Below are 56,355 nucleotides of genomic sequence, written 5' to 3'. Positions count from 1 at the left end.
GGGCGCGCCCCTTCCGTATTTCTGTGCCGGATGTGCGGGGAATTATCAGTTGTGGCCGAAGCGACGCTGGTGCTTACGGGCAACATCCGCCGGGCTGCCCTGCGCCTGGGGCTGGGACAGGGCCTGCGCCTCCATCGAGGACTTCTGCGCCTCCTGCTGACCGCGCTCGGCCTGCGAGGCGGGCTGCTGCTTACGGCCGGACTTGTTCTTGGCCATGGTGATGCCTCCTGGGGGGACTAGGGTCCAGGGCCGCTGCCAGACTCACACATCACGACAAAGAACGCATTCCAGACGATTACCGTGCGTAATCCTGCGTAACGTCTGCGTATGTACCGGTTCGCCACGCCGATGATCGAGTTCCGGCCGTCAACCCCCGCCGGGTCGGGCAGACTCGAAGGAAACCCGAAGTACGTTCCCTGATCTCTCGATCTCCTGCACTCTTATCTCCCTGATCTCCTTTGCCTCTGATCTTTTGATTTTCAAGGTTCTGAAAGAGGGTGGAACGCGTGGACCGTTGCGTCGTCCTTGTGGACGCGGGTTACTTGCTGGGCGCTGCCGCGAGCCTCCTGGCCGGAGAGCCCGCCCGTTCACGGATCACCGTCGACCACGCCGCCCTGATCCAGGCGCTGCGCGAGCGGGCGGAGGCCGACACCGAGCAGCCGCTGCTGCGGATCTACTGGTTCGACGGCGCCCCCGACCGGGTGCCCCAGCCCGAACACCGCAGGCTGCGGGTGATGTCCCGGGTGACGGTCCGCCTGGGCGCGCTGACCCGCAGCGACGGGAGGTGGGCCCAGAAGGGCGTCGACGCGGCGATGCACGCCGAACTCACCGAGTTGGCCAGAAACCGTGCCTGTTCCGATGTGGTCCTGGTGACCGGCGACGGCGATCTGCTGCCCGGGCTGATGTCGGCCAAGGAACACGGGGTCGCGGTGCACCTGTGGGCCGTGCAGGCCGCCGACGGCGACTACAACCAGTCCGAGGACCTGGTGGCCGAGGCCGACGAGCGCCGGGTGCTCGACCGCAAGTGGATCACCCAGGCGGTCCGGGTGAAAGAGCTCACCGCCATGTACGCCCCGGCCGCCGCCCCCCGCCCGGAGATCGCCGCCATCCTCTCCGCGCCGCTGCCCGAGTCGGCGCTGGCCGCCTCCGCCGAGCGGGCCGCCGAGGCCGCCCAGGCCGCGGCCGTACGCAACGGGACCGCCCAGCCCCCGGCCGCCGTCGGCAACGGCGCCGCGGTCACCCCCGCGCCCGGCACCGCGGTCAAGGGCGTGCCCACCCCCAAGGACCTGGCCGCCCTGCGCGCGCCCGGCGCCCAGGCCCCCGCGCCGCACGCCGCCCACGCGACCCTGCGCTGGTCCTCCGACAAAGGGTGGGTGGAGCGGCCGGGAGCCGCGCTCGGCGAGTCCCCGGAGACCGCCTCCCTGCCCACCCTCGCCCAGCTGACCAGCGCCGAACAGCGCTGGGCGGACCGCGAGGAGGACATCACCGCCGTCGGCGGCGACCCGTACGAGGTGGGGCAGGTCTTCGCGCGCCGCTGGATGGAGCGGCTGCCGGAGACCACCCACGTACAGAAGCTGTCCACGATGTACCCGCGCATCCCGCACCGCATCGACGGCGAACTGCTGCGGTACGCGGCCCGGTTCGGGCTGCTCGCCCACAAGGACGACCAGATCGACGAGCACGACCGGTACGCGATCCGGGCCGGGTTCTGGCGGGAGATCGACGTCAGGGCGGCGGCCGAGCGGGCCCCGGCCGCGGACTGAGCCGGCCCCGGGGCGGGTCCGCGCCCGCGCGGTCGTTCGGTGAACGGAACCAAACGGGGGTCCGGGGGCAGCACGGCCCGGCCGACCCCGTAGGCTCGTTGTCCGTGAGTACCGGCACAGCAGCGGCGCGGGCCGGCACCGTTTGCACGGTGCGGGGCCTCACCAAGACGTACCCCGCCGGGCGCGGACGGCGCGGCTCGGCCGGTACGCCCGAGATCAGGGCCACCGACGGGATCGACCTCGACGTGGGACGCGGCGAGATCTTCGGCCTGCTCGGGCCCAACGGCGCGGGCAAGTCGACCCTGGTGCGCCAGCTCACCGGTCTGATGCGGCCGGACTCCGGCAGCGTCGACGTCCTCGGGCACGACCTGGTGCGCCACCCCGAGCGGGCCGCCCGGCTGATCGGCTACCTCGGGCAGGAGTCCACCGCCCTGGACGAGCTGACCGTGGCGCTCGCCGCCGAGACCACCGGCCGGCTGCGCGGGCTCAGCGCACGGGCCGCGCGCGCCGAGCGCGACGCCGTACTGGAGGAGCTCGGGCTGACCGCGCTCGCCGGACGGCCCCTGAAGAAGCTCTCCGGCGGACAGCGGCGGCTCGCCTGCGTCGCCGCGGCGCTCGTCGGCGAACGGCCCGTGCTGGTCCTCGACGAGCCGACCACCGGCATGGACCCGGTGGCCCGGCGGGCCGTCTGGGCCGCCGTGGACCGCCGCCGGGCCGAGCGCGGCGCGACCGTGCTGCTCGTCACCCACAACGTCATCGAGGCCGAGACCGTACTCGACCGGGTCGCCGTCCTCGACCGCGGCAAGGTCATCGCCTGCGACACCCCGGCGGGCCTGAAGGAACGGGTCGCCTCCGAGGTCCGGGTCGAGCTGGTGTGGCGCGAGCGGGCGCCCGTCGAACTTCCCGAGGTCGCGGCGCTGCGGGCGGACGCCCAGGAGTCCGGGCGGCGCTGGGTGCTGCGGCTCGGCCCCGACGCCGCGCGCGCCGCCGTCGCGGCGGTCACCGGCGGGCCCGCGTTCGCCGCCCTCGACGACTTCACCCTGGCCACGCCGAGCCTGGAAGACGTCTACCTCGCCCTCGGCGGCCGTACGGAAGGTCTGGTGAAGGCGTGAGCGCGATTCCCCTGGAGGTTTCCGTGGAGGCTCCCGCGGAGGCGGTCGCCGCCCCGGCGCGGCCGGCCGGGGACGCCGCCCCGCTCGCGCCCCGGGCCCGGCTGCTGCCCGCCCTCGCGGCCGTCTACCGGGCCCAGCTCTCCCGGGCCAGGGTGGCCCGCATCCCGCTGCTCTTCGTGGCGACCTTCCAGTCGATCGGGATCATGGTCCTGATGCGGGGGGTCGTGGACGGCGGGAGCGAGGCGCGGGCCGTGGTCGCCGGGTCGAGCGTCCTGGTGGTGGCCTTCGTCGCGCTCAACCTGCTCGCGCAGTACTTCGGGCACCTGCGGGCGGGCGGCGGGCTCGACCACTACGCGACCCTGCCGGTGCCGCCCGCCTCCGTGGTGCTGGGCACGGCCGCCGCGTACGCCTCGTTCACGGTGCCGGGGACGCTCGTCACGGCGGTCACCGGCTGCGTCCTGTTCGGGCTCCCGATGGCGCACCTGTGGGTGCTCGCTGCGGTGATCCCGCTGGCGGGCGCCGCGCTCGCCGGGCTCGGCGCGGCCCTCGGACTGCTGGCCCCGCGCCAGGAACTCGCCACCCTGCTGGGCCAGTTGGGCATGTCGGCGGCGCTGCTGCTCGGCGTCCTGCCGGCCGACCGGCTGCCCGGACCCATCGCGTACGCACGTGATCTGCTGCCTTCCACGTACGGGGTGGAGGCTTTCGCGCACAGCTTCGGCGCTCACCCCGACTGGCCCGTCATCGGGCTCGACCTCGCGGTCTGCGCGGGCGTCGGGGTGGTGTCGCTGCTCGTGGCGACATGGGCGTACCGGCGGGCGGCGGTCTCCCGGTGAGGCGCCGCACAGGAGCGCCTGGCACGATGGCGGGGTGACCGCACCTCTGACTCCGCCTCACCAGCCGCCGCCGGACGACGACGCCTGGCAGGACTCCGTACACCCCCGTTCCGGCCCGGGCGCCGAGGGCCCCGGGGCCCCGGCGAGCGAGGAGGGCACCGCGATGAGGACGGAGCTGCGGGACGCCGTGGTCGCGGCGGTCGCGGTGGCGGTCACGGGCGTACTGCTCGGGCTGCTCTGGGTCTGGCTGGCGCCCCGGGTGCCGCTCGTCTCCGACGACAAGGCGGTGTTCCTGAAGGACACCGAGGGCGAGGAGGCGATCGGGGCGGACGGAACGTTCATCCTGCTCGCGCTGGGGTTCGGCGTGGTGTGCGCGGCGCTCGTCTTCCTGCTGCGCAAGCGCGGCGGCATCCCGCTGGTGGTGGGGCTCGCGGCCGGCGCCCTGCTCGGCTCCTGGGTGGCCATGGAGCTGGGGGAGTGGCTCGGACCCACGGACGACGTGGTCGCGGCGGCGCGGGCGGCGGGCAAGGGGGTCGTCTTCGACGCGCCGCTCCGGCTGAACGCGAAGGGGGCGTTGTTGGCGTGGCCCCTGGCGGCGATGGGGGCGCATCTGGGGCTGACGGCGCTGTTCGCTCCGCGGGACCCGGAGGTTTGGCCCGCGCCGGAGCTGTGACCCTCCGGGGGTGGATGGGGCTTTCCGGGGGGCCGCCCCCAAACCCCTGGCGGGGGTTGGGCCCCCGCGCCCCCTGGTTCGTCTGCGACCCGGCGGGGGCTGGCCGTGCAGTTCCCCGCGCCCCCTGAAGGCCGGTGTTCTTCCGACGGTTGTGGTGGGTTGCTCGCGCAGTTCCCCGCGCCCCTGAAAGCCGGTGGCTGAGCTGGGTTCTCCGGGTGCGGGGACCACCCAAGGGGCGCAAAACCTATGCCGGGCGGCGTCCATGGTTCGACCGGCCCTTGCGTACGCGCCACTTCCGCTTGCGGGTTCGTTTCGACATGGGGGCAACCTGCTCGCCCCGCGGCGAAGTGTCCAGGGGGATTACCGGACATCCCCGTCAGGAACGGCCCACCGGCGCCAGTACCGCCCCCGTCAGCGACACCAGGTCGTCCGGGGACAGCTCGACCTCCAGCCCGCGCCTGCCCGCCGAGACGCAGATCGTGGCGTGCGCCGACGCCGACGCGTCCACGACCGTGCGCAGCCGGCGGCGCTGGCCGAGCGGCGAGATGCCGCCCCGGACGTAGCCCGTCGTGCGCTCGGCCGCCGCCGGGTCCGCCATCGCCGCCCGCTTGCCCCCGACCGCCGCCGCCAGCGCCTTGAGGTCCAGGGAGCCCGCCACCGGGACCACCGCCACGGTCAGCTCGCCGTCGACGTCCGCCACCAGCGTCTTGAAGACGCGGTCGGGGGAGACGCCCAGCGCCCGCGCCGCCTCCTCCCCGTACGACGCGGAGGACGGGTCGTGCTCGTACGCGTGCACGGTGAACGCGGCGCCCGCCGCCGTCAGCGCCACCGTCGCCGGGGTGCCCCCGGCCGCCTTCTTCCTGGCCAACCTGCCGGTCCTCGCGTCAGTTGGGGCTGGTGGGGGAGCGGGTCAGTTCCACCGCGGGGAGCGACGGGAGATGGCGGATCACCGCCGTCTCCGCGCGCAGCAGCGTCAGCTCCTCCCGCAGCCGTGTCGCCGTGTCCGGCGCCTGGAGCAGCCGCTGCTTCGCGGGGACGTCGAGCACCGCCGCCGCCGCGACCAGATAGGAGACCACCGAGGGCTCGTCGGGCAGCTCGGCCGAGCCGGTCACCGAGCGCTCCCGGGCCCCGGCCACCCGCTTCTGGTACGCCCGGAACGCCCGCAGCACGCCCTCCGCCAGCGCCCCGGCCTCCTCGCCCGGCTCCTCGGGCAGCTCTTCCAGCTCGGCCGTCAGATAGGGGCCGCTCGCGTCGACCGAGAGGAGCTTGACCCGGGTCGTACCGGTCGCCAGCACCTCGAAGCTGCCGTCCGCGCGCTCCCGGATCGTCGCCGCGTCCGCGATACATCCCACCTGGTGGAACGCCTGGATCGGGTCGGGGCCGAAGCCGGCCGCCGGACCCTTCTCCGGGACGGACGTCTGGTCGGGCATCCCGGGACCGGTCGGCGCGACCTCCCGGCCGTCGCGGATCGCGACCACGGCGAACCGTCGCGGCTCGTCGTCGTCCGGGGCGGCGCCGGAGTCCGGGCCGGACTTCAGCAGGTCGCGCATCATGGCGCGATAGCGCTCCTCGAAGACGTTCAGCGGCAGGACGAGGCCGGGGAACAGGACCGAGTTGAGCGGAAAGAGGGGGAGGCGAGCGGTGGTCACAACGCTCAAGCGTAATGGTCGCCGGACCGGCTGCGTCCGGGCTTGCCCAGCACGCCCGCACCCTGGGCCCGGGTGGCCCGGCCGGGCACGGGTGCGGGCGGCCGTCCCAGGGCGCCCAGGGGCGCGACCGCGATGCCCGCGGGACCCCTGTCGCGCCCCGGCTTCCGCGCGGCCACCCGTCGGCGGGCCTCGTCGCGCAGCTCGGTGAACCGGCCCAGCGGATCGTCGTCGAGCCGCGCCCAGGGGAACGCCGTGGCATAGGGCCCGATCCGGCCGAACTGCTCCAGGGCCTCCTCCCACCGCTCCCGTACGACCAGGACGTACGCCAGCAGATTGCGCACCTCGGCGGGCCACGGGTCGCCCGGCTCGTACGCGGCGGAGAGCGCGATGGCGAGGTCGGCCGCCGCGTCGATCCGGTCGCCGAAGAGCTCGCGCGGGCTCTGGCGGCCGGTAGGCGCCCCGGCGGTCCCGGCGGCGAGGCAGGCGAACGCGGCCCGCACCGGCAGCGCCTGCACCAGCGAGCCGGGCAGCGCGTCCGCGGCGGCCTCCTCGGCGAAGCCGAAACACTCCCGGTGCGAGCCGTACCACTGCGCCGAGAGGTACTGGAGGGCCGCGACGTGGCAGCCGTAGTGGTGCGAGGAGCGGCCGACCGCCTCCGCCCACAGCGACTCGAAGACGGTGTGCGGGGCGTGGGTGCCGCGCGCGTGGTCCAGCGCGATGCGCCACGGCACCGGATCCGCGGGCTCGGCCGAGGCCGCCGCGTCGATCAGCGGGGCGATCTCACGCAGCAGCTCGGCCCGGGCCGGCGAACCCCACGCCCGTACGATCGCCAGCTCCGCCTTGACCAGCAGCGCGTCCGGGTCCCGGGGCGCGGCGGCCAGCCAGTCGGCGAGCCAGTCCGGGCGGCTGACCGCGAAGGCGGCCAGCCGCATGGTGTAGCGGTCGCGGTTCTCCCACTCGGCCGACTCCCGGGTGGTGGCCAGGAGCTCGGCCGCGCCCGCGAAGTCGCCCCCGGCGGCGGACACCAGCGCGGGGCCGAGCCGCCCGTCCGGCGCGTCGAGGAGCAGATCCTCGTCGGCCGGGAGGTCGGCGGCGGGCTGCGGGGTGTGCCTGCCCGCACGGGCGGCACGGAGCAGGGCGCGTACGAATGACATGGTGCGAACCATTCAAAACCGCAGGTGGGAGCTCCGCCAGTGGTGTGCGGTGAAGAGTGTGTGGCGGCCGTGACGGTTGTACGGGGACAGGTCAAGGACCGGCAAATTTCAGCCACGCCGCAGCAGCCGCGAGGCGCCCGCCGCCACGGTCGTGGCCAGGATCCAGCCGAGCACGATGAGTACCGCGGAGACCCACTGCCAGCTGCCGTGCAGCTTCCAGTAGCCGTCCTGCCCCAGATTGATCACCGGGATGAGGAGATCGAGGGCGTACAGGGAGGCGTTCCAGTCCGGGTGCTCGTCCGGCTTGATCGGCTGCGGGTCGTAGTGCGAGAACGCCAGCGCGCCCATCGCCCACAGCACCGCCATCCACAGCGCCGCCCGGCCGGGCCGGTAGCCGTAGGCGACCGTGACGTCCTGGAGCACGCCCCACGCCTTCCCCGCCAGCGGCAGGGTCTCGCGGCGCCGGCGCTGCTTGGCGAGCAGCACCTCGCGCGCGTCCGCGTCCTCCCCGCTGCTCCGCAGCACGGTGGCGAGCCGCTCGTACGGCTCCGGCGCGTACTCCGGAGTCGCCGCCGCCACCCACTCCAGCCGTCTGGTCAGCGGGAACAGCCCGCGCGGGATCAGGTTCTCGTAGCTGAACCCGCCCATCGCGAGCCCGCCCGGCCCGGGCCAGCTCGTCGACATGTCGACGAGGTTCACCACCCGGGCGCCCGAGAGCACCACCCGCCCGCGCTCCGGCCGCTCCCCGAGGAAGCGCAGTTCCGGTGTCTGCACCCGGCGCAGCGACACCTCCTGGTAGTCGCGCATCACGAAGCGCGCGCTCTGGAAGTCGACGGCGTCCCCGAACCGGCCGTCGTCCAGGCGCAGCCCGCCCTCGCAGACGAACGGCTGGACCCGGGTGCCCCGGGCCGGGGTGCCCGAGTAGGTCGTCCCGTACGGCGGTGTGGTGGTCTCGGTGAGGCCGGGCGAGACGGCCGCCGCCGTCATGTAGAGCGTGCGCTCCACGGTCAGCTGCGGCGCGTTCAGCGCGCGCCGCCCCTCGGGGTTCACCAGCCGGCTGCCGCGCAGGCTCAGCGTCACGCCCACGTTCGCCGCCCGCAGGCTCACCTCCCCGTAACTCTCGATCAGCTCGGCCTGGAGGTCCTGGGCGACCGAGAGCCCGTCCGCCGCGATCGAGCGGCCGTTGCGGTCGGCACGGATCACGGCCTCGTTGAGCAGCAGATCGGTGCCGATGTGGGCGTCGGTCAGCCGGATGCCGCGGGCGATGCGGCAGCGTGGCAGATGCAGATCGCCCTCGGTCTGGAGGCGGGCCGCCTCGATCCGCGGGATCGCGCAGTTCACCATCCGCACGGTGGTGACCCGGCACTCCGGCATCAGCACCTCGCCCTCGAACCGGCAGTTGGTCAGCTCCACGTACGGCGTGACCGTGCCGCCCGACAGATTGAGCGTCCCGGTGATCTGCACCCCGTTCAGCTTCAGCGCCGCGACCCGGCCCGGCAGCGCCGGCGGCCCGCTGAGCAGCAGCAACGCCACCGCCCTGGCCTTCACATAGCGCTCGGGCCCCCAGACGCGCCCGGAGAACGGGTCGTCCCGCACCCGGTTGCGGCTGCTCAGGTCGTAGGTGCTGCCGTTGCGGAAGGCCTCCCACATCCCGAGCTCCACCGGACTGAACCAGTCCGGCGCCACAGCGACATCCGGCGCCTCGGTCACTGCCGTCCCCCTGTCCCCTGCTCACCCCGCGCGGTCGTGTGCGGGCTGTACACGCGTGTGTAACGGAGTGAACGCTAGTGGTCACGGCCCGGCTCCGGGGCGGGCGGGATATGTATCAGCCAGTGATACGGGCGTCCGGTGGCGGGATGTGGTCTGAGAGAATTGGTTCCGTGATCTCTCGAATCGATCTGCGCGGCAACGCCCTCCCCGAGGGTGGCGCCCTGCGCGACCTGCTGCCCCGTGCCGAGTTCGACGTGGAAGCCGCCCTGGTGAAGGTGCGGCCCATCTGCGAGGACGTGCATCATCGCGGCACGGCGGCGCTGATCGAGTACGCGGAGAAGTTCGACGGCGTGACCCTGGAGCGGATCCGGGTCCCCGCCGAGGCGCTCACCGAGGCCCTGCAGCAGCTCGACCCGCAGGTCAGGGCGGCCCTTGAGGAGTCCATCCGGCGCGCCAGGATCGTGCACCGCGCCCAGCGCCGCACCGAGCACACCACCCAGGTCGTCCCCGGCGGCACGGTCACCGAGAAGTGGGTGCCGGTGGAGCGCGTGGGCCTGTACGCGCCCGGCGGCCGGTCGGTGTACCCGTCCTCCGTGGTCATGAACGTGGTCCCGGCCCAGGAGGCGGGCGTCGAGTCGATCGCGCTGGCCTCCCCGCCGCAGAAGGACTTCGGCGGCCTGCCGCACCCGACGATCCTCGCCGCGTGCGCGCTGCTCGGCGTGGACGAGGTGTACGCGGCGGGCGGCGCCCAGGCCGTCGCCATGTTCGCGTACGGGACCTCCGGACCCGACGCGTGTGCGCCCGCGAACATGGTGACCGGCCCGGGCAACATCTGGGTCGCCGCCGCCAAGCGCTACTTCACCGGCCGCATCGGCATCGACACCGAGGCCGGGCCGACCGAGATCGCCGTCCTCGCGGACGAGACCGCCGACCCGGCGCACGTCGCCGCCGACCTGATCAGCCAGGCCGAGCACGACCCGATGGCCGCCGCCGTCCTGGTCACCGACTCCCTGGCGCTCGCGGAGGCGGTCGAGCGCGAGGTGGAGTCGCAGATCGCGGTCACCAAGCACGTCGAGGACCGGATCAGGCCCGCCCTGGCCGGCAAGCAGTCCGCGATCGTGCTGGTCGACGGTCTGGAGGAGGGGCTGAAGGTGGTCGACGCGTACGGCGCCGAGCACCTGGAGATCCAGACCGCCGACGCCGCCGCCGTGGCCGGCCGGGTCCGCAACGCGGGCGCGGTCTTCGTCGGCCCCTGGTCCCCGGTCTCCCTCGGCGACTACTGCGCGGGCTCCAACCACGTGCTCCCCACCGGCGGCTGCGCCTGCCACTCCTCGGGCCTGTCGGTGCAGTCCTTCCTCAAGGGCATCCACATCGTCGACTACACCCGGGACGCCCTGGCCGAGGTCACCCACCACGTGGTCACCCTCGCCGAGGCCGAGGACCTGCCCGCGCACGGGGCCGCGCTCAAGGCGCGTTTCGCCGAAGGCGAACTCGACGGGCACAGTGGATGGAAGGTGCCGGGACAGTGACCGACCACCTCACCCTGGACGACCTGCCCGTACGCGAGGAGCTGCGCGGCAAGTCCCCCTACGGCGCGCCCCAGCTGGACGTTCCGGTCCAGCTCAACACCAACGAGAACCCGTACCCGCTGCCCGAGCCGCTGGTCGAGCGGATCGCGGAGCGGGTCGCCGAGGCGGCGCGCGGCCTCAACCGCTACCCCGACCGGGACGCGGTCGAGCTGCGCACCGAGCTCGCCCGCTACCTCACGCGGACCGCCGGGCACCCGGTCACCACCGAGAACGTCTGGGCGGCCAACGGCTCCAACGAGGTCATCCAGCAACTGCTGCAGACCTTCGGCGGCCCCGGCCGCACCGCCATCGGCTTCGAGCCCTCGTACTCGATGCACGGCCTCATCGCGCGCGGCACCGGCACCGGCTGGATCTCCGGGCCGCGCAACGAGGACTTCACCATCGACGTGGCGGCGGCGCGCGAGGCGATCGCCGAGCACCGGCCGGACGTCGTCTTCATCACCTCGCCCAACAACCCCACCGGCACGGCCGTCGAGGCCGAGACGGTGTTGGCGCTGTACGAGGCCGCGCAGGCCGCCAAGCCCTCGCTGGTCGTCGTCGACGAGGCGTACGTCGAGTTCAGCCACCGCGCCTCGCTGCTGCCGCTGATCGAGGACCGCCCGCATCTGGTCGTCTCGCGGACCATGTCCAAGGCCTTCGGCGCGGCCGGGCTGCGCCTCGGCTATCTCGCGGCCCACCCGGCGGTGGTCGACGCGGTCCAGCTCGTCCGCCTGCCCTACCACCTCTCCGCCGTCACCCAGGCGACCGCGCTCGCGGCCCTGGAGCACACCGACACGCTGCTCGGCTATGTCGAGCAGCTCAAGGCGGAGCGGGACCGGCTGGTCACCGAGCTGCGCGCGGCGGGGTACGAGGTGACCGACTCGGACGCCAACTTCGTCCAGTTCGGCCGCTTCGAGGACTCCCACACCGCCTGGCGGCGCATCCTCGACCAGGGCGTCCTGGTCCGTGACAACGGGGTGCCCGGGTGGCTGCGCGTCACCGCCGGCACCCCGGCCGAGAACGACGCGTTCCTGGACGCGGTCCGTCAACTCAAGAAGGAGCAGAGCGCATGAGCCGCGTCGGCCGTGTCGAACGCACCACCAAGGAGACGTCCGTCCTCGTCGAGATCGACCTCGACGGGACCGGAAAGGTCGATGTGTCGACCGGGGTCGGCTTCTACGACCACATGCTCGACCAGCTCGGCCGCCACGGCCTCTTCGACCTCACGGTCAAGACCGACGGCGACCTGCACATCGACTCGCACCACACCATCGAGGACACCGCCCTCGCGCTCGGCGCCGCCTTCCGGCAGGCGCTCGGCGACAAGGTCGGCATCTACCGCTTCGGCAACTGCACGGTCCCCCTCGACGAGTCCCTCGCCCAGGTCACCGTGGACCTCTCCGGCCGCCCGTACCTGGTGCACACCGAGCCGGAGAACATGGCGCCGATGATCGGCGAGTACGACACCACGATGACCCGGCACATCCTGGAGTCCTTCGTGGCGCAGGCGCAGATCGCCCTGCACGTCCACGTCCCGTACGGGCGCAACGCGCACCACATCGTGGAGTGCCAGTTCAAGGCGCTGGCACGGGCGCTGCGCTACGCATCCGAGCACGACCCGCGTGCCGCGGGCATCCTTCCTTCGACCAAGGGCGCGCTGTGAACGGCCTCAACTCCATCCTGATCGTCCTCGGACTCTTCCTCGCGGGCGGCGTCTACTCCTTCGTCAAGCAGGACATGTCCAAGAGCCTGATCACGCTGCTCGCGATCAGCTCCGCCCTGTGCCTGGCCGCGGGCGTCCTGCGCCTGGAGGTGTGGAATTGAGCACCGCCACTCCCGTCAAGAAGGTCGTCGTCTTCGACTACGGCTTCGGCAACGTGCGCTCCGCCGAGCGCGCCCTCGCCCACGTCGGCGCGGACGTCGAGATCACCCGTGACTACGACCGGGCCATGAACGCCGACGGGCTGCTCGTCCCGGGCGTCGGCGCGTTCTCGGCCTGTATGCGGGGGCTGCGCGAGGCGCGCGGTGACTGGCTGGTGGGCCGGCGCCTGTCCGGCGGGCGGCCGGTGATGGGCATCTGCGTCGGCATGCAGATCCTCTTCACCGGGGGCATCGAGCACGGCGTGGAGACCGAGGGCCTGGACGAGTGGCCCGGCACCGTCGAGCCGCTCAGGGCGCCGATCGTCCCGCACATGGGCTGGAACACGGTGAAGGCCCCCGAGGACAGCGAGCTCTTCGCGGGCCTGGACGCCGACGCCCGGTTCTACTTCGTGCACTCGTACGCGGTGCACGACTGGAGCCTGGAGGTCACCAACCCCAAGATCCGCGCGCCCAGGGTCACCTGGGCCACCCACGGCGAGCCGTTCGTGGCCGCGGTGGAGAACGGCGCGCTGTGGGCGACCCAGTTCCACCCCGAGAAGTCCGGCGACGCCGGCGCGCAGCTGCTGTCCAACTGGATCGGAACCCTGTGATGTCCGCGACCCCCTCCGTGAAGCCTTCCGTGAAGCCTTCCGCGAAGCTCGAACTCCTCCCCGCCGTCGACGTCCGCGACGGGCAGGCCGTCCGTCTCGTGCACGGCGAGTCCGGCTCGGAGACCTCCTACGGCTCCCCGCTCCAGGCGGCGCTCGCCTGGCAGGCCTCCGGCGCCGAGTGGCTGCACCTGGTGGACCTCGACGCGGCCTTCGGCACCGGCGACAACCGCGCCCTGATCGCCGAGGTCGCGGGCGCTATGGACATCAAGGTGGAGCTCTCCGGCGGCATCCGCGACGACGCCTCCCTGGAGGCCGCGCTCGCCACCGGCTGCCGCCGCGTCAACCTGGGCACGGCCGCCCTGGAGACCCCCGAGTGGGTCGCCAAGGTCATCGCGGAGTACGGCGACCGGATCGCGGTCGGTCTGGACGTACGGGGCACGACCCTGCGCGGCCGTGGCTGGACCCGCGACGGCGGCGACCTCTACGAGACGCTGGCCCGTCTGGACTCCGAGGGCTGCGCGCGGTACGTGGTGACCGACATCGCCAGGGACGGCACGCTCACCGGCCCCAACCTGGAGCTGCTGCGCGATGTCTGCGCGGCCACCGACAAGCCGGTGGTGGCCTCCGGCGGCGTCTCCAGCCTCGACGACCTGCGGGCGATCGCGGGGCTCGTGGGGCAGGGTGTGGAGGGCGCCATCGTGGGCAAGGCCCTGTACGCGAAGGCGTTCACCCTCGAAGAGGCCCTGGAGGCTGTGTCCCGATGAGCGATGTGCGGCGTGTGCAGAGTGACAGTCCCTGGGAGGACACGATCGGTTTCGCGCGCGCCGTCGCCGCGGGCGACCATGTGCACGTCGCCGGCACCACGCCGTTCCGGGGCACGGTGCTGTACGGCGAGGGCGACCCGTACGAGCAGGCGAAGGTGGCCTTCTCGAACGCCCTCGCCGCGCTCGCGGAGTTCGGGCTCGGGGCCGGGTCCGTGGTCCGCACCCGGATGTATCTGACGCACGCGCGGGACATCGACGAGGCGTCCAGGGCCCACAAGGAGCTCTTCGGCGCGACCCGCCCGGCGGCCACGCTGGTGATCGTGAGCGGGCTGGTCGATCCGCGCATGCTGGTGGAAGTGGAAGTGGACGCCTATCGAGGCGCCCTCGAAGGAGCCCCAGAAGGAGCCCCCGAATGACCCTCGCGGTCCGCGTCATCCCCTGTCTGGACGTCGACGGCGGGCGGGTGGTGAAGGGCGTCAACTTCCAGAACCTGCGGGACGCCGGTGACCCCGTGGAGATGGCCAAGCTGTACGACGCCGAGGGCGCGGACGAGCTGACGTTCCTGGACATCACGGCGTCCTCCGGCAACCGCGAGACCACGTACGACGTGGTGCGGCGCACCGCCGAGCAGGTCTTCATCCCGCTGACCGTGGGCGGCGGCGTCCGCTCGGCGCAGGACGTCGACAAGCTGCTGCGGGCCGGGGCGGACAAGGTGGGCGTCAACACGGCGGCGATCGAGCGGCCCGAGCTGATCCGCGAGATCGCGGAGCGCTTCGGGCGCCAGGTGCTCGTCCTGTCGGTGGACGCCCGCCGCACCCCCGCCGGCACCTTCGAGGTGACCACCCACGGCGGGCGCCGGGGGACGGGCATCGACGCGGTGGAGTGGGCGCACCGGGCCGCGGAGCTGGGGGCGGGGGAGATCCTGCTGAACTCGATGGACGCGGACGGGACGAAGGACGGGTACGACACCGACATGATCTCGGCGGTGCGCCGCCATGTGACGGTGCCGGTGATCGCGTCCGGCGGGGCGGGGCGGCTGGGTGACTTCGCGCCGGCGGTGGCGGCGGGGGCGGATGCGGTGCTGGCGGCGTCGGTGTTTCATTTCGGGGAGTTGCGGATCGGGGATGTGAAGGGGGCGTTGCGCGACGCGGGGCACCCGGTTCGTTAGCCCCTCCCCGCCCCTCCCCAAACCCCCCGGGGGTGGGTGGGGGCGAAGGTGATCTGCCGGGGGCTGCGCTGTGCCCCCGGACCCCCTTTCGCGGGGCCCGCGGCCCCCGCACCCCGCTCACGGGGCTGCGCCCCGGACCCTTTCGTCTGCGGACCGTGCTGGCTTGCCCGCGCAGTTCCCCGCGCCCCTGGGTACCCAGGGGCGCGGGGGGACATGGCCCCCGGCTACACCCCCAGCTTCGCCTCCAGGGCGCGCGCCGCCGCCGTCTTCTCCCCCTCGATCTCGACCCGCGCCGCCTCCTGGCGGCCCGACGCGAACAGGGCCAGTTCGCCCGGCTCGCCCGTCACCGTCACCACCGGCGTCCCCCGCCGCGCCACCGCCGTCTGGCCGTCGGGGCGGCGCAGGACCAGGCCCACGGGGGAGCGGCGGCCCATCAGGCGGGCCATCTTCTCCAGGCGGGACCAGAGCACGTCCGCGAAGACCGGGTCGACCGGGCGCGGGGTCCAGTCGGACTGGGCCCGGCGGACGTCCTCGCCGTGGACGTAGAACTCGATCGCGTTCGCCCCCTCGTCGACCTGCTTGAGGTTGTACGGGGAGTACTTCGGCGGGCCCGTACGGAAGAGCCGCACCAGCTCCTCGTACGGCTTCGCGGCGAACTCCGCCTGCACCCGGTCCAGCCGGGACTTCAGCGCACCGAGGATTATCCCGCCGGCCGCGTCGAGACGGCGCTCGCGGAGCACCAGATGGGCCGCGAGGTCGCGCGTCGTCCAGCCCTCGCAGAGGGTCGGGGCATCGGGGCCCGCCGCCTCCAACAGGTCGGCGAGCAGAAGTCGTTCACGCTTGGCATGGGTCGACATGGGGGCCAGCGTACGGCCCGTACCCCCGTCCGCCCAGTGGACGCACCGCCGCCCGAGCCCCCGCGCCACGGCACAATGGGGCCATGACCAGCACTCTCGACCCCGCCGTCGCCGCCCGCCTCAAGCGGACGGCCGATGGACTGGTCCCGGCCATCGCCCAGCAGTACGACACCGGCGAGGTGCTCATGCTCGGCTGGATGGACGACGAGGCCCTGCACCGCACCCTGACCACCGGCCGTTGCACCTACTGGTCGCGCAGCCGGAACGAGTACTGGGTGAAGGGGGACACTTCCGGTCATTTCCAGCACGTCAAATCCGTCGCGCTCGACTGCGACGGTGACACTCTCCTCGTCAAGGTCGATCAGGTCGGTGCCGCCTGCCACACCGGTGACCGGACATGCTTCGACGCCGACGTCCTGCTGCCCGCCCCCGCTCAGTAGGGTCGCGCCATGGATCTCGAAACCTTCCGCAAGCTCGCGGTGGACCGCCGCGTCATCCCGGTCAGCCGCCGCCTCCTCGCGGACGGCGACACCCCCGTCGGGCTCTACCGCAAGCTCGCCGCCGAGCGCCCCGGCACCTTCCTCCTGGAGTCCGCCGAGAACGGCCGCACCTGGTCGCGCTACTCGTTCGTCGGCGTGCGCTCCGCCGCGACGCTCACCGCCCGCGACGGCCAGGCCCACTGGATCGGCACCCCGCCGGTCGGCGTCCCCGCCTCGGGCGACCCGCTTCAGGCCCTGCGGGCCACCGTGGAGGCGCTGCACACCCCGCGGGACCTGGTCGCCGGGATGCCGCCGTTCACCGGCGGCATGGTCGGCTACCTCGGGTACGACATCGTGCGCAGGCTGGAGAAGATCGGCGAGCACGGGCGCGACGACCTGGGGCTGCCCGAGCTGACCATGCTGCTCACCTCCGACCTCGCCGTCCTGGACCACTGGGCCGGCTCGGTGCTGCTGATCGCCAACGCGATCAACCACAACGACCTGGACACCGGGGTCGACGAGGCCTACGCGGACGCCGTGGCCCGCCTCGACGCCATGGAGGCGGACCTGGCGAAGCCCGTCGAGTACGAGCCCACCGTCCTGCCGCCCTCCGAGCTGCCCGAGTACACCGCCCTGTGGGGCGGCACGGCGTACCAGGACGCGGTCGAGGACATCAAGGAGCGCATCCGCGCGGGCGAGGCCTTCCAGGTGGTGCCCTCGCAGCGGTTCGAGACGCCCTGCACGGCGAGCGCGCTCGACGTCTACCGGGTGCTGCGGGCCACCAACCCGTCCCCGTACATGTACCTCTTCCGCTTCGACGGCTTCGACGTCGTGGGATCGAGCCCCGAGGCCCTGGTCAAGGTCGAGGACGGGCGCGCGATGGTCCACCCCATCGCCGGGACCCGGCACCGCGGCGCCACCCCGCAGGAGGACAACGACCTCGCCGAAGAGCTGCTCGCCGACCCCAAGGAGCGGGCCGAGCACCTGATGCTGGTGGACCTGGGCCGCAACGACCTGGGCCGGGTCTGCGAACCGGGCAGCGTCGAGGTCGTCGACTTCATGTCGGTCGAGCGGTACTCGCACGTCATGCACATCGTCTCGACGGTGACCGGCCGGGTCGCCCCGGGCCGTACCGCCTTCGACGTGCTCACCGCGTGCTTCCCCGCGGGGACGCTCTCCGGGGCGCCCAAGCCGCGCGCGATGCAGATCATCGAGGAGCTGGAGCCGAGCCGCCGCGGGCTCTACGGCGGCTGCGTCGGCTACCTCGACTTCGCCGGCGACTCCGACACCGCGATCGCCATCCGCACGGCCCTGCTCCGCGACGGCACGGCCTACGTCCAGGCCGGGGCGGGCGTGGTGGCCGACTCCGACCCGGTCGCGGAGGACAACGAGTGCCGCAACAAGGCGTCGGCGGTGCTGCGGGCGGTCCACACGGCGAACCGGCTCGGCGGCCGGAGCGCGCGCTCCTGAGGGACGGACCGGCCCCGCACCGCGATTTCGCGCCATAACAGCCCCCGGCTGACAAGATCACCCCCGCGCAGGCGATAGTGGAGTACGTGAGTGCCGTACCCGTACCCCAGTCGCGTGCCGAATCCGCGTCGCCCGCCCGCGCCGGAGGCGGAGGCGGCGGTCGCCGCAGCCTCGCCGCCGCCCTGCTCTTCGGGGCCGCCGGGGCCGCTGTCGTCCTGCTCGCCTCCGGGCAGACCTGGGCCGAGGGCCACGCCGCGGTCGGGGGCGGCTCGGTGCCGCTCCGCGCCACCGGGCAGAGCGTGACGGGCGTGCCCGCCGCCCTGGCGATCGTCGGACTCGCCGCGCTCGTCGCGGTGTTCGCCGTGCGCCGGGCCGGGCGGCTGCTGGTCTCCGGGCTGCTCGCGCTGAGCGGCGCCGGAGCCGCGCTCGCCGCCTTCCTCGGCGCCGACGACAGCTCCGCGCTCGACGAGAAGGCCGCCCGGACCAGCGGCGACGCCGCCGCGACCATCGGCGGCCTCACGCACACCGCCTGGCCCTACGTCACCTTCGCGGGCGGCCTGCTGCTCCTGGTCGCCGGGCTGCTCGCGCTGCGCTTCGGCGCCGCCTGGCCCGCGATGGGCGGACGCTACGAGCGCGACGGCAGCCCCCGGCCCCGCAAGTCCCGTCCGGCCAAGGACCCGGACCGGCCCGAGGAGCTGTGGAAGGCCCTGGACCGGGGCGAGGACCCGACCGGAGTGTGAGCTGTCCCACGGGGGCGACCCCAGGCTCGGGGCACGCGCGCGCGTGGGCGACAATGGTCGATGAGCGGTCGCGGTCCCCGGACTGGGCGGCCGACTCCGCGACCCAGAGATTCACCAACGAGGAGCAACTCATGGCGGGCAGCAGCGGCGGCCACGGACACACCCCGGCCGCCTGGACCGGTGTCATCATCTCCTTCATCGGCTTCTGTGCGGCCTCGGTCTTCATCGTCGCCGCCAACCCGATCGGCTTCTGGGCCGGGACGGCGCTCACCCTGCTCGGCGCGGTCGTCGGCGGCGTCATGAAGATGGCCGGCCTCGGCACCCCGAAGGAGTCCGCCGAGATGGCCGCGGCCCGCGAGGCGGCCGGCGCCAAGGCGCGCGCCCGTCTCGCCGAGGCCCGCTGAGGCACCCGGCACCCTGTTCCGAGCATCCGACGAGAGGCGCGGCCCCACCGGGGCTGCGCCTCTCGTCGGATACGGGGACAATCACCGCGTGGACGCCACCCCGACCCCGGCCCGCCCGGTCCCCGACGCCCCGGCTCCCGGGGCCCGTGCCGCCGCGCGCCGGCTGCTCGTGCCGCTGGGCACCCTCGCCGGGGTCGCCGCCGCCTTCGCGTACGTGGGCGCGGTCGACCCGAACGAGCCCGGCCACTACCCCGTCTGCCCGCTGCTGCGGCTCACCGGGATCTACTGCCCCGGCTGCGGAGGTCTGCGCAGCGCCCACGCCTTCATCACCGGCGACTTCGGCGCGGCCCTGGGCGCCAACGCGCTCGCCGTGCTCGGCTACGTCCTCTTCGCGGCCCTCTGGGTGGTCTGGGCCGTCCGTGCGGCGCGCGGGCTCCCGGTCCGTATCGCCCTCGGGGACGGCTACTGGTGGGGCATCGGAGCGGTCCTGCTGGTCTTCTCGATTGTCCGGAATATGCCGTTCGGTTCTGTGCTCGCGCCGTGACATTCCGTATATCTCCCCACGTCCCGGCTGTCCGAGGAGTGGGACGGGCGTCAACCGGATGCGGGCCCTTCGCTCCGGTGCGGATACCATCGTCATGGCTGATCCTGGCCGATCGTCAACGTCACCGTCCTGGAAGGGGGCCGCTCACGTGAGTGTGCTCGACGAGATCATCGAGGGCGTCCGCGCCGATCTGGCGGAGCGGCAGGCGCGGGTCGGCCTCGACGAGCTCAAGGAGCGCGCCGCCAAGGCGCCCCGGGCCCGGGACGGCGTCGCGGCCCTGCGCGGCGAAGGCGTCACGGTCATCTGCGAGGTCAAGCGCTCCAGCCCGTCCAAGGGCGCGCTGGCGGCCATCGCGGACCCGGCCGCTCTCGCCGCCGACTACGAGGCGGGCGGCGCGGCCGTCATCTCCGTGCTCACCGAGGAGCGCCGCTTCGGCGGCTCGCTCGCCGACCTGGAGGCCGTTCGCGCCAAGGTCGACATCCCGGTGCTGCGCAAGGACTTCATCGTCACCGCCTACCAGCTGTGGGAGGCCCGGGCGTACGGGGCCGACATGGCGCTCCTGATCGTCTCCGCCCTGGAGCAGGACGCCCTGGTCTCGCTGATCGAGCGGGCCGAGTCCATCGGGCTCACCCCGCTGGTCGAGGTGCACGACGAGGACGAGGTCGAGCGTGCGGTCGACGCCGGCGCGCGGATCATCGGCGTCAACGCGCGCGACCTGAAGACCCTCAAGGTGGACCGCACCACTTTCGAGCGCGTCGCCCCGGAGATCCCCTCGCACATCGTCAAGATCGCCGAGTCGGGCGTGCGCGGCCCGCACGACCTGATCGCCTACGCCAACGCGGGCGCCGACGCCGTCCTGGTCGGCGAGTCCCTGGTCACCGGCAAGGACCCCCGGGCGGCCGTCGCCGACCTGGTGGCCGCCGGCGCCCACCCCGCCCTGCGGCACGGACGGAACTGACCTGACCATGCCGATCGCCGCCCGCCTCGCCCCCGGCTGCCGCCCCCGCGGCTGCCGCGCCCCGGCACGCCGGGTGCACGGGCGGCGCGTGCGCTATGTGATCGGTTCGGAGCCGGGCCAGGTCAACGGGATGCGATGGCGTCGCCGCTGAGCTGAGTGCCCCGCAAAGGGGCGCGGGAAACTGCGCGACCAGCCGACGACCACGGCCGGACGCAGTCCACGCGCACCCACCACGGCGCTCGGCGTACGCGACCACACGTAACCCCAGGACCGGGGCCACGGCGCCCCGGGGAGGTATCCCCATGTCCCAAGAGCACCAGTTCTTCATCCCCGACCCCGAGGGCCAAGTCCCCAGCCCGGAGGGCTACTTCGGGGCGTTCGGCGGCAAGTTCATCCCCGAGGCCCTCGTCGCCGCGGTCGACGAGGTCGCCGTCGAGTACGAGAAGGCCAAGGCCGACCCCGCCTTCGCCGCCGAGCTCAACGACCTCATGGTCAACTACACGGGCCGCCCGAGCGCCCTCACCGAGGTGCCCCGGTTCGCCGAGCACGCCGGCGGCGCCCGGGTCTTCCTCAAGCGCGAGGACCTGAACCACACCGGCTCGCACAAGATCAACAACGTTCTCGGCCAGGCGCTGCTCACCAAGCGCATGGGCAAGACCCGCGTCATCGCCGAGACCGGCGCGGGCCAGCACGGCGTCGCCACCGCGACCGCCTGCGCCCTCTTCGGCCTGGAGTGCACCATCTACATGGGCGAGGTCGACACCCAGCGCCAGGCGCTGAACGTCGCCCGGATGCGCATGCTCGGCGCCGAGGTCGTCCCCGTGAAGTCCGGCAGCCGCACCCTGAAGGACGCCATCAACGAGGCGTTCCGCGACTGGGTCGCCAACGTGGACCGCACCCACTACCTCTTCGGCACGGTCGCGGGCCCGCACCCGTTCCCGGCCATGGTCCGCGACTTCCACCGGGTCATCGGCGTCGAGGCCCGCCGCCAGCTCCTGGAGCGCGCCGGACGCCTCCCGGACGCGGCGGTCGCCTGCGTCGGCGGCGGCTCCAACGCCATCGGGCTCTTCCACGCCTTCATCCCGGACGCGGACGTCCGCCTGATCGGCTGCGAGCCCGCCGGGCACGGCATCGAGACCGGCGAGCACGCGGCGACCCTGACCGCGGGCGAGCCGGGCATCCTGCACGGCTCCCGCAGCTACGTCCTTCAGGACGACGAGGGCCAGATCACCGAGCCGTACTCGATCTCGGCCGGTCTGGACTACCCGGGCATCGGGCCCGAGCACTCCTACCTCAAGGACATCGGCCGCGGCGAGTACCGCGCGGTGACCGACGACGCGGCCATGCAGGCGCTGCGGCTGCTCTCGCGCACCGAGGGCATCATCCCGGCCATCGAGTCGGCGCACGCCCTCGCGGGCGCCCTGGAGATCGGCCGGGAGCTCGGCAAGGACGGGCTGCTCCTGGTCAACCTCTCCGGGCGCGGCGACAAGGACATGGACACGGCCGCGCGCTACTTCGGCCTGTACGGCACCGACAGCGAGGTGCCCGCCGACGCGGCCGGGCTCGCCGAGATCGAGGGGGACGCGAAGTGAGCGGGAACGTGCGACTGCTGAGCGACACCCTCGCCAAGGCGAAGGCCGAGGACCGCGCCGCGCTCATCGCCTACCTGCCGGCCGGGTTCCCGACCGTCGACGGCGGCATCGACGCCGTCAAGGCCGTCTTCGAGGGCGGCGCGGACGTCGTCGAGGTCGGTCTGCCGCACAGCGACCCGGTCCTGGACGGGCCGGTCATCCAGACCGCCGACGACATCGCCCTCAAGGGCGGGGTGAGGATCGCCGACGTGCTGCGCACGGTCCGCGAGGCGCACGCCGCCACCGGCAAGCCGGTGCTGGTGATGACCTACTGGAACCCCATCGACCGGTACGGCGTGGAGCGCTTCACCGCCGAGCTCGCCGAGGCGGGCGGCGCCGGCTGCATCCTGCCCGACCTGCCGGTCCAGGAGTCCGCGCTGTGGCGCGAGCACGCCGACAAGCACGGTCTCGGCACGGTCTTCGTGGTCGCGCCCAGCAGCAAGGACGAGCGGCTCGCGCGGATCACGGAGGCCGGCTCCGGCTTCGTGTACGCGGCGTCCCTGATGGGCGTCACCGGCACGCGCGCGTCGGTCGGCGCCCAGGCCGAGGACCTGGTGCGGCGCACCCGGGCCACCGCCGGTGCCCGTCGTGGGCTGCCCGTCTGCGTCGGCCTCGGCGTCTCCGACGCGGACCAGGCCCGGGAGGTCGCCGCCTTCGCCGACGGCGTGATCGTCGGCTCGGCGTTCGTGCAGCGGCTGCTCGACGCCCCGGACCACGCCGCCGGGCTCGCCGCCGTGCGCGCCCTCGCGGGTGAACTCGCCGAGGGCGTACGCCTTACGCCGTAAGGGTGTAAGCCGTACGCCGCAACGCTGCGTAACCCCTTCCGGTTCGGACGGACCCGGAACGCGTTAGCTCGTACGGGTGGATCTGGGACCGGGGAGGCACGTGGGTGCCTCCCCGGTTCGTTGCTGCGGGTGTGAGCGAGAAGAACCAAGAAGGCAAGAGGACGGCCCGCGAGCGGCTGGCCCAGGAGCGCGAGCGGCAGCGGACCCAGGACCGCCGCAGACGCACGATGATCGTCGCCGCGGCGGTGGTGTGCGTCCTCGGGCTCGCCGCGGTGATCGGCGTGATCGCCGCCAACACCAAGAGCGGCGGCAAGAAGAGCACGGCGGGCCCGCTGCTCGCGCCCGCCGGAGCGGAGGGCAAGGACAGACTCGCCATCCCGGTGGGCGCCGCCGACGCGCCGTCCACGCTCACGGTCTGGGAGGACTTCCGCTGCCCGGCCTGCGCCGCGTTCGAGAACGGCTTCCGATCCACGGTCCACGAGCTGGAGGACAGCGGCGCGCTCCGCGTCCAGTACCACCTCGCCACCCTGATCGACCGCAACCTCGGCGGCAGCGGCTCGCTGCGCGCTGCGAACGCGGCGGGTTGCGCCCAGGACGCCGGGAAGTTCTCGGCGTACCACGACGTGCTCTACACCAACCAGCCCCAGGAGACGAACGACGCGTACGGGAAGAACGACAAGCTGATCGAGCTGGCCCGGAAGGTCCCCGGCCTGGACACGGCCGCCTTCCGCTCCTGTGTGCAGGAGGGAAAGCACAACAGCTGGGTCACCAAGTCCAACGACGCGTTCCAGAACGGCGGCTTCAGCGGGACGCCGACGGTCCAGCTGAACGGGGAGTCGGTCTTCCCGCAGAAGGGCAGCGAGCAGATCAGCCCGGCGAACCTGAAGAAGTGGGTGGCCGAGGCGAACAAGGGCAAGCAGCCGGGCACGGCCTCGCCGTCGGTGGCGACCGCGGCCCCGAGCTCCCCGGCCGCGGGCGCGCCCGCCGGGTCCGGGACGCCGAAGCCGAAGGCCCCGCACGGGTCCGCGCATGTGCCGGGGGCGGCGCCGACCGCCCCGAAGAAGGCCCCGGCCCCGGTCCCGTCGCATCCGGGGGCCCCGGCGGTCCCGGCTCCGCTGGAGCCCTAGGAGCCCTGAAGCCCCTCCGGGGCCCCGGCACACCGCTCGTTACTCATAAGTTGCCGGGTGGGTGGTCCGACCACCCGCCCGGCAGGGTAGCGTCGACCCTGCCATGAACCTCGCCTTCATTCCCAGCCCGTCGACCGGCGTGATCCATCTCGGACCCATCCCGCTGCGCGGCTATGCCTTCTGCATCATCATCGGTGTCTTCGTCGCCGTCTGGTACGGCAACAAGCGCTGGGTCGCCCGGGGCGGCCAAGCCGGCACGGTGGCCGACATCGCCGTCTGGGCGGTCCCCTTCGGCCTCGTCGGCGGCCGGCTCTACCACGTCATCACCGACTACCAGCTGTACTTCAGCGACGGTGAGGACTGGGTCGACGCCTTCAAGATCTGGCAGGGCGGGCTCGGCATCTGGGGCGCGATCGCGTTCGGCGCGGTGGGCGCGTGGATCGGCTGCCGCCGTCGGGGCATCCCGCTGCCGGCCTGGGCCGACGCGCTGGCCCCCGGCATCGCCTTCGCCCAGGCGGTGGGCCGTTGGGGCAACTGGTTCAACCAGGAGCTGTACGGCAAGCCCACCGACCTGCCGTGGGCGTTGAAGATCTCCGAGGGCACGAACCGGGTCGAGGGCACGTACCACCCGACCTTCCTGTACGAGTCGCTGTGGTGCCTCGGCGTCGGCTTCCTCGTCATCTGGGCGGACCGCCGCTTTAAGCTGGGCCACGGGCGGGCGTTCGCGCTGTACGTGGCGGCGTACTGCGTGGGGCGCGGCTGGATCGAGTACATGCGGGTGGACGAGGCGCACCACGTGCTGGGTCTGCGGCTCAACGACTGGACCGCGATCACGGTGTTCGTGCTCGCCGTGACGTACATCGTGATCTCTTCGCGGGTGCGGCCGGGGCGGGAGACCGTGGTGGAGCCTGGCGCGGCGGCCGGTGCCGTTGAGGCCCCGGCCGACGCGTCGGCCGACGCGCCCGCGGAGGGGACCGTGGCCGGGCCGGCCGACGGGACGACCGTGCCCGTCGACGACGGTGAGAAGCCGGTACCGTCCGACAACGGAACCCCGAGCAAGGGCTGATCCACACTTCCCGCCTGCGGGCCGGTGGGTGGCTGGTCGCGCAGTTCCCCGCGCCCCTAGGTAGTTAGGGGCGCGGGGAACTGCGCGAGCAACCCAGCACGGTCCGCAGACGAAAGACAGGGGCCCGGGGCCCAGCCCCGGGGAAACCGCCTCCACCCCCCCCGCCCCCCGGAGGGCCTCCCCCCGGAGGGTTAAGGGAACGGGCGGGGTGGGGGAACAGACCGGTTCGCCAGCGACAGCGTCCGCCGCGCCGCCTCCAGCACCGCCGCATCCACGAACCGCCCGTCCGCCAGCGCCAGCGCCCCCGTATCGGTCGGCGACGCCGTGACGATCTCCTGCGCCGCCGTCACCTCGGCCGGCGGCGGCAGATAGGCCCGCTCGATCACCGGCAACTGCGCCGGATGGATCGCCGCGCGCCCCAGAAAACCCAGCGCCCGCCCCCGGGCGCAGGACGCGGCCAGCCCGTCCAGATCGCTGATGTGCCGGTAGACGGACTGCGCGGGTGGGTCCAGGCCCGCCGCCCGCGCGGCCACCACCACCCGGCTGCGCGCCCACTCCAGGCCCGACTCGTCGCGTACGCCCAGATCCGCGCAGAGGTCCGCCTCCCCCAGGGCGAGGCCCCGCACCGCCGGGTGCGCGGCGGCGATCGTGTACGCGTGCTCCACCCCCAGGGCGCTCTCCACCAGCGGGTAGAGGCCGACGCCGGGGGCCAGGGCCGCGACCCGCTCGACTTGGAGGGCGTGGGTGACCTTGGGCAGGCGCAGGCCCGACAGGCCCGGCAGCCCGGCCACCGCCCGTACGTCCTCCTCCGTGGCCACCCTGACGTGGACCGGCGTGCGGAGCGGACGCGAGAGCAGCTCCGCCGTCGCCGCCCGGGCGTACGCCTTGCGGTCGGGCCCCACCGCGTCCTCCAGGTCCACGATCACCACGTCCGCACCCGCCGACAGCGCCTTCTCGACCACCTGCGGACGGTCGCCGGGGGCGTACAGCCAGGTCAGCGGGATCGTGGTCACAGCGCGCCCGCCCGGCGCAGCGCGCTGATCTCCGGGCCCGACAGACCGAGTTCGGTCAGGACCTCCTCCGTGTCCGCGCCGTGCGGGCGGCCCGCCCAGCGGATCGCGCCGGGCGTCTCGGAGAGCCGGAAGAGGACGTTCTGCATCCGGACCGGACCCAGCTCCGGGTCGTCGACCGTGGTGAGCGTGTCCAGCGCCCGGTACTGGGGGTCCTCCATCACCTCGCGGATGTCGTAGACCGGCGCGATCGCCGCCTCCGCCTTCTCGAACGCCGTCATCGCCTCCTCCCGGGTGCGCCGCCCGATCCAGTGGCCCACCGCCTCGTCCAGGACGTCCGCGTGCTCGGCCCGCCCCGACCCGCTCGCGAACCAGGACTCCTCGATCAGCTCCGGCCGCCCCACCAGCCGTATCACCCGCTCGGCCACCGACTGGGCGGAGGTGGAGACGGCGAGCCAGCTCCCGTCGGCCGCCCGGTAGGTGTTGCGCGGGGCATTGTTGCGGGAGCGGTTGCCGGTGCGCGGCTGGACGTAGCCGAGCTGGTCGTACCAGATGGGCTGCGGGCCCAGCACGGTCAGGATCGGCTCGATGATCGCCATGTCGATCACCTGCCCGCGCCCGGTGGCGGCGCGCGCGGTGAGGGCGGTCAGCACGGCGTACGCGGTGGCCAGCGCGGCGATCGAGTCCGCGAGGCCGAACGGCGGCAGCGTCGGCGGGCCGTCCGGTTCCCCGGTGACGGCGGCGAAGCCGCTCATGGCCTCGGCGAGCGTGCCGAAGCCGGGTCGGTGGGCGTACGGGCCGTACTGGCCGAAGCCGGTGACCCGGGCGAGCACCAACCGCTCGTTGGCGGCGGACAGTTCGGGCCAGCCGAGGCCCCAGCGCTCCAGGGTGCCCGGGCGGAAGTTCTCGATGATCACATCGGTGGAGGCGGCGAGCCGGAGCAGGGTCTCGCGGCCCCCCGGCGCGGACAGGTCGAGGGTGATCGTCCGTTTGTTGCGGCCGAGCAGCTTCCACCAGAGCCCCACACCGTCCTTGGCGGGGCCGTGGCCGCGCGAGGGGTCGGGACGGAGAGGGTGCTCGACCTTGATGACCTCGGCCCCGAAGTCGCCCAGCATCGTCGCCGCGAGCGGCCCGGCGAAGAGGGTGGCGAGGTCAAGGACCCGCAGCCGCTGAAGGGGCGGAGGGGGCGGCGGGTGCGCCCCGCCCGGGGGAGTCGTCACCGGCCCGCGCCCCCGGCCGCGGACGCCGCCGCGTCGATCTCCGCGCGGTAGGGCATGGCGGCGACCGCGCCGGGCCGCTGGACCGAGAGCGCGGCGGCCTGCGACGCCCACGCCAGCGCCTGCGGCATCGCCCGGCCCTCGCCCAGGGCGACGGCGAGCGCGCCCACGAACGTGTCACCCGCGCCCGTCGTGTCGACCGCGGTGACCTCGGGGGCCGGGACCGCGACCGGGTCCTGGCCGCGGGCCGCGTACAGGCAGCCCCGCGAGCCGAGCGTCACCACCGTCTCGGGGACCAGGTCGAGCAGCGCCCGGGCGGCGGCCTTCGGGTCGTCGACGCCGGTCAGCGAGGTGGCCTCGTGCTCGTTGGCCACCAGCAGGTCGGTGGCGGCGAGGAGTTCGGGCGGCAGCGGCTGGACGGGCGAGGGGGTGAGGACCGTCCGTACCCCGTGGCGCCGGGCCGCCGCCGCGCCCTCGACCACCGTGTCCATCGGCAGCTCCAGCTGGAGCAGCAGCGACTCGGCGCCCGCGATCAGCGCCTCGTCGCCGGGGCCGAGGTGGGTGACGGAGGCGTTGGCGCCGGGGATGACGACGATCGCGTTGCCGCCGGCCGCGTCGACCACGATGTGGGCGGTGCCGGAGGGGCCCTCGGTGGTGCGGACGAGGTCGGTGTCGACGCCCGAGCCGTCCAGCGCGGCCCGCAGCCGGGTGCCGAACTCGTCCGTGCCGACGGCCCCGATCAGTGCCACGTCGCCGCCCGCGCGGGCCGCGGCGACGGCCTGGTTGGCGCCCTTGCCGCCCGGGATCGTACGGAACTCCTGACCGGTGACCGTCTCGCCGCGGCGCGGGGCGGTCGCCACATAGGCGACCAGGTCCATGTTGGTGCTGCCGAGCACCGCGATACGCGTCATGCGTTCCGTACCTCCTGAGGGATGGGGTGTGCGATGAGGTTCGCGGTCAGTTCCGCGAGGGTGTCGAATCCGATGCCGTCGAAGCCGGCGACGCTGGTGGCGAGGCGGTTTTTGAGCGGGGCGGTCCAGCGGGCGGGCAGGGCGTCCGGGTGCCCGGCCAGGAGTCCCGCGAGCGATCCGGCGGTGGCGCCGTTGGAGTCGGTGTCCCAGCCGCCGGACACCGCACGGCAGATGGAGCCGGAGAAGTCGCCGTCGGCGTGGGTGAGGGCGGCGGCGAGCAGGGCGGCGTTGGGGACGGAGTGCACCCAGTGGTACCCGCCGAGCGCGGTGTGCAGACGGTCGACGACCGCCTCGAAGTCCTCCTCCTCGTGGGCGAGCCGGATGCCGAGCCGGACCGCCGCGGCGAGGCGGGAGGCCGGGGGGACCACGGTGAGTCCGCCCGCGAGGCAGCCGTGCACGTCGTACGCGCCGGTGGCGGCCAGGGAGATCGCCGCGGCCGTGAACATCGCGCTGTACACACCGTTGGCGGTGTGGGTGAGGACGGCGTCGCGGTGCGCCTGTCCGGCGGCGGCGACGGGGTCGCCCGGGTTGGTCCAGCCGTGGACGTCGGCGCGGATGGCCGCGCCGATCCACTCGCGGAACGGGTTGCGGTGGGTGGCGGTCCGCGGGGGTTCGACGCCGTCGAGGAGGTTGCGGTACGCGACGCGCTCGGCGGTGAACGTCCGGCCCGCCGGGAGTTCGTCGAGCCACAGCCGGGCCACGTCGGAGGTGGTGAAGGCGCGGCCGTGGCGCTGGAGGAGGAGCAGGCCGAGGAGGGGGTAGTTGAGGTCGTCGTCCTCGGGCATGCCGTCGATGTTCTCGGCGAGGGAGGTGGGGGCGGAGCGGCGGTTCCAGGGGTGGGCGGCGGCGAGGGCGGCGGGGAGGCCGTGGGCGGTGAACCAGGTGTGGAGGGGCCAGTTCCCGGTGGCGCGGGCGAGGGCTCTGATGCCGGAGAGGGGGAGCTTTTCGACTGGCTTGCCCAGGAGGCAGCCGGCGGCCCGGCCGAGCCAGGCGGCGTGGAGGGCGTCGGCCACTCCGGCCCCGCTCCTCCCCGCCGGGACATGTGCGGCTCCGCCGCGTGGGCTCCCGGGACGGGAGCGGGAAGCGGGCGTTCCCCCGGGCGGGGGCTGCGCGTGCCGCGCCAGGGGCGGGACCGTGCCCCCGCACACCCGCGTGATGGCCGCGAGTTCCGTCGGTTCGGCCCGCGCCAACGGACTGGGCAGCAGCGCCAGTTCGTCCAGCAGGCGGAGCGCCAGGGCTCTGAGCGGCGGGGCCGCGGGTACCGGCGAGGCGCCCCCGTGGACGGGGGTCGCGCTGCCGCCCGCCGCCTCCCAGCGTCTCGCGATCCCGCTCGCGTCGCGGCCGTCCTGGGTGGCCTGGCGGAGTTCATGGGGCAGCAGGTCCTCCGGCTGGACCCAGGTCACGCGCAGCGCGGTCACCGGATCAGCGCCTCGAAGGCCGTCTGGTGGGCGGCCCGGCGGACGCGGTCCTTCTCGTACACCTCGACGGCCACCTCCGTCAGGGCCCGCGCGGGCGCGTGCAGATCCAGCCGGCTGGCTTCGGCGATCTGTTCGGCCCAGACGGCCGGGACGGGGCCCTCGCCCCGCAGCGCGCCCGCCAGCGCGCCCGCCATCGTCGCGATGGAGTCGCAGTCGCGGCCGTAGTTCACGGCGCCCAGGACCGCCGTACGGAAGTCGCCGTCGGCCACCAGCAGCATGCCCAGGGCGATCGGGAGCTCCTCGATGGCGTGCAGACGGGACGGGCGGCGGGCGCCCAGGGAGGGGGCGCGGTAGTCGGGGCCGACCGTGTCGAAGGGGGCGACGGCCGTCCGCAGGGGGGTGAGCGCGGACTCGAAGTCCGTGTGGCCGGCCGCCGCTTCGGCCACCGCCTCGATCGCCGCGCGGGTCCCGTCCTTCGCCAGGGCCAGGCAGGTCTCGACGACCGTCGCCGCGGTCGCGCCCGGCGCGCACGCCGCCGCCACCGCCGCGGCGAAGACGCCCGCCGCCTCCCTCCCGTACGAGGACTGGTGCGGGGCCGCCACCTCCAGGGCCTCCGTGTACGCCCCCGCCGGGTTGGCCGCGTTGACCAGGCCGACCGGGGCCATGTACATCGCCGCACCGCAGTTGACGATATTGCCGCTGCCCGCCTCGCGGGGGTCGACGTGCCCGTAGTGCAGCCGCGCCACCAGCCACTTCTCGGCGAGGAAGATCCGGTGCAGCGGGATGGTCTCCGTCTCCAGCTCCGGGATCCAGACCGGGCGGGACACGAGGTCGGGGACCAGGTGGTCCGCGATGGCGTACGCGTCGAGGTGGTCGCGGACCTTCTCGTACACCCGGATCAGCGCGTGCGTCATCAAGGTGTCGTCGGTGATGTGTCCGTCGCCCTTGTGGTACGGGGCGATCGGCCGCGCCGTGCGCCAGTCGTCGCCGTGCCAGGGGCCGACGATGCCGTGGACGCGGCCTCCGTGCCGCTCCACGATCTGCTCGGGGGCGCGGCCTTCGACGGGGCCGCCGAGGGCGTCCCCGACGGCCGCGCCGACCAGGGCGCCGGTGATGCGGTCCGCGAGAGTGAGCGTCGTGTACGACGTCGTGAGCGTCATGCCGGAATTGTCCACCCTGGGTGGTCAGTTCGGGGTGGTTCGCGGCGTTTTGGTGAAAAGCTCAGCCGCCCGGGTGGTGGCACAGCGTGTCGGCGAGGAGCCCGGCGAGCTCCACGAGGTCGGTGCCGGCCAGGCGCGGGAGGGCGCAGCCGGACAGGGTGCGGCAGGCGTCCAGCCAGGGCGCGGGGATCGCGGCGCCGCCGCCGAGCGCGCCGGTGAGGGCCCCGGCGAGGGCGGGCGCCGAGTCCGCGACCCGGGACAGACAGGCGGCGGCCGGGACCGCCGCGGCCACGGTGCCGCGCGAGGCGAGGGTCAGGGCGAGGGCGACCGGAACGGTCTCGGCGGCGGCGATCCCGTAGCTGTAGACGTGGTCCACGATCTGGTGCTCCAGGAGCGGGACCAGGGCGAACGCGCCCGCGGTGTCCTCGGCGAAGTCGTGCGCGAGCTTGACGGCGTGGCGGGCGTTGCGGCCGATCTCGGTGTCGGGCGGGAGCTGGTCGAGGGCGGCGTCGACGGCTTCCTCGGTGGTGGCGCCGCCGAGGGCCGCGGCGACGGCCGCCGCGACGGCGCGGGCGCCGTGCACGCCGTCGCCGTCCTGGGTGTAGCGGGCGTCGAACTCGGCCAGTTCGGCGGCCTCCCGGGGGGCGCCGGGGTGGACCACGGCGAGGACGGCTGCGCGTACGCAGGCGGCGTCGTCGAAGTAGTGCGGGTTGTCGTGGCCGGTGGCGGGCGGGCGCAGACCGGTGGCGAGGTTGCCCAGGCCCGCCCGTACGGAGATGCGGGCACGCAGCGGGAGCACCGCGGACTCGACCTCGGGGGCGCGCTCGGCGGCGGCGGCGACCTCGGCGGCGAGCAGGTTCCAGGCGCGGTCCACCGCGGCGCGGACGCGGCGGGCCGGGGCCAGGTGGGCGAGCAGCGGCTCGGCGGCGGTCAGGACGCTCTCGGCGGCGAACGCGGCCCACTCGGCGTCGTCCGAGGGCCCCAGCCGCAGGGGTTCGGGGGGCTGGTTGAGGGCGATGGGGACGGGGAGGGTGGTGGTGGCGTTCTGTTCGGCGAAGGTGTCGAGTTCGCGGGTGAGCCGCCGGGTCCACTCGGGCATACGGGCGGCGCGGTGCCGCGCGGCGGGCCACCCCGCGGCGTCCCCGGCGGCGAGCCCGAGGAGCAGACCCTGGATACGGGTGCGGGCGGGAGCCGCGAGCCCGGCCTCGGCCACCGGCCCGCCGCGTCCGCCCGCCGCCGCCCCGCCCCCGGCCTCCCGCACCGGCCCGCCCGCTCCGGCCGTCGTCGCCCCGCCCCCGCCGGAGCCCTCCTCGTCCCGGTAGATCTCCATCACGCGCTCTCCTCCTCCGGGTCCGGTGTCAGCAGGTCCGCGATGTCCAGGACGTGGTGGCCGCGCATCTCCGGGAGGCAGCTGCCGCGGACCGGGCCGATCCGGCTGGACCAGGCGGTGGGGATCGAGGCGGCGCCGCCGTACGCGCCGGCCAGGGCGCCCGCCACCGCCGCCGTGGTGTCCGCGTCGCGGCCCATGTTCACGGCGGTGAGCACCGAGGCCGTGAAGTCGCCCCGGGCCGTGGCGAAGGCGCCGAAGGCGAGGGCGACCGCCTCGGGGGCCAGGTCCGTCCAGGGGTAGCCGCCGATCACCACCGCCGAGCGGACCGCGCGTTCGCCCTGGTGGGCCACGGCCACCGCGCGGCGCAGCGAGCGCGCGGTCCAGGAGTCCATCGGGATCACCGACAGGGCCGCGGCGATGACGGAGGTGAGGCCCGCCCCCGCCATCGCCGCCGCGACACCCGCCGCGACCGCCTGGCCGCCGTAGATCCCCTCGCCCTCGTGGCTGACGCAGCCGTCGATCGCCACCAGCCGCGCGGCCTCCCTCGGCGCGCCCGCGGCGAAGACGCCGAAGGGGGCCGCCCGTATGGCGAGTCCGTCGCTCCAGGCGTGCCGGTGCTGGGCGGAGATGGGGGCGGCCAGGCCCCGGCGCAGGTTCTCCAGGGTGCCCCGCTCGCTGAAGCCCGCGCCGCGGAACGGGCCTTCGTCGCGGTCGGCGATCCAGTGGTGCCAGGCGTGTTCGACATGGGTGACGGTGAGCGCCGATCCGTGCCGGGCGAGCAGCAGCCCGGAGAAGATCGCGTACTCCGTGTCGTCCGTGCCCGCCGGGTCCTCGCGGACGAACCCCTCGATCCGGCCCCAGCGGCGCCGGATCTCCGAGGGTTTGAGGTTCTCGGCGGGGGCCCCGAGCGCGTCCCCGACCGCGAGGCCCAGCAGCGCGCCCCTGGCTCGCTCGCGGATGGCCTCGGCAGTTCCCGGGCCGCTGGCGATCAACTCCATGGCAGGGCCTTTCGCGTCGCCTGATCCTTGGCTTGATCTCTGCCACGCGGAACGACCCGGAAGTCCACCCGTCACACCAATGGCCACATGTGTGCATGTGCGGCCACGGATGAGCGGAACAGGGCTCTGACCTGGGTAAGTACGGCCTGCCTTGCTAGCGCGGGACTTACATCGCGCGTACTTTCGACACCGAAGAGGCGACGAGGGGAGCGGACGCACGGTCCGCCGCCGCAACGCAAGGGGAGAGCTGTGTCCGTCATCGACACCCACGCCACGCTGCACGAGGCGCACCGGGACAACCACACCCACCGGGACGTGAACGGCGGCTGGCTGCGTCCGGCCGTCTTCGGCGCGATGGACGGGCTCGTCTCCAACCTGGCGCTGATGACCGGTGTCGCGGGCGGCGCCGTCTCGCAGCACACCATCATCGTCACCGGCCTCGCGGGGCTGGCGGCCGGGGCGTTCTCCATGGCGGCCGGCGAGTACACCTCGGTCGCCTCGCAGCGCGAGCTCGTCGAGGCCGAACTCGACGTGGAGCGCCAGCAGTTGCGCAAGCACCCCGTGGACGAGATGGAGGAGCTGGCCGAGCTGTACGTGTCGCGCGGCGTCGAGCCCGCGCTCGCCCGCGAGGTCGCCATGCAGCTCTCCCGCGATCCCGAGCAGGCGCTGGAGATCCACGCCCGCGAGGAGCTCGGCATCGACCCGGACGACCTGCCCTCGCCGCTCGTCGCCGCCGTCTCGTCCTTCGGCTCGTTCGCGCTGGGCGCGATCCTGCCCGTACTGCCGTATCTGCTCGGGGCGAGTGCCCTGTGGCCCGCCGTGCTGCTCGCGCTGGTCGGCCTCTTCGCCTGCGGCGCCGTGGTCGCCAAGGTCACCGCCCGCTCGTGGTGGTTCAGCGGGGTGCGTCAGCTCGCCCTCGGCGGCGCGGCGGCGGCCCTCACCTTCGGCCTCGGCTCGCTCTTCGGCACGGCGGTCGGCTGACCGGCCGCCCGGTTTTCGGCCCCGCCCTCCCGCCACCCGCAAGGCCCGTCCGGACGTCTCCCCGTCCGGGCGGGCCTTCGCCGTGCGCGCGGACGGATCGCGGGCCACCATGTGACCTACGTCCTGCTCGGGAACGCCCCGGGGCCCGTAGGATGCGGGAGTATGCAGGGCGCCACATAAGTAATCGTTACTCCACGGTTTCGTGGCTTCCGTGGACGGGCATAGGCCGTACACACTCCGCCGCCGCAGGCAATGAAGCCTGCCCAGGACGGCACGGCGAGCGCCCGTCGAGTGTCCGCATGCTGGAATGGACTATCCGGTTCCCGAGATCCAACCCATCATGTAACCTGCACGAAATTTCGCAGAGGGCCAACGTCGTCCCTCGGCACTCAACATGCCACGACGACGACGGGAGAGCCGATGCGTTCCGACGCCTGGTCGCCCATGGACGGTCGACCCGCCCCGCAGGGGATGTACGACCCCCGTAACGAACACGACGCCTGCGGGGTCGGGTTCGTGGCCACCCTCACCGGGGAGGCCAGCCATGAGCTGGTCGAGCAGGCGCTGACCGTACTGCGCAATCTCGAACACCGGGGCGCCACCGGCTCCGAGCCGGACTCCGGCGACGGCGCCGGCATCCTGCTCCAGGTCCCGGACGCGTTCCTGCGCGAGGCCGCCCCGTTCGCGCTTCCCGAGGCCGGCGCCTACGCCGTCGGTATCGCCTTCCTGCCCCTCGAGGACAGCGCCGCCGCCGTGGCGCGGATCGAGGCGATCGCCGCCGAGGAGGGCCTGGACGTCCTCGGCTGGCGCGAGGTGCCCGTCACCCCCGAGCTGCTCGGCAACGGCGCCCGCGCCACCATGCCCGCCTTCCGGCAGCTGTTCGTGGCCGACCGGACGAGCACCGGCATCGCCCTCGACCGCAAGGCCTTCGTGCTGCGCAAGCGCGCCGAGCGCGAGGCCGGGGTGTACTTCCCCTCGCTCTCCGCCCGGACGATCGTCTACAAGGGCATGCTCACCACCGGACAGCTGGAGCCGTTCTTCCCGGACCTCTCCGACCGCCGGTTCGCCACCGCCGTCGCGCTGGTCCACTCGCGCTTCTCGACGAACACCTTCCCCTCCTGGCCGCTCGCCCACCCGTACCGCTTCGTCGCCCACAACGGCGAGATCAACACGGTCAAGGGCAACCGCAACTGGATGGTGGCCCGCGAGTCGCAGCTCGTCAGCGAGGTGTTCGGCGGCGACGGCAAGGACCTCGCGCGGATCTTCCCGGTCTGCACGCCGGACGCCTCCGACTCCGCCTCCTTCGACGAGGTGCTCGAACTCCTCCACCTCGGCGGGCGTTCGCTGCCGCACTCGGTGCTGATGATGGTTCCCGAGGCGTGGGAGAACCACGACTCGATGGACCCGGCCCGGCGCGCCTTCTACCAGTACCACGCCACGATGATGGAGCCCTGGGACGGCCCGGCCTGCGTCACCTTCACCGACGGCGTCCAGGTCGGCGCGGTCCTGGACCGCAACGGGCTGCGCCCCGGCCGCTACTGGGTCACCGACGACGGTCTGGTCGTGCTCTCCTCCGAGGTCGGCGTCCTCGACATCGACCCCGCCAAGGTCGTCCGCAAGGGCCGCCTCCAGCCCGGCCGGATGTTCCTCGTCGACACCGCCGAGCACCGGATCATCGAGGACGACGAGATCAAGGCGGCCCTGGCCGCCGAGGCCCCGTACGCCGAGTGGCTGGAAGCCGGCGAGATCGAGCTGGAGGACCTGCCCGAGCGCGAGCACATCGTGCACACCCACGCCTCGGTCACCCGCCGCCAGCAGACCTTCGGCTACACCGAGGAAGAGCTGCGCGTCATCCTCGCGCCGATGGCCCGCACCGGCGGCGAGCCGCTCGGCTCGATGGGCACGGACTCCCCGATCGCGGCCCTCTCCGAGCGCCCCCGGCTCCTCTTCGACTACTTCACCCAGCTGTTCGCGCAGGTCACCAACCCGCCGCTGGACGCCATCCGCGAGGAGCTCGTCACCTCGCTGCGCTCCTCGCTGGGTCCGCAGGGCAATCTGCTCGACCCGACCGCCGCGTCCTGCCGCTCCGTCACCCTGCCGTTCCCGGTGATCGACAACGACGAGCTGGCGAAGCTGATACACATCAACGCCGACGGCGACATGCCGGGGATGAAGGCCGCCACGCTCTCCGGCCTCTACCGCGTCTCCGGCGGCGGCGCGGCCCTCGCCGAGCGCATCGAGGCCATCCGGGCCGAGGCCGACGCCGCCATCGAGAACGGCGCCCGCCTCATCGTCCTGTCCGACCGGCACTCCGACGCCGAGCACGCGCCCATCCCGTCGCTGCTGCTCACCTCGGCCGTCCACCACCACCTCATCCGTACCAAGCAGCGCACCCAGGTGGGGCTGCTCGTCGAGGCCGGCGACGTGCGCGAGGTGCACCACGTCGCCCTGCTCATCGGCTACGGCGCCGCCGCCGTCAACCCGTACCTGGCGATGGAGTCCGTCGAGGACCTGGTCCGCGCGGGCACCTTCATCGACGGCCTGGAGCCCGAGCAGGCCATCCGCAACCTCATCCACGCCCTCGGCAAGGGCGTCCTGAAGGTCATGTCCAAGATGGGCATCTCGACCGTCGCCTCCTACCGGGGCGCCCAGGTCTTCGAGGCCGTGGGTCTCGCCGAGGAGTTCGTCGGCACGTACTTCAGCGGCACCGCCAGCAAGATCGGCGGCGCCGGCATCGACGTCATCGCCAAGGAGGTCGCCGCCCGGCACGCCAAGGCCTACCCCGCCTCCGGCATCGCGGCCACCCACCGCGCGCTGGAGATCGGCGGCGAGTACCAGTGGCGCCGCGAGGGCGAGCCGCACCTGTTCGACCCGGAGACGGTCTTCCGCCTCCAGCACGCCACCCGCGGGCGCCGGTACGACATCTTCAAGAAGTACACCGAGCGCGTGAACGAGCAGTCCGAGCGCCTGATGACGCTCCGCGGGCTCTTCGGCTTCTCCTCCGACCGCCCCTCGATCCCCATCGACGAGGTCGAGCCGGTCTCCGAGATCGTCAAGCGCTTCTCCACCGGCGCCATGTCGTACGGCTCGATCTCGCGCGAGGCGCACGAGACGCTCGCCATCGCCATGAACCAGCTGGGCGGCAAGTCCAACACCGGTGAGGGAGGCGAGGACGCGGACCGCCTGTACGACCCGGCGCGCCGCTCCTCCATCAAGCAGGTCGCCTCCGGCCGCTTCGGCGTCACCAGCGAGTACCTGGTCAACGCGGACGACATCCAGATCAAGATGGCCCAGGGCGCCAAGCCCGGCGAGGGCGGCCAGCTGCCCGGCCACAAGGTCTACCCGTGGGTCGCCAAGACCCGGCACTCCACCCCGGGTGTCGGTCTGATCTCGCCGCCGCCGCACCACGACATCTACTCCATCGAGGACCTGGCGCAGCTGATCCACGACCTCAAGAACGCCAACCCGGCCGCGCGCATCCATGTGAAGCTCGTGTCCGAGGTCGGTGTCGGCACGGTCGCCGCCGGTGTCTCCAAGGCACACGCGGACGTCGTCCTCATCTCCGGCCACGACGGCGGAACGGGCGCCTCCCCGCTCACCTCGCTGAAGCACGCGGGCGGCCCCTGGGAGCTCGGCCTCGCCGAGACCCAGCAGACGCTGCTGCTCAACGGCCTGCGCGACCGGATCGTGGTGCAGACCGACGGCCAGCTCAAGACCGGCCGCGACGTCGTCATCGCCGCGCTGCTGGGCGCCGAGGAGTTCGGTTTCGCGACCGCCCCGCTCGTCGTCTCCGGCTGCGTCATGATGCGCGTCTGCCACCTGGACACCTGCCCGGTCGGCATCGCGACCCAGAACCCGGTGCTGCGCGACCGTTTCTCCGGCAAGCCCGAATTCGTCGTCAACTTCTTCGAGTTCATCGCCGAGGAGGTCCGCGAGCTCCTCGCGGAGCTGGGCTTCCGCACCGTCGAGGAGGCCGTCGGCCACGCCGAGCTGCTGGACACCAGCCGCGCGGTGCGGCACTGGAAGACCCAGGGCCTCGACCTGGACGCGCTCTTCCACGTGCCCGAGCTGCCCGAGGGCGCCGTGCGCCACGCGGTGACCGCCCAGGACCACGGTCTGGAGAAGGCGCTCGACAACGAGCTCATCGAGCTCGCCGCCGACGCGCTGGGCGCCGCCACCGCCGAGGACGCCCGCCCGGTCCGCGCCCAGATCGCCATCCGCAACATCAACCGGACCGTCGGCACCATGCTCGGCCACGAGGTGACGCGGAAGTTCGGCGGCGCGGGTCTGCCCGACGACACCATCGACATCACCTTCACCGGCTCGGCGGGCCAGTCCTTCGGCGCCTTCGTGCCCCGGGGCATCACCCTGCGCCTGGAGGGCGACGCCAACGACTACGTCGGCAAGGGCCTCTCCGGCGGCCGGGTGATCGTCCGCCCGGACCGGGGCGCCGACCACCTCGCCGAGTACTCCACCATCGCGGGCAACACCATCGCGTACGGCGCGACCGGCGGCGAGCTGTTCCTGCGCGGCCGTACCGGCGAGCGGTTCTGCGTCCGCAACTCCGGCGCCCTGGTGGTCTCCGAGGGTGTGGGCGACCACGGCTGCGAGTACATGACCGGCGGCCACGCGGTGGTCCTGGGCGAGACCGGACGCAACTTCGCGGCCGGTATGTCCGGCGGCGTCGCGTACGTGATCGACCTCGACCCCCACCACGTCAACGCCGGCAACCTGGCGGCGGTCGAGGCCCCCACCGAGGCCGACAAGCAGTGGCTGCACGACGTCGTGCGGCGCCACCAGGAGGAGACCGGCTCCACGGTCGCCGAGAAGCTGCTCGCCGACTGGCCGGCCGCGGCGGAGCGCTTCAGCAAGATCATCCCGTCCACGTACAAGGCCGTGCTCGCCGCCAAGGAAGCCGCTGAGCTCGCCGGTCTCTCCGAGCAGGAGACCACCGAGAAGATGATGGAGGCGGCGACCAATGGCTGACCCCAAGGGCTTTCTCACCACCGGTCGCGAGGTCGCGAAGACCCGCCCCGTGGCCGAGCGCGTCAAGGACTGGAACGAGGTCTACGTTCCCGGCTCGCTGCTGCCGATCATCAGCAAGCAGGCCGGGCGCTGCATGGACTGCGGCATCCCGTTCTGCCACAACGGCTGCCCGCTGGGGAACCTGATCCCCGAGTGGAACGACTACGCCTACCGCGAGGACTGGTCGGCCGCGTCCGAGCGGCTGCACGCCACCAACAACTTCCCGGAGTTCACCGGGCGGCTGTGCCCCGCTCCCTGCGAGTCGGCGTGTGTCCTCGGCATCAACCAGCCCGCCGTCACCATCAAGAACGTCGAAGTCTCCATCATCGACAAGGCGTGGGACAGCGGCGACGTCACTCCGCAGCCCCCCGAGCGTCTGTCCGGCAAGACGGTCGCGGTCATCGGCTCGGGCCCGGCGGGGCTCGCCGCCGCCCAGCAGCTGACCCGGGCCGGCCACACGGTCGCGGTGTACGAGCGCGCGGACCGCATCGGCGGTCTGCTGCGCTACGGCATCCCCGAGTTCAAGATGGAGAAGGTGCACATCAACCGCCGCATCGAGCAGATGCGCGCGGAGGGCACCAAGTTCCGCACCGAGGTCGAGATCGGCCGTGACATCGACGCGGCCAAGCTCCGCCGCCGGTACGACGCGGTGGTCATCGCGGCCGGCGCCACGGTCTCCCGCGACCTGCCGGTCCCCGGCCGCGAGCTCAACGGCATCCACTTCGCCATGGAGTACCTGCCGCTGGCCAACAAGGTGCAGGAGGGCGACTTCGTGGCGCCCCCGCTGACCGCCGAGGGCAAGCACGTCGTCGTGATCGGCGGCGGCGACACGGGCGCGGACTGCGTGGGCACCGCCCACCGCCAGGGCGCGGTCTCGGTCACCCAGCTGGAGATCATGCCCCGCCCGTCGGAGGACCGCGCGGCCCACCAGCCCTGGCCGACCTTCCCGATGCTCTACAAGGTCACCTCGGCCCACGAGGAGGGCGGCGAGCGGGTCTACTCCGTCTCCACCACCCACTTCGAGGGCGACGAGGACGGCAACGTTCAGTTCCTGCACCTCGTCGAGGTCGAGTTCGTCGACGGCAAGCTGACCCAGAAGCCCGGCACCGAGCGGAAGATCCCCGCCCAGCTGGTCACCCTCGCCATGGGCTTCACCGGCACCGACCAGTCCAACGGGCTGGTGGCCCAGTTCGGCCTGGAGCTCGACGAGCGCGGCAACATCGCCCGCGACGCGGACTTCGCGACCAACGTCGACGGGGTGTACGTGGCCGGTGACGCCGGGCGCGGACAGTCCCTGATCGTGTGGGCGATCGCGGAGGGCCGTTCGGCAGCACGTGGTGTGGACCGGTACCTTACGGGGAGGAGCGAACTGCCCGCCCCGATCCGTCCGACGGACCGGGCCCTGACGGTCTGATTCCCTCCACCCCAAAACGTTCCGTACAACGGTGTACGGGCTGCGCCGGTCCGGGGGACACCCCCGGCCCCCCGCAGCGCGGCGCTCGCCCCACTGTCCCCGACCGGACGACCGGGCGGGCGCCGCGGCGCGTCACCGCTTGTCGCCCCCGGCCCGCAGCCCCCGGAACTCCACCCGGGCGTCCTCCGTGTACGCGCCCAGGGCGCCCTGGAGATAAGGGCGTTCGGTGTCGGTGAAGTCGGCGAGGCCCGCCGTGTCCACGGCCACCCGCAGGTGGCCGCCCCGCTGCTGGACCTGGACCGTGTACCAGGCGCCGACCGGGAAGGGCCGCTCGCCGGTGGCCAGGAAGCGCTGGCCGCCCGGGTAGGCGGGATCGCGTTTGCCCAGCTCCCAGCCGTTGGGCTTGAGGGTGATGTAGTAGAAGTGCGCCGGGTCGGTGTACGCCCAGACCAGCCAGGCCACCTCCCAGGTGTTCGGCGTGGGGGTGCGCAACTGCTCGACCGTGCGCATCCGGGCCTCGTAGCCCACGTCCCCGTACACCGCGCGGCTCACCACCAGGCCGGCGTGGGTGGTGCCGGGGCCGGTGGCGGCCTTCGGTGTCAGTTCCAGGGCGTCGTCGGTTCCCGTGTTGATGCCGTGGCCGTTGAACACCGACCGCCAGGGGCCGTGTGCCGTGCCGTCGGCCCACGGCTGGCGCGCCGCCGGGCCCCTGTCCGCCACGCACCTGCTCAGGGCGAAGGCCCCGGCCGCCAGCAGCGCGGCGGCCAGGACCAGGGCGGTCGTCCGGCGTCTGCGGCCACCGCGCCCGGCCGGTGTGGCCGGGCGCCGCAGACGTGGGGCTGTCGTCATGCCGTCGAGTATGGCCCCGGTCCGCCGCCCGCGGGGGGCACGGGAAGAAGGGGCTCGGCGGCGCCCGGGACCTCGGCCGCGAAGTCCTCCCCGAGCTGGGCGACGATCCGGGCGGTGGCGCCGCCGTCGCCGTAGGGGTTGCCCGCCGTCGCCATCCGCCGGTACGCCTCGGGGTCGTCGAGGAGGGCCGCCGTGGCGCCCACGATCATCTCCGGGTCGGTGCCGATGAGCCGGGCCGCGCCCGCCTCCACCGCCTCCGGCCGCTCGGTGGTGGTCCGCAGCACCAGGGCCGGCTTGCCCAGGCTCGGGGCCTCCTCCTGGATGCCTCCGGAGTCGGTCAGGACGAGGTCGCAGCCCGCGAGCGTGGCGGTGAAATCCGGGTAGTCCAGCGGCTCGACCAGGGTGATGCCGGCCCGTCCGGTCAGCGGCAGCAGCGCGTCGCGCACCGCCGGGCTCTTGTGCAGCGGGATCACGATCTCCACATCGCCCCGCTCGGCGAGCCGGCCCAGCGCCCGCCCCATCGCCCGCATCCGGGGGCCCTGGTTCTCCCGGCGGTGCAGGGTGACCAGGATGCGCCGCCGCGCGGTGCGGAAGGCGCAGGTCCCGATCCCCTCGGCGAGCGCCCACTGGAGGTTGTCGATGACGGTGTTGCCGGTGGTGAAGATCTGGCCCGTGGGGACGCCCTCCTCCCGCAGATGCCGGGCGGCGCGCTCGGTGGGGGCGAAGTGCCAGCGCGCGATCCGCCCGATCAGGCTGCGGTTGAGCTCCTCGGGGAAGGGGTTGTCCAGGACCCCGGTGCGCAGCCCCGCCTCCACGTGCGCCACCGGCACGCGCTCGTAGAACGCGGCCAGCGCGCCGGCCAGCGCGGTGGTGGTGTCGCCCTGGACCACGACGAGGTCGGGCCGCTCCCGGCGCAGCAGTTGGCCGAGCCCCTCCACCAGGCGGGACGTCAGATCGGAGAGCTGCTGGCGGTTGCGCATGACGTCGAGGGCGTAGCGGACGTCGACGCCCAGCAGCCCCAGCATCTGGTGGAGCATCTCGCGGTGCTGGCCGGTGGTGACGACGACCGGTTCGAACTCGGTACCCGCGGCCAGCGCCCGGGCCAGCGGCGCGAGCTTGATCGCTTCGGGCCGGGTGCCGAGCACCAGCATGGCGCGCACGGGCACGCCGGATGAGAACGCGGACATGGGTCCCCCCTAGGACAAGGACGAGCACGATGAGAGAGAAGAAGGAAGAGAAGGCACGGGCGCGTACGGGGTCCGGCCCCGCCGCGGCGCGGCTCAGGTGCGGGCGGTCTTCAGCCAGGTGCGCTTGCCGGTCACCATCCGCCACAGCCCCCACCAGCCGGCCGCGAACCAGATGTAGCCGTAGAACACGAAGACATGGGCGACCAGCACCGACCGCACCAGACCGAGGTCCCGCTCCCGCTTGGCGTAGACGAACCCGTACGCGTACGCCGCGGTGAAGGAGAGCAGGTACGGGCCGAGCAGCCACATCGGTGACACCAGGGCCCGGCCCGCCTCGACGGAGGCGAGCACCGTGCCGCCGAGGGCGACCAGGAAGGACAGCGGCAGCAGCGAGGTGAGCAGGATCAGCACCGGGCTGGAGAGGTGGTAGAGCAGGTCGAGCGCGGGGCGCGTCGGGACCTCCCGCAGGATGAGCGGGACGAGGCCGGCCGACTGGAGGTGGCCCTGGAACCAGCGGGATCGCTGCCGTACCAGGCGCCGCAGGGAGAGCACGGCCTGCTGGGAGACCGAGGCCGTGGTGCAGTGCTGGGTGCCCCAGCCCCTGGCGATCAGCCGTACGCCTAGGTCCAGGTCCTCGGTGAGGCTGTCGCTCCAGGGGCCGCCGGGGCCCAGGGAGTGGAGCGCCGACAGCCGCATGAACTGCCCGTTGCCGCCCATGCCGACGCTTCCGATGAAGCGGCGCGCGCTCTGGAACACATCGCCGTAGACCACGAACTCCATGTCCTGGAGGCGGGCGAGCAGTCCGGTGGCGCGGTTGTACATCCGTACGCAGATCTGGGCGGCGCCGGTGCGGGGGTCGTCGAAGAACGGGTCGACGGCCTGCACGACATGGCCGTCCAGGCGCCCGTCCGCGTCGACCACGCAGACGATGACGTCGTCCGGGTGGTGTCCGTCGAGCACCCCGGAGGCGGTCAGGAAGCGTATGCCGTCGTTGAGCGCGGCGCCCTTGCCGCGCCGGGCGTCGGGCAGTTCGCGCCGGTGGAGCAGGACCCGGTCGCCCGCGGCCCGGGCGATGTCGGAGGTGCGGTCGTCGGAGGCGTCGTCGATGACGAGCGCCAGGAAATTTCCGGCCGGGAGCCCCGTGATCCGCGCAAGACTTTCGGCCAGTACCTGCTCCTCGTTGAGGCAGGCGAGGAGGAATACATAGAGCCGCTCTTTACGCGGCCCTTTCCGGCGGGGTGCGCGTCGTCTGGAGAGAGCGAAGAGGCCGGTGTTGTAGCAGCCCGCCATCAGGATGATGGAAATGCTGGACCAGAGGAGCGCTTCGAGGATCATGTGCGCCCCCGGTGCCCGTGAGGCTGGTCTGCACAGGTTGTTTTCGAATTCGTCCGCCATCGCATTCGAATTCTGATCGATATGAGGACGAAGGCGGTGAGGCAGTAGAGAGCGAAGCCGGCACCCGCCGTGGCCTGGAGAGCTTTGGCCAAAGGCAGGCCCGGTACGGTCTCGGGCGCAGCCGCCATCCCGGCCAGGGGCAGCACTGTGCCCCAGGCTGGCTTTCCGTACATGGGTTCCCCCCCATTTGTTCGCGCAGCAGGTCTCATGTCCCTGCGCGAGATGGCGAACGTAGCAGATCCGGACACCCCGGTGAGAGGTGAAGTTAAAAGTTCATGGATCGTTTTTTACCGAAGCCGGACGGACGCGTTCCGGGGATCCTTCGGCTATTGACAGGCTTTGTGGTCCGCCAGAAGAATCGTGGGCCTAATTCGGCCGGGTTTCACGGCCCGGGAAATCCGGGGCGGTGCGCGGCCGATCCTCTGGGGAAGAGGGGGGAAGCGGATCATGAAATCCGTGAGAAGAACGCCCGGCGGGCGCCGTCGGCGCAGGCTGTCGCTGGTCCCGCTGCTGATCGCCGCCCTGCTGGGCACGGGCGTGGCGGCCTCCGCCGCCGCGCCGGACGGCAGGCCGCCGCGCTCCGAGCAGCTGAGCCCGGCCGCCACCCTGGGCAGGGCGGGGCTGGGGGACTGGGCCAGGGCCCAGCTCGCGGCGGACGCGCAGCGCCGTGCGGCGCCGCGCACACCGCTGTCGCCCCTCACCTCGGTCCTGGGCGCCGTGACGGACGACGTACGGAAGCTGCTGTCGACCGCCGCGCCGGAGACCACTTCGACGCTGGTGCTCTACGACGACGCGGGCCCCTACGGGTACCTCGGTGAGCTGTACGCGATGGCGGCGGCGAACCTCGGCGGCCACTTCGGCGGCGTCACCGCCAAGCCCGTCCGCCAGTACACCGCGGGCCTGCTCGGCCAGTACACCGCGACGGTCTATCTGGGCTCCACCTACTACGGCGGCGGCATCCCCGACGCCGTGCCGGCCGCGTTCTACCAGGACGTGCTGGCCGGTACGAAACCGGTGACCTGGGTCGGGGACAACATCTGGAACATGGGCAACGCCGTGGGGGCGGCGCAGTTCACCCAGAAGTACGGCTGGGACCCCACGACGTCCTACTTCGCGGACGCGAACGGCTCGGTGGGCAACGTCAGCCAGGTGACCTACGGCGGACAGACCCTGACCCGGAAGGTCCCGGCGGGTCAGGACGGCGGCGTACTGCGCCCGAACATCCTCACCGGAGCCGGGTATCCGGCGGTCACCCGCGTCGCGGAGGCGCTGGACTCGGCGAGCGGGGCGAGCTTCCCGTGGGCCGTCCGGTCCGCGAACCTCACGTACATCGGTGAGATCCCGTTCAGCTATGTTTCCGAAAGCGACCGTGTGATCGCGTACGAGGACATGCTGTTCGACGCCCTCGCCCCGGGGACCGCCGCCCGGCACCGGGCGATGTTCCGCCTGGAGGACATCAGCCCCGACTCCGACCCCGCCGAGCTGCGGGCGATGGCGGACTACCTCTACAGCCAGCACATCCCGTACGGCATCAACGTCATCCCCGTCTACACCGACCCCAAGGGCGTCTACAGCAACGGCGTCCCGCAGACCGTGACGCTGGCGCAGCGGCCCCAGCTGGTGTCGGCGCTGAAGTACATGCTGGCGCGCGGCGCCGTGCTGATGGAGCACGGCTACACCCACCAGTACGGCACCACCGACAATCCGTACACCGCGGTGACCGGCGACGACTTCGAGTTCTACCGGGCGCACGTGGACGCGTCCGACAACGTCGTCCACGACGGGCCGGTCGCGGAGGACTCCACGGCCTGGGCACAGTCCCGGGTGACCTCGGGCCTGGCCGGCTTCGCCGCGGCCGGTCTGCCGCGCCCGCAGCTGTGGACGACCCCGCACTACGCGGGCTCCGCCACCGACTACCGCGTCTTCGCCCAGAACTACTCGGCCCGGCTGGAGCGGTCGCTCTACTTCGCCGGGACGCTCACCGGAGGTACGTCGGACCCGAACCGGTTCATCGGCCAGTTCTTCCCGTACGTCGTCAACGACGTGTACGGAACGAAGGTGCTTCCCGAGAACATCGGGAACTATGAACCCGTGGCACAGAACAACCACCCCGCGCGGTTCCCCGCGGACCTCGTCGCGTCGGCCAGGGCCAACCTGGCGGTCCGGGACGGCTTCGCGAGCTTCTTCTACCACCCCTACTATCCGCTCCAGCCGCTGAAGGACACGATCGACGGCATCAAGGCCCTCGGTTACACCTTCGTCAGCCCCTCGGCGCTGTGAGCGACATCGCCAAGAAGGCGGTCGCGGCCCTGGCCGCGACCGCCGCGCTGGTGCTCGCGGGCTGCTCGGGGGAGCACGGCGGCGACCGGCCGCAGCCGAGCGGCTCCGGTCCCGGGCACGGCGCCGCGGGGGACGGGCGGGTGCGGGGGATGACCCTGCCGTCGTGGTCGGCGGACGACTACGACAGCCCGCGCGCCGAGGCGTATCTCCGCGACATCGCGCACACCGGCGCGCGCTGGGTCGTCTTCACGCCCACCTGGTACCAGCGCACCACCCGGGAGAGCGAGCAGCGCCCCACCGAGGAGACCGCGAGCGACACGAGCCTGCGGCGGATCACCGCGCTGGCGCACCGGGCCGGGCTCCAGGTGATGCTGAAGCCGCACGTCGACCTGGTGGACGGCACCGACCGGGCCAAAATCCGCCCCGCCGACCGGGCGGCCTGGTTCACCTCGTACGAGAAGTTCATCACGCACTACGCGGCGCTCGCGCGGGAGACGGGGACCGAGCGGTTCGTGGTCGGCACCGAACTCGCGGGGGTGTCCGGCGACGCGGCGCCCTGGCGGCGGGTGATCGCGGCGGTCCGCGCCCGCTACCGGGAGCCACTGACGTACGCCGCCAACTACGACGAGTACGCCCGGGTCCCCTTCTGGCCGGAGCTGGACGTCATCGGCATCGACGCCTACTGGCCGCTGGGCGATGCCCCCACGGCGGACGCCGCGGAGCTGGGCCGGGCCTGGCGGCCGGTCGTCGAGGAGCTGGCGGCCTTCTCCGGCCGACAGCACCGCAAGATCCTCTTCACCGAGGCCGGCTACACCAGCCAGCGCGGCTCGACCACGGCGCCGTACTCGTGGACGGTGAGCAAACGCGAGGCGCCCGAGGAACAGGCCGCCGGCTACCGGGCGTTGCTGGACACCTTCACCGGGCGGGACTGGTGGGCCGGGGTGTGCTGGTGGATGTGGGACGACTGGCCGGACAGCGGGGAGACCCCGGCGAGGCTCGCGTACACCCCGCACGGGAAGCCCGCGGAGGAGGTGCTGCGCTCGCACTGGGCGGCCTCGGGGGACGGCTTTGACGGCTCTTCCGGTTAGGGACGCCTGCCCGTCCCCGTCCCGGCACCGGACCGCGATCTTCGCGACCCCGGAGTAATCCGGACAGTGGATGTCGGGTATCCGGGGTTTGCTGGGCGCATGGCACCGCAGACATTCAGCTGGACAGACTTCGAAGCGGCCGAGGCGGGGTTCGCCGACGCCGTGCGCGAGCGTTTCCTTCTCTACAAGCACCACGTCCTCGCGACCCTGCGCGCGGACGGCAGCCCCCGGGTCACCGGCCTGGAGGTCGAGATCCGGGGCGGCGAGCTGTGGCTCGGGATGATGCCCGGCTCCCGCAAGGCGGACGACCTGCTGCGCGATCCGCGCTTCGCGGTCCAGGCCAACCCGGGGCCGGACGCCGAGATGGCCGACGGCGACGTCCGGATCAGCGGGCGGGCGGTCGAGGTCGTCGACCCGGCCGAGCGCGCCCGGTACGCGGACGAGGTGCGTCCGCCCGAGCCGTTCCTCCTGTTCCGGGCGGAGCTCACCGAGGTGGTCCACACCGGGATCGACAAGGAGGCGGAGGAGATCGTGCTGCGGGTGTGGCGGCCGGGCGCCGCCCTGCGCACCATCCGGCGGGGCGGCGGGACGGAGCCGCCTCGCGAGAGCGCGTGAGCGCTCCGCCGGGAGGGCGGATGTCCGCCCGCGGGCCGGTGGCGGCTGGTCGCGCGGTTCCCCGTGCCCCTGGAGGCGCCCCTCCGGGGCGCCAGGGCCCCCACCGGCCCGCGGGCGAACGGGACCGCTAGGAGTAAGCCCCCAGTACCTCCGCCCGGCACTGCGCCGGGGTGCCCCACGCGTCCCGCAGCGGCCGGGCCTTGCGCAGCCAGAGGGAGAGGTCCAGCTCCTCGGTGTAGCCCACCGCGCCGTGGAGCTGGAGCGCGGCGCGGGCCGCCGTGTACGCGGCCTCGCCCGCCGCCGTCTTCGCCGCCGCGAGGTCGCCGGGGGCGAGGGTGAGCGCCGCCCCGTAGACCAGCGGCCGGGCGAACTCCACCGCCAGCAGCGTGTCCGCCAGCCGGTGCTTGACCGCCTGGAAGGACCCGACCGGCACCCCGAACTGGTTGCGCGCGCGGACGTACGCAACGGTCCGCCGCAGCAGTTCCTCGGCCACCCCGACCGCCTGCGCGGCCGACGCGAGCCGCGCCCAGCCGACGGCGCACCCGACGGCCTCCTCCAGGAGGGGGCCGGCGCACAGGAGCTCCCCGCCGGGGCCGGGGCGGGCGAGCCGGCGGGCGGGGTCCAGGGAGGTGTGGAGGGGGCCGTGGCCGGGGGCGAGCCGGAGCTCGGCCGCCGGGCCGGGGCCCGCCGCCGTCACCACCAGCACCGCGTCCGCCCCGTCCGGGTCCAGCACCCACCCGCCGCCCTCCGGCACGGCCAGCGTCACCACGGCCCCGCCCGTCAGCACACCCGGCAGCAGGCGCTCGGCCGGACCCGGCTCGCCCCCGTCCGCCAGCCGGCCGAGCAGGGCCGTCGCCGCCGCCGTCTCCACCAGCGGGCCCGGCACCGCGTGGCGGCCCAGCTCCCGGTAGGCCATGGCCAGCTCCAGCGGCAGACGGCCCGCGCCCTCGTACGCCTCCGGCGCGGCCAGCGCGAACACCCCAGCCCCGGCCAGCCGCCGCCACAGCGCCCGGCCGGGGCCGTGGTCCCCGGCCGCCCAGGACCGGACGGTCTTCGGGGTGTCAAAAGCGGTCAGGAGCGCGTCCAGGGAGCGGGTGAAGTCGCGCTGCTCGGCGGTTGGCACAAACCTCATCGGGGGCGGCCCTTCGGGAGGCCGAGCAGGCGCTCGGCGACGATGTCGCGCTGGATCTCGTTGGTTCCGGCGTACACGGGCCCGGCCAGCGCGAAGACGTACCCCTCGGCCCAGCCGCCCGGGGCGTCCGCCAACTCGCCCTCCGCGCCCAGCAGTTCCAGCGCGCTCTCGTGCAGCGCGATGTCGTACTCGGACCAGAACAGCTTGTTCAGGCTCGACTCCGCGCCCATCGCCTCGCCCGCCGCGAAACGCGACGCGCCCGCGTAGGTGAACAGCTGGTACGCCCGCGCCCCGATCACCGCGTCCGCGACCCGGTCGCGCGTTCCCCGGTCCTCGCCCCGCTCGCGCCACAGCCGCACCAGCCGGTCGGCGGCGGCCAGGAAGCGGCCGGGGGAGCGCAGGGTGAGCCCGCGCTCGTTGCCGGTCGTGGACATCGCGATGCGCCAGCCCTGTCCCGGCTCCCCGATCACGTCCTCGTCGGGGACGAACACCTCGTCGAGGAAGAGCTCCGCGAACGCCGGCTTGCCGTCGAGCCTTCCGATCGGGCGGACGGTCACCCCCGGGGCCCGCAGGTCGAACATCAGATACGTCAGGCCGCGGTGCGGCGGGGACGCCGCCGGGTCCGTACGGAAGAGGCCGAAGGCGCGGTCGGCGAACGCGGCCCGCGAGGACCAGGTCTTCTGTCCCGACAGCAGCCAGCCCCCGCCGGTGCGCACGGCCCGCGACCGCAGCGCGGCGAGGTCCGAGCCCGCCTCCGGCTCCGACCAGGCCTGCGCCCAGACCACCGCCCCGCTCGCCATGTCCGGCAGCACCCGGGCGCGCTGCTCCTCGCTGCCGTGGTCGAAGAGGGTCGGCGCGAGCAGGCTGATGCCGTTCTGGGAGACGCGGCCGGGCGCGCCCGCCGCCCAGTACTCCTCCTCGAAGGCCAGCCACCGGAAGATGTCGGCGCCCCGGCCCCCGAACCGCTCGGGCCAGGAGACCGCCGACCACCGGTCCGCGTACAGCTCGGCCTCCCACCGGCGGTGCGCGGCGAAGCCCTCGGCCGTCTCCAGGGACGGCAGCGGCGCGGCCGGCACATGCGCCGCGAGCCATTCGCGCGCCCCGGCGCGGAAGGCGTCCTCCCCGGCCGTGCGGTCCAAGTCCATTGCGGGGCCCGCCCCTTCGCCACCGACCGTTCCCTAACAAGTGTTTGGTAGGTTAGCCTGCGGGCGTGACCGACAACAAGGTTCCGTATGTGCCCGGACACGGCCTGCTCGACGGCCGCACCGCCGTCGTCACCGCCGCCGCCGGGGCCGGGATCGGCGGCGCGACCGCCCGCCGCTTCCTGGAGGAGGGCGCGCGGGTGCTGCTCAGCGACGCGCACACGCGCAGGCTGGGGGAGACGGAGCGGGCCCTCGCCGCCGAGTTCGGCGCCGCGGCGGTGGCCGCGCTGCCCTGCGACGTCACCGACGAGGCCCAGGTGCGCGCGCTCTTCACCGAGGCCGTACGGCTCCACGGCCGCCTCGACGTCGTCGTCAACAACGCGGGCCTCGGCGGCACGGCCGAGCTCGCCGACATGAGCGACGAGCAGTGGGACCGCGTCCTCGACGTCACCCTGACGGGCACCTTCCGCTGCACCAGGGCGGCCCTGCGCGCCTACCGGGCCGCCGGCCGAGGCGGTGTCGTCGTCAACAACGCGTCCGTGGCCGGCTGGCGCGCCCAGGCGGGCCAGGCCCACTACGCCGCCGCCAAGGCGGGCGTCATGGCGCTCACCCGCTGCGCCGCGATCGAGGCGGCGGCGTACGGGGTGCGGGTCAACGCCGTCTCCCCCTCCCTCGCCCGCCACCCCCACCTCGCCAAGGTCACCTCCGCCGCGCTCCTCGACGAGCTCGCCGCGCGCGAGGCCTTCGGGCGCCCCGCCGAGCCCTGGGAGGTGGCCAACGTCATCGTCTTCCTCGCCAGCGACTACTCCTCGTACATGACCGGGGAAGTCGTCGCCGTCAGCAGTCGGCACGCCTGACCGGCGGGACCACAATGGACCCGTGCCGAACAACAAGAAGCAGCAGGTGACCGCCGTGCCCGAGCGGCGCGCGGAACTCCTCGCCACCGCGGCCGAGGTGTTCGCCGCCCAGGGCTACAACGCCACCACCGTCCGCAGGATCGCCGACGAGGCGGGCCTGCTCGCGGGCAGTCTCTACTACCACTTCGATTCCAAGGAATCGATGCTCGACGAGATCCTCTCCACCTTCCTGACCGAGCTGTGGGAGGGGTACGACGCCGTGCTCGCGGCCGGACTCGGGCCGCGCGAGACCATCGAGGCCCTGGTCACCGAGTCCTTCCGGGAGATCGACCGGCACCGGGCCGCCGTCGCGATCTACCAGAAGGAGTCCAGGCACCTCACCGAGCTGCCCCGCTTCGCCTATCTCACCGAATCGCAGCGCCGCTTCGAGCAGGCGTGGCTGGGGACGCTGGAGCGGGGCGTCGAGGCCCGGGCGTTCCGCGCGGACCTGGACGTCCGGCTCACCTACCGGTTCGTCCGCGACACGGTGTGGGTGGCCGCGTCCTGGTACCGGCCGGGCGGACAGCACAGCCCCGAGGAGATCGCCCGCCAGTACCTGTCGATGGTGCTGGACGGGATCGCCGTACGAGAGTGATCCGCCGACGCTTCAGAGGAGTTGGGGACATGGCCGAGGCATACGTGGTCGAAGCGGTGCGCACGCCGGTGGGCCGGCGCGGGGGCGGGCTCGCCGGGGTCCATCCGGCGGACCTGGGGGCGCATGTGCTCACCGCCCTCGTGGAGCGCTGCGGGATCGATCCGGCCGCCGTCGACGACGTCGTCTTCGGCTGTCTGGACGCGGTCGGGCCGCAGGCGGGGGACATCGCGCGCACCGCGTGGCTGGCGGCCGGGCTGCCGCAGGAGGTGCCGGGCGTCACCGTCGACCGCCAGTGCGGCTCCTCCCAGCAGGCCGTGCACTTCGCCGCGCAGGCCGTGCTCTCCGGCACCCAGGACCTGGTGGTCGCGGGCGGCACCCAGAACATGTCGATGATCCCGATCGCCTTCGCCTCCCGGCAGGCGGCCGAGCCGCTGGGGCTGACCGAGGGCCCGTTCGCCGGCTCGGCCGGCTGGCGGGCGCGGTACGGGGACCGACCGGTCAACCAGTTCCACGGCGCCGAGCTGATCGCCCGCGAGTGGGGGATCAGCCGCGAGGACCAGGAGGAGTTCGCGCTGCGCTCGCACCGGCGCGCGGTCCGCGCCCTCGACGAGGGCCGTTTCGCCCGCGAGAGCGTGCCCTACGGACAGGTGCGCGCCGACGAGGGGCCGCGCCGCGACACGAGCGCCGCGAAGATGGCCGCGCTCGAACCGGTCGTCGAGGGCGGCACGATCACCGCCGCCTGCTCCTCCCAGGTCTCCGACGGCGCCGCCGCGATGCTCCTCGCGAGCGAACGGGCCGTGCGCGAGCACGGGCTCACCCCGCGCGCCCGGATCCACCACCTCTCGGTGCGCGGCGAGGACCCCATCCGGATGCTCTCGGCCCCGATCCCGGCGACGGCGTACGCGCTGCGCAGGACGGGTCTGACGATCGACGCGATCGACCTGGTCGAGATCAACGAGGCCTTCGCGCCGGTGGTGCTGGCCTGGCTGAAGGAGACCGGCGCGGACCCGGCGCGGGTCAACGTCAACGGAGGCGCCATCGCGCTCGGCCACCCTTTGGGGGCCACCGGCGTACGGCTGATGACGACGCTCCTGCACGAGCTGGAGCGCACGGGCGGTCGCTACGGCCTCCAGACGATGTGCGAGGGCGGCGGCCAGGCCAACGTGACGGTGATCGAGCGGCTGTGACCGGCGCGGACGGCGGCGCCCGCGGAGTGGCGCGGCGCACACGGCCGCCCCTTCCCACGAGCCGGTGACGTGGTAGAGTTTTCCCCGTTGCAGTTTTGGTACCCATAGACTTTATGTGCGCCTGACGGGAATGTTCCTCAGGCGCATTATTGTTTTACCGGCTTTCTCCGGATGGGGCCCCTACCTATTCAGGAGAATGACATGGCTACTGGCACCGTGAAGTGGTTCAACTCGGAAAAGGGCTTCGGCTTCATCGAGCAGGACGGCGGCGGCCCGGACGTCTTCGCCCACTACTCGAACATCGCCTCCTCCGGCTTCCGTGAGCTCCTGGAGGGCCAGAAGGTCTCCTTCGAGGTCACCCAGGGCCAGAAGGGCCTGCAGGCGGAGAACATCCTCCCCGCCTGATCTTCGGCGAATCCCGAGCCGGGACCCGCACCGCGCAGGTGCGGGTCCCGGCTTGCGTGCTGTCCGTCCCCCGGGCCCAGGAAGGCAAATCCCGTATGACGCGTACGACCCCCCGCAAGCGCTCCAGCTCCAGCTCCGCCAGGCCCGCCGCGAATGCCGCGCGAGGCCGTACCGCACAGCCGCAGGGTGAATTCACGCTGCCGGAGTCGGTCACGCCCCCGCTGCCCGCGGTGGCCGCTTTCGCCGACCTCGACATGCCGGCGGCGCTCCTCAAGACGCTGGCCGCCCAGGGGGTGAGCGAGCCCTTCCCGATCCAGGCCGCGACGCTGCCGAACTCCCTCGCGGGGCGCGACATCCTCGGCCGGGGCCGTACCGGCTCGGGCAAGACCCTCGCCTTCGGCCTCGCCCTCCTCGCCCGTACGGCCGGCCGCCGCGCCGAGCCGAAGGCGCCGCTCGCGATGGTGCTCGTACCGACCCGCGAGCTGGCCCAGCAGGTCACCGACGCGCTCACGCCGTACGCCACTGCCGTCAACCTGCGGCTGACCACGGTCGTGGGCGGTCTCTCGCTCACCAAGCAGGCGAACGCGCTGCGGCGCGGCGCCGAGGTGCTCGTGGCGACGCCGGGCCGCCTCAAGGACCTCATAGAGCGCGGCGACTGCGTGCTCGACCAGGTGCGCGTCACCGTGCTCGACGAGGCCGACCAGATGGCCGACATGGGCTTCATGCCGCAGGTCACGGCGCTGCTGAAGCAGGTCGAGCCGGGCGGTCAGCGGATGCTGTTCTCCGCGACCCTGGACAAGAACATCGACCGGCTGGTCCGGATGTTCCTCACCGACGCGGTCGTCCACTCCGTCGACCCGTCGGCGGGCGCGGTCACGACGATGGAGCACCACGTGCTCTACATCCAGGACGAGACCGACAAGAAGGCCGTCACCGCGCGGATCGCCGCGCGCGACGGCCGGGTGATCATGTTCCTGGACACCAAGCGTTCGGTGGACCGGCTGGTCAAGCGGCTGCTCGCGAGCGGTGTGCGGGCGGCGGGCCTGCACGGCGGCCGTTCCCAGCCGCAGCGCAACCGCACGCTGGACCAGTTCAAGAACGGCCAGGTCACCGCGCTCGTCGCGACGAACGTGGCCGCGCGCGGCATTCACGTCGACGACCTCGACCTCGTCGTCAACGTCGACCCGCCGACGGACCACAAGGACTACCTCCACCGGGGCGGGCGCACGGCCCGCGCGGGTGAGTCGGGCAGCGTCGTCACGCTGGTCCTGCCGGAGCAGAAGCGCGAGATGTCCCGTCTGATGACGTTCGCGGGGATCCGCCCGCGGACGGCGGCGGTGAAGTCGAGCGACGAGGAGCTGGTACGGGTGACGGGGGCGCGTGAGCCGTCCGGCGTCCCGGTCGTGGTCGAGGTCCCGGCGCCGGCGCAGCCGGCCGCCCGTCCGCGGGCCCGGGGTGCGCGCTCGGGCGCCCGTACGTCGTCGGGCCGCGGGGCGCAGTCCCAGGGAGCCTCGCGCACCGGGCAGTCCCAGGGAGCCTCCCGCGCGGGACAGCCCCAGAGTGCCCGCGCCGGTCAGTCCCAGGGGGCCCGTGCGGGGCAGGGCGGTGGCGGTGCTCGCCGTGGCCGCCCGCAGCAGGGCGGCCGACGCGGCGCGTCCGCGTAGCGGGATTTCCCCCACCCCGCCGACGGGCCTGCGGCCCGTGTGACCCGCTCTTTCGTCCGCGGATCGTGCTGGGTTGCTCGCGCAGTTCCCCGCGCCCCTGAATACCTAGGGGCGCGGGGAACTGCGCGAGTAGCCACCCACCGGTCCGCAGACGAGCATCCCGCCCCGGGAGGGCTCCGTCCGTCCTTGCCACCCTTGATGTCCGAGCCCTTGGCGACCAACCCGGGCTCAATGGTCCACAGTGCCCGTATCAAAGCCTCGCGCTGTGCGGCATCCGGCGAGGGCACCGACGGCGAAAGCCCGCTCACCTTCGCCGAGGGGCAGATGAGCGGGCCACGCTACTGGCTCAGACTTCCGACGAGTTGCAAGAAGCACACCCGACGTTGAAGGGCTTGCCTGTCTCAGGGTCGACTGTGAGGGTCGCTCCGAGACCGTGCGGACAGAATCGACGGGGGCGCCTTCCGGGGCGCTTTTCGACCCGAAGACGCTGCCAGCTTGCCAGCAGCTTGCTGTACCGAGGGTCATCCCACCTGCGGGGCACTCCGCCTTGTTCGCTCACTGCGGTTCCTTCCTGACGGACCGTAGTCAACTGTAGAGCGGAAGCCGCAAGTTGAGGGCGCGCCTGCCGCTGGTCACTCAGACGGCTTGCGGTGCCGCACAGCTGGACCCGCCATCGGTGCACTCGCTGTGCATGCAATCGGCGGACACCAGTACCTCCCTCTGCGTTTCCTTGGCCCACAGGTACAGGTCCGGCACGTACCCCGCGCGTTCGATGGCGCTCAGCGTCCGGATCACCGTTGCTTCGTCGTGTTCCTTTGTCGCCGGGGTCTCCGGTACGTGGTGGACGAACTTCCCGAGATCGTCCGTCAGGCGTTGATAGGTGCGCGTGTCCTGGATCAGAGCGTGCCATCCCTCGTCGACGATCCGTGAGGGCCGAAGGGCGAGTCCGGGCGTCTTGTTGCCTGCCGCTGCTGCCACGAACTTGAGGGCTTCATCAACGATTCGCCCTGCCAGCGATTCGCTGATGTCAGCGTTGGCGCGCTGCACCAGGCGCACGGCGCCTTCGAAGCTCTCATCTGCGATCAGTTGCCGGGCACTCGGCTTGAGGTCGCCGGCCTGCGCCAACTCGCTGAGAACGGACATCGGGTTGCCTTCCCTTCGATGGGTTGGTTGGACCGTTCCGGTCCCGCAGCGGAGCCTGCGTACGGGACCGGAGCGGTGCTTGGGCGGGTGGTGGGCCGCTTCCGGCGTCTCCGCTTCACGGGACGTGCGTCTGAGCGGGGACTTGCCCCGCACCCCCGGCCGGGACGGACCACTCGTTGTGACTCACTGGGGGCCGGGGAACTTATGGGGCCGCGCGTTCGTGCTGCGGCTCCTGGGGAGAGGGCGGCGGGATCTCCTGTTTCCCCTCGTTCAGCTCCAAGCGGCGCACAAGTGCCACGTCTTCAAAGGTCCGGGCGAACGTGGGGT

General features: G+C 73.2%; 54 protein-coding genes and 1 pseudogene (1 of these 55 cut by a window edge). 34 read left to right on the top strand and 21 right to left on the bottom strand.

Annotation, left to right across the window (positions count from 1 at the left end):
* Window positions 1–45: 45 nt before the first annotated feature.
* Complete coding sequence (locus tag ACZ5ID_RS14620; RefSeq protein ID WP_358834499.1) at window positions 46–216, bottom strand: hypothetical protein; 171 nt, start codon at window positions 214–216, stop codon at window positions 46–48.
* Between the two features lie 281 nt (window positions 217–497).
* Between ACZ5ID_RS14620 and ACZ5ID_RS14615 the strand changes: the two genes are divergently transcribed.
* From ACZ5ID_RS14615 to ACZ5ID_RS14600, 4 genes are all read left to right on the top strand, one after another.
* The gene (locus ACZ5ID_RS14615) at window positions 498–1,763 is read left to right on the top strand and encodes an NYN domain-containing protein (RefSeq protein ID WP_468897344.1); all 1,266 of its coding nucleotides are present in this window, start codon (window positions 498–500) and stop codon (window positions 1,761–1,763) included.
* A 104-nt stretch (window positions 1,764–1,867) separates the two neighbouring features.
* Window positions 1,868–2,875 carry an ABC transporter ATP-binding protein gene (locus tag ACZ5ID_RS14610; protein ID WP_468897342.1) on the top strand — a complete coding sequence of 336 codons (1,008 nt, stop codon included), beginning with the start codon at window positions 1,868–1,870 and terminating at the stop codon, window positions 2,873–2,875.
* Between the two features lie 11 nt (window positions 2,876–2,886).
* Complete coding sequence (locus ACZ5ID_RS14605; protein ID WP_468897501.1) at window positions 2,887–3,708, top strand: ABC transporter permease; 822 nt, start codon at window positions 2,887–2,889, stop codon at window positions 3,706–3,708.
* Window positions 3,709–3,742: 34 nt separating this feature from the next.
* Window positions 3,743–4,381, top strand: a complete 639-nt coding sequence (locus ACZ5ID_RS14600; protein ID WP_468897341.1) for a DUF2567 domain-containing protein — start codon at window positions 3,743–3,745, stop codon at window positions 4,379–4,381.
* 244 nt (window positions 4,382–4,625) lie between these two features.
* Here the strand turns inward: ACZ5ID_RS14600 and ACZ5ID_RS14595 are convergent, their stop codons facing one another.
* The 5 genes from ACZ5ID_RS14595 to ACZ5ID_RS14575 all read right to left on the bottom strand — a co-directional run bounded on the left by ACZ5ID_RS14595 (window position 4,626) and on the right by ACZ5ID_RS14575 (window position 8,894).
* Entirely contained in the window at window positions 4,626–4,700 is a 75-nt protein-coding gene (locus ACZ5ID_RS14595) for a hypothetical protein (protein ID WP_468897499.1), read from the bottom strand.
* 57 nt (window positions 4,701–4,757) lie between these two features.
* Window positions 4,758–5,249 (bottom strand): Cys-tRNA(Pro) deacylase, encoded by a 492-nt coding sequence (ybaK, locus tag ACZ5ID_RS14590; protein WP_468897339.1) that lies wholly within the window; start codon window positions 5,247–5,249, stop codon window positions 4,758–4,760.
* Window positions 5,250–5,265: 16 nt separating this feature from the next.
* A complete protein-coding gene (locus ACZ5ID_RS14585; protein ID WP_468897337.1) occupies window positions 5,266–6,030 on the bottom strand; it encodes an LON peptidase substrate-binding domain-containing protein in 765 nt (254 codons plus the stop codon).
* A gap of 5 nt (window positions 6,031–6,035) precedes the next feature.
* The gene (locus ACZ5ID_RS14580; protein WP_468897336.1) at window positions 6,036–7,196 is read right to left on the bottom strand and encodes a hypothetical protein; all 1,161 of its coding nucleotides are present in this window, start codon (window positions 7,194–7,196) and stop codon (window positions 6,036–6,038) included.
* A 96-nt stretch (window positions 7,197–7,292) separates the two neighbouring features.
* Window positions 7,293–8,894 carry an oxidoreductase gene (locus tag ACZ5ID_RS14575; RefSeq protein WP_468897334.1) on the bottom strand — a complete coding sequence of 534 codons (1,602 nt, stop codon included), beginning with the start codon at window positions 8,892–8,894 and terminating at the stop codon, window positions 7,293–7,295.
* 170 nt (window positions 8,895–9,064) lie between these two features.
* Here ACZ5ID_RS14575 and hisD point away from each other — a divergent pair, with 170 nt between their 5' ends.
* The 8 genes from hisD to hisF are packed head-to-tail and all read left to right on the top strand — an operon-like array spanning window position 9,065 to window position 14,865.
* Window positions 9,065–10,423, top strand: coding sequence for a histidinol dehydrogenase (gene hisD, locus ACZ5ID_RS14570; RefSeq protein WP_468897332.1), 1,359 nt, complete (start codon window positions 9,065–9,067; stop codon window positions 10,421–10,423).
* Window positions 10,420–11,535 carry a histidinol-phosphate transaminase gene (locus tag ACZ5ID_RS14565; protein WP_468897331.1) on the top strand — a complete coding sequence of 372 codons (1,116 nt, stop codon included), beginning with the start codon at window positions 10,420–10,422 and terminating at the stop codon, window positions 11,533–11,535. Before hisD ends, ACZ5ID_RS14565 begins: the two co-directional genes overlap by 4 nt.
* Window positions 11,532–12,125, top strand: coding sequence for an imidazoleglycerol-phosphate dehydratase HisB (gene hisB / locus ACZ5ID_RS14560; protein ID WP_358834507.1), 594 nt, complete (start codon window positions 11,532–11,534; stop codon window positions 12,123–12,125). Before ACZ5ID_RS14565 ends, hisB begins: the two co-directional genes overlap by 4 nt.
* Window positions 12,122–12,286, top strand: a complete 165-nt coding sequence (locus ACZ5ID_RS14555) for a hypothetical protein (protein WP_358834508.1) — start codon at window positions 12,122–12,124, stop codon at window positions 12,284–12,286. The genes hisB and ACZ5ID_RS14555 overlap by 4 nt, the downstream gene beginning before the upstream one ends.
* Window positions 12,283–12,933: an imidazole glycerol phosphate synthase subunit HisH gene (gene hisH / locus ACZ5ID_RS14550; RefSeq protein WP_468897328.1), complete on the top strand. Its 651-nt coding sequence runs from the start codon at window positions 12,283–12,285 to the stop codon at window positions 12,931–12,933. The genes ACZ5ID_RS14555 and hisH overlap by 4 nt, the downstream gene beginning before the upstream one ends.
* Before the next feature lie 29 nt (window positions 12,934–12,962).
* Window positions 12,963–13,697, top strand: a complete 735-nt coding sequence (priA, locus tag ACZ5ID_RS14545) for a bifunctional 1-(5-phosphoribosyl)-5-((5-phosphoribosylamino)methylideneamino)imidazole-4-carboxamide isomerase/phosphoribosylanthranilate isomerase PriA (protein ID WP_468897326.1) — start codon at window positions 12,963–12,965, stop codon at window positions 13,695–13,697.
* A complete protein-coding gene (locus ACZ5ID_RS14540; RefSeq protein ID WP_468897324.1) occupies window positions 13,694–14,113 on the top strand; it encodes a RidA family protein in 420 nt (139 codons plus the stop codon). Before priA ends, ACZ5ID_RS14540 begins: the two co-directional genes overlap by 4 nt.
* Window positions 14,110–14,865, top strand: coding sequence for an imidazole glycerol phosphate synthase subunit HisF (hisF, locus tag ACZ5ID_RS14535; RefSeq protein ID WP_468897322.1), 756 nt, complete (start codon window positions 14,110–14,112; stop codon window positions 14,863–14,865). Before ACZ5ID_RS14540 ends, hisF begins: the two co-directional genes overlap by 4 nt.
* 224 nt (window positions 14,866–15,089) lie before the next feature.
* Here the strand turns inward: hisF and ACZ5ID_RS14530 are convergent, their stop codons facing one another.
* Window positions 15,090–15,722, bottom strand: coding sequence for a TIGR03085 family metal-binding protein (locus tag ACZ5ID_RS14530; RefSeq protein ID WP_468897320.1), 633 nt, complete (start codon window positions 15,720–15,722; stop codon window positions 15,090–15,092).
* Between the two features lie 83 nt (window positions 15,723–15,805).
* Between ACZ5ID_RS14530 and hisI the strand changes: the two genes are divergently transcribed.
* From hisI to lgt, 11 genes are all read left to right on the top strand, one after another.
* Window positions 15,806–16,162, top strand: a complete 357-nt coding sequence (gene hisI, locus ACZ5ID_RS14525; protein WP_358836572.1) for a phosphoribosyl-AMP cyclohydrolase — start codon at window positions 15,806–15,808, stop codon at window positions 16,160–16,162.
* A gap of 9 nt (window positions 16,163–16,171) precedes the next feature.
* Window positions 16,172–17,671, top strand: coding sequence for an anthranilate synthase component I (locus ACZ5ID_RS14520; RefSeq protein ID WP_468897319.1), 1,500 nt, complete (start codon window positions 16,172–16,174; stop codon window positions 17,669–17,671).
* A 77-nt stretch (window positions 17,672–17,748) separates the two neighbouring features.
* Complete coding sequence (locus tag ACZ5ID_RS14515) at window positions 17,749–18,411, top strand: TIGR02234 family membrane protein (RefSeq protein WP_468897317.1); 663 nt, start codon at window positions 17,749–17,751, stop codon at window positions 18,409–18,411.
* A 131-nt stretch (window positions 18,412–18,542) separates the two neighbouring features.
* The gene (locus ACZ5ID_RS14510) at window positions 18,543–18,815 is read left to right on the top strand and encodes an HGxxPAAW family protein (protein WP_468897316.1); all 273 of its coding nucleotides are present in this window, start codon (window positions 18,543–18,545) and stop codon (window positions 18,813–18,815) included.
* 88 nt (window positions 18,816–18,903) lie between these two features.
* Window positions 18,904–19,359 carry a DUF2752 domain-containing protein gene (locus tag ACZ5ID_RS14505; RefSeq protein WP_468897314.1) on the top strand — a complete coding sequence of 152 codons (456 nt, stop codon included), beginning with the start codon at window positions 18,904–18,906 and terminating at the stop codon, window positions 19,357–19,359.
* A gap of 148 nt (window positions 19,360–19,507) precedes the next feature.
* Complete coding sequence (gene trpC / locus ACZ5ID_RS14500) at window positions 19,508–20,317, top strand: indole-3-glycerol phosphate synthase TrpC (protein ID WP_468897312.1); 810 nt, start codon at window positions 19,508–19,510, stop codon at window positions 20,315–20,317.
* A gap of 7 nt (window positions 20,318–20,324) precedes the next feature.
* Window positions 20,325–20,468 carry a tryptophan biosynthesis modulator TrpM gene (gene trpM / locus ACZ5ID_RS14495; RefSeq protein WP_467874069.1) on the top strand — a complete coding sequence of 48 codons (144 nt, stop codon included), beginning with the start codon at window positions 20,325–20,327 and terminating at the stop codon, window positions 20,466–20,468.
* 151 nt (window positions 20,469–20,619) lie between these two features.
* On the top strand, window positions 20,620–21,909 hold the full coding sequence (gene trpB, locus ACZ5ID_RS14490) for a tryptophan synthase subunit beta (protein WP_468897310.1): 1,290 nt from the start codon (window positions 20,620–20,622) through the stop codon (window positions 21,907–21,909).
* Window positions 21,906–22,733 carry a tryptophan synthase subunit alpha gene (gene trpA, locus ACZ5ID_RS14485; RefSeq protein ID WP_468897309.1) on the top strand — a complete coding sequence of 276 codons (828 nt, stop codon included), beginning with the start codon at window positions 21,906–21,908 and terminating at the stop codon, window positions 22,731–22,733. The genes trpB and trpA overlap by 4 nt, the downstream gene beginning before the upstream one ends.
* 131 nt (window positions 22,734–22,864) lie before the next feature.
* Window positions 22,865–23,860, top strand: a complete 996-nt coding sequence (locus ACZ5ID_RS14480; protein WP_468897307.1) for a DsbA family protein — start codon at window positions 22,865–22,867, stop codon at window positions 23,858–23,860.
* Between the two features lie 103 nt (window positions 23,861–23,963).
* Window positions 23,964–24,926: a prolipoprotein diacylglyceryl transferase gene (gene lgt / locus ACZ5ID_RS14475; RefSeq protein WP_468897305.1), complete on the top strand. Its 963-nt coding sequence runs from the start codon at window positions 23,964–23,966 to the stop codon at window positions 24,924–24,926.
* A 191-nt stretch (window positions 24,927–25,117) separates the two neighbouring features.
* Here lgt and ACZ5ID_RS14470 read toward each other — a convergent pair whose 3' ends face one another.
* The 7 genes and pseudogenes from ACZ5ID_RS14470 to ACZ5ID_RS14440 form a co-directional block, all read right to left on the bottom strand.
* Complete coding sequence (locus tag ACZ5ID_RS14470) at window positions 25,118–25,939, bottom strand: HpcH/HpaI aldolase/citrate lyase family protein (RefSeq protein WP_468897303.1); 822 nt, start codon at window positions 25,937–25,939, stop codon at window positions 25,118–25,120.
* Complete coding sequence (locus ACZ5ID_RS14465; protein ID WP_468897301.1) at window positions 25,936–27,156, bottom strand: CaiB/BaiF CoA transferase family protein; 1,221 nt, start codon at window positions 27,154–27,156, stop codon at window positions 25,936–25,938. The genes ACZ5ID_RS14470 and ACZ5ID_RS14465 overlap by 4 nt, the downstream gene beginning before the upstream one ends.
* Complete coding sequence (gene rbsK / locus ACZ5ID_RS14460) at window positions 27,153–28,064, bottom strand: ribokinase (protein WP_468897299.1); 912 nt, start codon at window positions 28,062–28,064, stop codon at window positions 27,153–27,155. The genes ACZ5ID_RS14465 and rbsK overlap by 4 nt, the downstream gene beginning before the upstream one ends.
* A complete protein-coding gene (locus ACZ5ID_RS14455) occupies window positions 28,061–29,542 on the bottom strand; it encodes an ADP-ribosylglycohydrolase family protein (protein WP_468897297.1) in 1,482 nt (493 codons plus the stop codon). Before ACZ5ID_RS14455 ends, rbsK begins: the two co-directional genes overlap by 4 nt.
* A complete protein-coding gene (locus ACZ5ID_RS14450; RefSeq protein WP_468897295.1) occupies window positions 29,539–30,702 on the bottom strand; it encodes an ADP-ribosylglycohydrolase family protein in 1,164 nt (387 codons plus the stop codon). The genes ACZ5ID_RS14455 and ACZ5ID_RS14450 overlap by 4 nt, the downstream gene beginning before the upstream one ends.
* Window positions 30,703–30,766: 64 nt before the next feature.
* Window positions 30,767–32,032 (bottom strand): annotated as a pseudogene (locus tag ACZ5ID_RS14445) (ADP-ribosylglycohydrolase family protein); the annotation flags it as partial.
* On the bottom strand, window positions 32,032–33,030 hold the full coding sequence (locus ACZ5ID_RS14440) for an ADP-ribosylglycohydrolase family protein (RefSeq protein ID WP_468897293.1): 999 nt from the start codon (window positions 33,028–33,030) through the stop codon (window positions 32,032–32,034). The gene ACZ5ID_RS14440 and the pseudogene ACZ5ID_RS14445, both read right to left, overlap by 1 nt.
* Window positions 33,031–33,279: 249 nt before the next feature.
* Here ACZ5ID_RS14440 and ACZ5ID_RS14435 point away from each other — a divergent pair, with 249 nt between their 5' ends.
* The 3 genes from ACZ5ID_RS14435 (at window position 33,280) to ACZ5ID_RS14425 (ending at window position 40,450) form a co-directional block, all read left to right on the top strand.
* Complete coding sequence (locus tag ACZ5ID_RS14435) at window positions 33,280–34,011, top strand: VIT1/CCC1 transporter family protein (protein ID WP_468897292.1); 732 nt, start codon at window positions 33,280–33,282, stop codon at window positions 34,009–34,011.
* Between the two features lie 420 nt (window positions 34,012–34,431).
* On the top strand, window positions 34,432–38,997 hold the full coding sequence (gene gltB / locus ACZ5ID_RS14430; protein WP_468897290.1) for a glutamate synthase large subunit: 4,566 nt from the start codon (window positions 34,432–34,434) through the stop codon (window positions 38,995–38,997).
* Complete coding sequence (locus tag ACZ5ID_RS14425; RefSeq protein ID WP_468897288.1) at window positions 38,990–40,450, top strand: glutamate synthase subunit beta; 1,461 nt, start codon at window positions 38,990–38,992, stop codon at window positions 40,448–40,450. Before gltB ends, ACZ5ID_RS14425 begins: the two co-directional genes overlap by 8 nt.
* A gap of 132 nt (window positions 40,451–40,582) precedes the next feature.
* On the opposite strand, the gene ACZ5ID_RS14420 is transcribed toward ACZ5ID_RS14425, so the two are convergent.
* The 3 genes from ACZ5ID_RS14420 to ACZ5ID_RS14410 all read right to left on the bottom strand — a co-directional run bounded on the left by ACZ5ID_RS14420 (window position 40,583) and on the right by ACZ5ID_RS14410 (window position 43,821).
* A complete protein-coding gene (locus ACZ5ID_RS14420) occupies window positions 40,583–41,299 on the bottom strand; it encodes a LamG domain-containing protein (protein ID WP_468897287.1) in 717 nt (238 codons plus the stop codon).
* Window positions 41,296–42,486, bottom strand: coding sequence for a non-hydrolyzing UDP-N-acetylglucosamine 2-epimerase (gene wecB, locus ACZ5ID_RS14415; RefSeq protein WP_468897286.1), 1,191 nt, complete (start codon window positions 42,484–42,486; stop codon window positions 41,296–41,298). The genes ACZ5ID_RS14420 and wecB overlap by 4 nt, the downstream gene beginning before the upstream one ends.
* A 93-nt stretch (window positions 42,487–42,579) precedes the next feature.
* Window positions 42,580–43,821, bottom strand: a complete 1,242-nt coding sequence (locus ACZ5ID_RS14410) for a glycosyltransferase family 2 protein (protein ID WP_468897284.1) — start codon at window positions 43,819–43,821, stop codon at window positions 42,580–42,582.
* Between the two features lie 516 nt (window positions 43,822–44,337).
* On the opposite strand from ACZ5ID_RS14410, the gene ACZ5ID_RS14405 reads away from it, so the two are divergent.
* The 3 genes from ACZ5ID_RS14405 to ACZ5ID_RS14395 all read left to right on the top strand — a co-directional run bounded on the left by ACZ5ID_RS14405 (window position 44,338) and on the right by ACZ5ID_RS14395 (window position 47,864).
* Complete coding sequence (locus ACZ5ID_RS14405) at window positions 44,338–46,161, top strand: DUF2334 domain-containing protein (RefSeq protein ID WP_468897282.1); 1,824 nt, start codon at window positions 44,338–44,340, stop codon at window positions 46,159–46,161.
* Window positions 46,158–47,249 carry a glycoside hydrolase family 113 gene (locus ACZ5ID_RS14400; protein WP_468897280.1) on the top strand — a complete coding sequence of 364 codons (1,092 nt, stop codon included), beginning with the start codon at window positions 46,158–46,160 and terminating at the stop codon, window positions 47,247–47,249. The genes ACZ5ID_RS14405 and ACZ5ID_RS14400 overlap by 4 nt, the downstream gene beginning before the upstream one ends.
* 99 nt (window positions 47,250–47,348) lie before the next feature.
* Entirely contained in the window at window positions 47,349–47,864 is a 516-nt protein-coding gene (locus ACZ5ID_RS14395; protein ID WP_468897278.1) for a pyridoxamine 5'-phosphate oxidase family protein, read from the top strand.
* A gap of 127 nt (window positions 47,865–47,991) precedes the next feature.
* Here the strand turns inward: ACZ5ID_RS14395 and ACZ5ID_RS14390 are convergent, their stop codons facing one another.
* Both ACZ5ID_RS14390 and ACZ5ID_RS14385 read right to left on the bottom strand, forming a co-directional pair.
* Window positions 47,992–48,996: an acyl-CoA dehydrogenase family protein gene (locus ACZ5ID_RS14390; RefSeq protein WP_468897276.1), complete on the bottom strand. Its 1,005-nt coding sequence runs from the start codon at window positions 48,994–48,996 to the stop codon at window positions 47,992–47,994.
* Entirely contained in the window at window positions 48,993–50,141 is a 1,149-nt protein-coding gene (locus ACZ5ID_RS14385; RefSeq protein WP_468897274.1) for an acyl-CoA dehydrogenase family protein, read from the bottom strand. Before ACZ5ID_RS14385 ends, ACZ5ID_RS14390 begins: the two co-directional genes overlap by 4 nt.
* 65 nt (window positions 50,142–50,206) lie before the next feature.
* Here ACZ5ID_RS14385 and ACZ5ID_RS14380 point away from each other — a divergent pair, with 65 nt between their 5' ends.
* The 5 genes from ACZ5ID_RS14380 (at window position 50,207) to ACZ5ID_RS14360 (ending at window position 54,885) form a co-directional block, all read left to right on the top strand.
* A complete protein-coding gene (locus ACZ5ID_RS14380) occupies window positions 50,207–50,995 on the top strand; it encodes an SDR family oxidoreductase (protein WP_468897272.1) in 789 nt (262 codons plus the stop codon).
* Between the two features lie 22 nt (window positions 50,996–51,017).
* Window positions 51,018–51,629: a TetR/AcrR family transcriptional regulator gene (locus ACZ5ID_RS14375; protein ID WP_468897270.1), complete on the top strand. Its 612-nt coding sequence runs from the start codon at window positions 51,018–51,020 to the stop codon at window positions 51,627–51,629.
* A 29-nt stretch (window positions 51,630–51,658) separates the two neighbouring features.
* On the top strand, window positions 51,659–52,816 hold the full coding sequence (locus ACZ5ID_RS14370; RefSeq protein ID WP_468897268.1) for an acetyl-CoA C-acetyltransferase: 1,158 nt from the start codon (window positions 51,659–51,661) through the stop codon (window positions 52,814–52,816).
* 201 nt (window positions 52,817–53,017) lie between these two features.
* Entirely contained in the window at window positions 53,018–53,221 is a 204-nt protein-coding gene (locus ACZ5ID_RS14365; protein WP_053727847.1) for a cold-shock protein, read from the top strand.
* A gap of 95 nt (window positions 53,222–53,316) precedes the next feature.
* Entirely contained in the window at window positions 53,317–54,885 is a 1,569-nt protein-coding gene (locus ACZ5ID_RS14360; RefSeq protein WP_468897266.1) for a DEAD/DEAH box helicase, read from the top strand.
* Between the two features lie 636 nt (window positions 54,886–55,521).
* Here the strand turns inward: ACZ5ID_RS14360 and ACZ5ID_RS14355 are convergent.
* Window positions 55,522–56,028, bottom strand: a complete 507-nt coding sequence (locus tag ACZ5ID_RS14355) for a glycine-rich domain-containing protein (protein WP_468897264.1) — start codon at window positions 56,026–56,028, stop codon at window positions 55,522–55,524.
* A gap of 202 nt (window positions 56,029–56,230) precedes the next feature.
* Window positions 56,231–56,355 carry the final stretch of a hypothetical protein gene (locus ACZ5ID_RS14350; RefSeq protein ID WP_468897262.1) on the bottom strand. It continues 160 nt past the right edge of the window, so 125 of the gene's 285 nt are visible here — the last part of the coding sequence; its start codon lies beyond the right edge, outside the window — the gene reads right to left on this strand; it ends in the stop codon at window positions 56,231–56,233.

It is taken from the genome of Streptomyces sp. NPDC031670, from assembly GCF_055580545.1.
The sequence above is the reverse complement of the archived record's forward strand: the minus strand, read 5'-3'. Positions and strand labels throughout refer to the sequence as shown.

Bases quoted from the DNA above. Each gene is read 5' to 3' on its own strand.
- lgt (WP_468897305.1), top strand. From the start codon at position 23,964: ATGAACCTCGCCTTCATTCCCAGCCCGTCGACCGGCGTGATCCATCTC.
- ACZ5ID_RS14425 (WP_468897288.1), top strand. From the start codon at position 38,990: ATGGCTGACCCCAAGGGCTTTCTCACCACCGGTCGCGAGGTCGCGAAG.
- ACZ5ID_RS14360 (WP_468897266.1), top strand. From the start codon at position 53,317: ATGACGCGTACGACCCCCCGCAAGCGCTCCAGCTCCAGCTCCGCCAGG.
- ACZ5ID_RS14520 (WP_468897319.1), top strand. From the start codon at position 16,172: ATGGATCTCGAAACCTTCCGCAAGCTCGCGGTGGACCGCCGCGTCATC.
- ACZ5ID_RS14530 (WP_468897320.1), bottom strand. From the start codon at position 15,722: ATGTCGACCCATGCCAAGCGTGAACGACTTCTGCTCGCCGACCTGTTG.
- wecB (WP_468897286.1), bottom strand. From the start codon at position 42,486: ATGTCCGCGTTCTCATCCGGCGTGCCCGTGCGCGCCATGCTGGTGCTC.
- ACZ5ID_RS14440 (WP_468897293.1), bottom strand. From the start codon at position 33,030: ATGGAGTTGATCGCCAGCGGCCCGGGAACTGCCGAGGCCATCCGCGAG.
- hisI (WP_358836572.1), top strand. From the start codon at position 15,806: ATGACCAGCACTCTCGACCCCGCCGTCGCCGCCCGCCTCAAGCGGACG.
- hisF (WP_468897322.1), top strand. From the start codon at position 14,110: ATGACCCTCGCGGTCCGCGTCATCCCCTGTCTGGACGTCGACGGCGGG.
- rbsK (WP_468897299.1), bottom strand. From the start codon at position 28,064: ATGACGCGTATCGCGGTGCTCGGCAGCACCAACATGGACCTGGTCGCC.
- gltB (WP_468897290.1), top strand. From the start codon at position 34,432: ATGCGTTCCGACGCCTGGTCGCCCATGGACGGTCGACCCGCCCCGCAG.
- ACZ5ID_RS14365 (WP_053727847.1), top strand. From the start codon at position 53,018: ATGGCTACTGGCACCGTGAAGTGGTTCAACTCGGAAAAGGGCTTCGGC.
- trpM (WP_467874069.1), top strand. From the start codon at position 20,325: ATGCCGATCGCCGCCCGCCTCGCCCCCGGCTGCCGCCCCCGCGGCTGC.
- ACZ5ID_RS14450 (WP_468897295.1), bottom strand. From the start codon at position 30,702: ATGACGCTCACGACGTCGTACACGACGCTCACTCTCGCGGACCGCATC.
- ACZ5ID_RS14510 (WP_468897316.1), top strand. From the start codon at position 18,543: ATGGCGGGCAGCAGCGGCGGCCACGGACACACCCCGGCCGCCTGGACC.
- ACZ5ID_RS14390 (WP_468897276.1), bottom strand. From the start codon at position 48,996: ATGAGGTTTGTGCCAACCGCCGAGCAGCGCGACTTCACCCGCTCCCTG.
- trpB (WP_468897310.1), top strand. From the start codon at position 20,620: ATGTCCCAAGAGCACCAGTTCTTCATCCCCGACCCCGAGGGCCAAGTC.
- ACZ5ID_RS14540 (WP_468897324.1), top strand. From the start codon at position 13,694: ATGAGCGATGTGCGGCGTGTGCAGAGTGACAGTCCCTGGGAGGACACG.
- ACZ5ID_RS14580 (WP_468897336.1), bottom strand. From the start codon at position 7,196: ATGGTTCGCACCATGTCATTCGTACGCGCCCTGCTCCGTGCCGCCCGT.
- ACZ5ID_RS14395 (WP_468897278.1), top strand. From the start codon at position 47,349: ATGGCACCGCAGACATTCAGCTGGACAGACTTCGAAGCGGCCGAGGCG.
- hisB (WP_358834507.1), top strand. From the start codon at position 11,532: ATGAGCCGCGTCGGCCGTGTCGAACGCACCACCAAGGAGACGTCCGTC.
- ACZ5ID_RS14370 (WP_468897268.1), top strand. From the start codon at position 51,659: ATGGCCGAGGCATACGTGGTCGAAGCGGTGCGCACGCCGGTGGGCCGG.
- ACZ5ID_RS14385 (WP_468897274.1), bottom strand. From the start codon at position 50,141: ATGGACTTGGACCGCACGGCCGGGGAGGACGCCTTCCGCGCCGGGGCG.
- ACZ5ID_RS14620 (WP_358834499.1), bottom strand. From the start codon at position 216: ATGGCCAAGAACAAGTCCGGCCGTAAGCAGCAGCCCGCCTCGCAGGCC.
- ACZ5ID_RS14410 (WP_468897284.1), bottom strand. From the start codon at position 43,821: ATGATCCTCGAAGCGCTCCTCTGGTCCAGCATTTCCATCATCCTGATG.
- ACZ5ID_RS14420 (WP_468897287.1), bottom strand. From the start codon at position 41,299: ATGACGACAGCCCCACGTCTGCGGCGCCCGGCCACACCGGCCGGGCGC.
- ACZ5ID_RS14355 (WP_468897264.1), bottom strand. From the start codon at position 56,028: ATGTCCGTTCTCAGCGAGTTGGCGCAGGCCGGCGACCTCAAGCCGAGT.